Origin of the sequence: Paenibacillus sp. FSL R7-0340 (assembly GCF_038002205.1) — a bacterium.
GTDB classification, from domain to species: domain Bacteria; phylum Bacillota; class Bacilli; order Paenibacillales; family Paenibacillaceae; genus Paenibacillus; species Paenibacillus polymyxa_B.
The window spans coordinates 4,966,273-5,023,943 of sequence record NZ_JBBOBY010000001.1 but is presented as its reverse complement, the minus strand read 5'-3'; the positions used below and the strand labels follow the sequence as shown (position 1 = coordinate 5,023,943).

General features: G+C 43.7%; 53 protein-coding genes and 1 riboswitch (2 of these 54 only partly in view). Of the genes, 33 read left to right on the top strand and 20 right to left on the bottom strand.

Annotated features, from left to right (window positions below; translation table 11 throughout):
- Positions 1-644: the 5' portion of a glycoside hydrolase family 11 protein gene (locus MKX59_RS22340; protein ID WP_023987332.1), read on the bottom strand. Its footprint begins 445 nt before the window's first position; only the first 644 of its 1,089 coding nucleotides appear in the window; the start codon lies at positions 642-644; its stop codon lies off the left edge, out of view.
- Positions 645-1,020: 376 nt separating this feature from the next.
- On the opposite strand from MKX59_RS22340, the gene MKX59_RS22335 reads away from it, so the two are divergent.
- Positions 1,021-1,497 carry a hypothetical protein gene (locus MKX59_RS22335; RefSeq protein ID WP_023987333.1) on the top strand — a complete coding sequence of 159 codons (477 nt, stop codon included), beginning with the start codon at positions 1,021-1,023 and terminating at the stop codon, positions 1,495-1,497.
- 128 nt (positions 1,498-1,625) lie between these two features.
- Here the strand turns inward: MKX59_RS22335 and MKX59_RS22330 are convergent, their stop codons facing one another.
- The 3 genes from MKX59_RS22330 to MKX59_RS22320 form a co-directional block, all read right to left on the bottom strand.
- A complete protein-coding gene (locus MKX59_RS22330; protein WP_340858960.1) occupies positions 1,626-2,504 on the bottom strand; it encodes a (Fe-S)-binding protein in 879 nt (292 codons plus the stop codon).
- A 167-nt stretch (positions 2,505-2,671) separates the two neighbouring features.
- Positions 2,672-3,127: a MarR family winged helix-turn-helix transcriptional regulator gene (locus MKX59_RS22325; protein WP_220027180.1), complete on the bottom strand. Its 456-nt coding sequence runs from the start codon at positions 3,125-3,127 to the stop codon at positions 2,672-2,674.
- A 215-nt stretch (positions 3,128-3,342) separates the two neighbouring features.
- On the bottom strand, positions 3,343-3,789 hold the full coding sequence (locus MKX59_RS22320) for an AbrB/MazE/SpoVT family DNA-binding domain-containing protein (RefSeq protein WP_340858959.1): 447 nt from the start codon (positions 3,787-3,789) through the stop codon (positions 3,343-3,345).
- 198 nt (positions 3,790-3,987) lie between these two features.
- Here MKX59_RS22320 and MKX59_RS22315 point away from each other — a divergent pair, with 198 nt between their 5' ends.
- Positions 3,988-5,385, top strand: coding sequence for a helix-turn-helix domain-containing protein (locus tag MKX59_RS22315; RefSeq protein WP_340858958.1), 1,398 nt, complete (start codon positions 3,988-3,990; stop codon positions 5,383-5,385).
- Between the two features lie 226 nt (positions 5,386-5,611).
- On the top strand, positions 5,612-5,797 hold the full coding sequence (locus MKX59_RS22310) for an aspartyl-phosphate phosphatase Spo0E family protein (RefSeq protein WP_025723187.1): 186 nt from the start codon (positions 5,612-5,614) through the stop codon (positions 5,795-5,797).
- A 263-nt stretch (positions 5,798-6,060) separates the two neighbouring features.
- Here the strand turns inward: MKX59_RS22310 and MKX59_RS22305 are convergent, their stop codons facing one another.
- On the bottom strand, positions 6,061-7,287 hold the full coding sequence (locus MKX59_RS22305; protein WP_069079718.1) for an acyltransferase: 1,227 nt from the start codon (positions 7,285-7,287) through the stop codon (positions 6,061-6,063).
- A 218-nt stretch (positions 7,288-7,505) separates the two neighbouring features.
- Between MKX59_RS22305 and MKX59_RS22300 the strand changes: the two genes are divergently transcribed.
- From MKX59_RS22300 to hcp, 4 genes are all read left to right on the top strand, one after another.
- Positions 7,506-8,513, top strand: a complete 1,008-nt coding sequence (locus MKX59_RS22300) for a substrate-binding domain-containing protein (protein WP_023987342.1) — start codon at positions 7,506-7,508, stop codon at positions 8,511-8,513.
- A 37-nt stretch (positions 8,514-8,550) separates the two neighbouring features.
- The gene (locus MKX59_RS22295) at positions 8,551-10,548 is read left to right on the top strand and encodes a cache domain-containing sensor histidine kinase (RefSeq protein ID WP_340858957.1); all 1,998 of its coding nucleotides are present in this window, start codon (positions 8,551-8,553) and stop codon (positions 10,546-10,548) included.
- Entirely contained in the window at positions 10,499-11,800 is a 1,302-nt protein-coding gene (locus MKX59_RS22290) for a response regulator (protein WP_340858956.1), read from the top strand. Before MKX59_RS22295 ends, MKX59_RS22290 begins: the two co-directional genes overlap by 50 nt.
- A 142-nt stretch (positions 11,801-11,942) precedes the next feature.
- Positions 11,943-13,235, top strand: a complete 1,293-nt coding sequence (gene hcp, locus MKX59_RS22285) for a hydroxylamine reductase (protein ID WP_028543172.1) — start codon at positions 11,943-11,945, stop codon at positions 13,233-13,235.
- A 41-nt stretch (positions 13,236-13,276) separates the two neighbouring features.
- Here the strand turns inward: hcp and MKX59_RS22280 are convergent, their stop codons facing one another.
- Positions 13,277-13,624 carry a helix-turn-helix domain-containing protein gene (locus MKX59_RS22280; RefSeq protein WP_023987345.1) on the bottom strand — a complete coding sequence of 116 codons (348 nt, stop codon included), beginning with the start codon at positions 13,622-13,624 and terminating at the stop codon, positions 13,277-13,279.
- 451 nt (positions 13,625-14,075) lie between these two features.
- On the opposite strand from MKX59_RS22280, the gene MKX59_RS22275 reads away from it, so the two are divergent.
- Together MKX59_RS22275 and MKX59_RS22270 are read left to right on the top strand one after the other, a co-directional pair.
- Positions 14,076-14,615 (top strand): hypothetical protein, encoded by a 540-nt coding sequence (locus tag MKX59_RS22275; RefSeq protein WP_340858955.1) that lies wholly within the window; start codon positions 14,076-14,078, stop codon positions 14,613-14,615.
- Between the two features lie 75 nt (positions 14,616-14,690).
- Complete coding sequence (locus tag MKX59_RS22270) at positions 14,691-15,017, top strand: nucleoside triphosphate pyrophosphohydrolase (RefSeq protein ID WP_340858954.1); 327 nt, start codon at positions 14,691-14,693, stop codon at positions 15,015-15,017.
- Positions 15,018-15,486: 469 nt separating this feature from the next.
- On the opposite strand, the gene MKX59_RS22265 is transcribed toward MKX59_RS22270, so the two are convergent.
- The gene (locus tag MKX59_RS22265) at positions 15,487-15,774 is read right to left on the bottom strand and encodes a hypothetical protein (protein WP_340858953.1); all 288 of its coding nucleotides are present in this window, start codon (positions 15,772-15,774) and stop codon (positions 15,487-15,489) included.
- A 171-nt stretch (positions 15,775-15,945) separates the two neighbouring features.
- Between MKX59_RS22265 and MKX59_RS22260 the strand changes: the two genes are divergently transcribed.
- From MKX59_RS22260 to mmsB, 9 genes are all read left to right on the top strand, one after another.
- Positions 15,946-16,149 carry a helix-turn-helix domain-containing protein gene (locus tag MKX59_RS22260; protein WP_010345194.1) on the top strand — a complete coding sequence of 68 codons (204 nt, stop codon included), beginning with the start codon at positions 15,946-15,948 and terminating at the stop codon, positions 16,147-16,149.
- Positions 16,150-16,343: 194 nt separating this feature from the next.
- A complete protein-coding gene (locus MKX59_RS22255) occupies positions 16,344-17,222 on the top strand; it encodes a hypothetical protein (protein ID WP_340858952.1) in 879 nt (292 codons plus the stop codon).
- A gap of 123 nt (positions 17,223-17,345) precedes the next feature.
- The gene (locus tag MKX59_RS22250; protein WP_272640050.1) at positions 17,346-17,579 is read left to right on the top strand and encodes a hypothetical protein; all 234 of its coding nucleotides are present in this window, start codon (positions 17,346-17,348) and stop codon (positions 17,577-17,579) included.
- Complete coding sequence (locus MKX59_RS22245) at positions 17,554-17,862, top strand: hypothetical protein (protein WP_272640051.1); 309 nt, start codon at positions 17,554-17,556, stop codon at positions 17,860-17,862. Before MKX59_RS22250 ends, MKX59_RS22245 begins: the two co-directional genes overlap by 26 nt.
- A gap of 244 nt (positions 17,863-18,106) precedes the next feature.
- Entirely contained in the window at positions 18,107-22,669 is a 4,563-nt protein-coding gene (locus MKX59_RS22240) for a hypothetical protein (RefSeq protein WP_340858951.1), read from the top strand.
- 299 nt (positions 22,670-22,968) lie between these two features.
- Positions 22,969-24,774, top strand: coding sequence for a hypothetical protein (locus tag MKX59_RS22235; RefSeq protein WP_340858950.1), 1,806 nt, complete (start codon positions 22,969-22,971; stop codon positions 24,772-24,774).
- A 497-nt stretch (positions 24,775-25,271) separates the two neighbouring features.
- Positions 25,272-26,357, top strand: coding sequence for a multiple monosaccharide ABC transporter substrate-binding protein (gene chvE / locus MKX59_RS22230; RefSeq protein ID WP_023987349.1), 1,086 nt, complete (start codon positions 25,272-25,274; stop codon positions 26,355-26,357).
- 32 nt (positions 26,358-26,389) lie between these two features.
- Entirely contained in the window at positions 26,390-27,940 is a 1,551-nt protein-coding gene (gene mmsA, locus MKX59_RS22225; RefSeq protein WP_075153860.1) for a multiple monosaccharide ABC transporter ATP-binding protein, read from the top strand.
- Positions 27,924-29,087, top strand: coding sequence for a multiple monosaccharide ABC transporter permease (mmsB, locus tag MKX59_RS22220; RefSeq protein ID WP_023987351.1), 1,164 nt, complete (start codon positions 27,924-27,926; stop codon positions 29,085-29,087). Before mmsA ends, mmsB begins: the two co-directional genes overlap by 17 nt.
- A gap of 119 nt (positions 29,088-29,206) precedes the next feature.
- Here the strand turns inward: mmsB and MKX59_RS22215 are convergent, their stop codons facing one another.
- Positions 29,207-29,959 (bottom strand): MBL fold metallo-hydrolase, encoded by a 753-nt coding sequence (locus tag MKX59_RS22215; RefSeq protein ID WP_340858949.1) that lies wholly within the window; start codon positions 29,957-29,959, stop codon positions 29,207-29,209.
- Positions 29,960-30,117: 158 nt separating this feature from the next.
- On the opposite strand from MKX59_RS22215, the gene MKX59_RS22210 reads away from it, so the two are divergent.
- Positions 30,118-30,543 (top strand): Lrp/AsnC family transcriptional regulator, encoded by a 426-nt coding sequence (locus tag MKX59_RS22210; RefSeq protein ID WP_023987353.1) that lies wholly within the window; start codon positions 30,118-30,120, stop codon positions 30,541-30,543.
- Between the two features lie 65 nt (positions 30,544-30,608).
- Here MKX59_RS22210 and MKX59_RS22205 read toward each other — a convergent pair whose 3' ends face one another.
- Complete coding sequence (locus tag MKX59_RS22205) at positions 30,609-31,085, bottom strand: GNAT family N-acetyltransferase (protein ID WP_048481495.1); 477 nt, start codon at positions 31,083-31,085, stop codon at positions 30,609-30,611.
- 132 nt (positions 31,086-31,217) lie between these two features.
- On the opposite strand from MKX59_RS22205, the gene MKX59_RS22200 reads away from it, so the two are divergent.
- Positions 31,218-32,132: an EcsC family protein gene (locus tag MKX59_RS22200; protein ID WP_069081212.1), complete on the top strand. Its 915-nt coding sequence runs from the start codon at positions 31,218-31,220 to the stop codon at positions 32,130-32,132.
- A 103-nt stretch (positions 32,133-32,235) separates the two neighbouring features.
- Here MKX59_RS22200 and MKX59_RS22195 read toward each other — a convergent pair whose 3' ends face one another.
- Positions 32,236-33,504: an MFS transporter gene (locus MKX59_RS22195; protein ID WP_076264423.1), complete on the bottom strand. Its 1,269-nt coding sequence runs from the start codon at positions 33,502-33,504 to the stop codon at positions 32,236-32,238.
- A gap of 355 nt (positions 33,505-33,859) precedes the next feature.
- Between MKX59_RS22195 and MKX59_RS22190 the strand changes: the two genes are divergently transcribed.
- From MKX59_RS22190 to MKX59_RS22165, 6 genes are all read left to right on the top strand, one after another.
- The gene (locus tag MKX59_RS22190; RefSeq protein ID WP_340858948.1) at positions 33,860-35,851 is read left to right on the top strand and encodes a copper amine oxidase N-terminal domain-containing protein; all 1,992 of its coding nucleotides are present in this window, start codon (positions 33,860-33,862) and stop codon (positions 35,849-35,851) included.
- Positions 35,852-36,061: 210 nt separating this feature from the next.
- On the top strand, positions 36,062-37,831 hold the full coding sequence (locus tag MKX59_RS22185) for an acid phosphatase (RefSeq protein WP_340858947.1): 1,770 nt from the start codon (positions 36,062-36,064) through the stop codon (positions 37,829-37,831).
- A 269-nt stretch (positions 37,832-38,100) separates the two neighbouring features.
- Positions 38,101-39,507 (top strand): sucrose-specific PTS transporter subunit IIBC, encoded by a 1,407-nt coding sequence (locus MKX59_RS22180; RefSeq protein ID WP_023987359.1) that lies wholly within the window; start codon positions 38,101-38,103, stop codon positions 39,505-39,507.
- Positions 39,508-39,525: 18 nt separating this feature from the next.
- Positions 39,526-41,781: a beta-glucosidase BglX gene (bglX, locus tag MKX59_RS22175; protein WP_340858946.1), complete on the top strand. Its 2,256-nt coding sequence runs from the start codon at positions 39,526-39,528 to the stop codon at positions 41,779-41,781.
- Complete coding sequence (locus MKX59_RS22170; RefSeq protein ID WP_028543155.1) at positions 41,774-43,153, top strand: glycoside hydrolase family 32 protein; 1,380 nt, start codon at positions 41,774-41,776, stop codon at positions 43,151-43,153. The genes bglX and MKX59_RS22170 overlap by 8 nt, the downstream gene beginning before the upstream one ends.
- 215 nt (positions 43,154-43,368) lie before the next feature.
- Positions 43,369-44,202 (top strand): AraC family transcriptional regulator, encoded by an 834-nt coding sequence (locus MKX59_RS22165; RefSeq protein ID WP_340858945.1) that lies wholly within the window; start codon positions 43,369-43,371, stop codon positions 44,200-44,202.
- A gap of 112 nt (positions 44,203-44,314) precedes the next feature.
- Here the strand turns inward: MKX59_RS22165 and queF are convergent, their stop codons facing one another.
- The 6 genes from queF to MKX59_RS22135 form a co-directional block, all read right to left on the bottom strand.
- Positions 44,315-44,812, bottom strand: coding sequence for a preQ(1) synthase (gene queF, locus MKX59_RS22160; RefSeq protein ID WP_013309106.1), 498 nt, complete (start codon positions 44,810-44,812; stop codon positions 44,315-44,317).
- A gap of 423 nt (positions 44,813-45,235) precedes the next feature.
- Positions 45,236-46,099, bottom strand: coding sequence for a 7-carboxy-7-deazaguanine synthase QueE (gene queE, locus MKX59_RS22155; protein WP_340858944.1), 864 nt, complete (start codon positions 46,097-46,099; stop codon positions 45,236-45,238).
- Complete coding sequence (queD, locus tag MKX59_RS22150) at positions 46,092-46,583, bottom strand: 6-carboxytetrahydropterin synthase QueD (protein ID WP_053324813.1); 492 nt, start codon at positions 46,581-46,583, stop codon at positions 46,092-46,094. The genes queE and queD overlap by 8 nt, the downstream gene beginning before the upstream one ends.
- Complete coding sequence (queC, locus tag MKX59_RS22145; protein ID WP_068938506.1) at positions 46,576-47,259, bottom strand: 7-cyano-7-deazaguanine synthase QueC; 684 nt, start codon at positions 47,257-47,259, stop codon at positions 46,576-46,578. The genes queD and queC overlap by 8 nt, the downstream gene beginning before the upstream one ends.
- Before the next feature lie 134 nt (positions 47,260-47,393).
- Positions 47,394-47,437: riboswitch (PreQ1 riboswitch) on the bottom strand.
- 79 nt (positions 47,438-47,516) lie between these two features.
- On the bottom strand, positions 47,517-48,221 hold the full coding sequence (locus tag MKX59_RS22140) for an AIM24 family protein (RefSeq protein ID WP_013309110.1): 705 nt from the start codon (positions 48,219-48,221) through the stop codon (positions 47,517-47,519).
- 25 nt (positions 48,222-48,246) lie between these two features.
- Positions 48,247-48,687, bottom strand: coding sequence for a hypothetical protein (locus MKX59_RS22135; RefSeq protein ID WP_340858943.1), 441 nt, complete (start codon positions 48,685-48,687; stop codon positions 48,247-48,249).
- Positions 48,688-49,000: 313 nt separating this feature from the next.
- On the opposite strand from MKX59_RS22135, the gene MKX59_RS22130 reads away from it, so the two are divergent.
- From MKX59_RS22130 to MKX59_RS22120, 3 genes are all read left to right on the top strand, one after another.
- Positions 49,001-49,156, top strand: a complete 156-nt coding sequence (locus MKX59_RS22130) for a hypothetical protein (protein ID WP_023987366.1) — start codon at positions 49,001-49,003, stop codon at positions 49,154-49,156.
- A 223-nt stretch (positions 49,157-49,379) separates the two neighbouring features.
- A complete protein-coding gene (locus MKX59_RS22125) occupies positions 49,380-50,147 on the top strand; it encodes a hypothetical protein (RefSeq protein WP_069081218.1) in 768 nt (255 codons plus the stop codon).
- Between the two features lie 71 nt (positions 50,148-50,218).
- Positions 50,219-51,202 carry a helix-turn-helix transcriptional regulator gene (locus MKX59_RS22120; protein WP_023987368.1) on the top strand — a complete coding sequence of 328 codons (984 nt, stop codon included), beginning with the start codon at positions 50,219-50,221 and terminating at the stop codon, positions 51,200-51,202.
- A 40-nt stretch (positions 51,203-51,242) separates the two neighbouring features.
- On the opposite strand, the gene MKX59_RS22115 is transcribed toward MKX59_RS22120, so the two are convergent.
- The 4 genes from MKX59_RS22115 to MKX59_RS22100 all read right to left on the bottom strand — a co-directional run bounded on the left by MKX59_RS22115 (position 51,243) and on the right by MKX59_RS22100 (position 55,164).
- Positions 51,243-51,914 carry a 3'-5' exonuclease gene (locus MKX59_RS22115; RefSeq protein WP_023987369.1) on the bottom strand — a complete coding sequence of 224 codons (672 nt, stop codon included), beginning with the start codon at positions 51,912-51,914 and terminating at the stop codon, positions 51,243-51,245.
- Positions 51,915-52,157: 243 nt separating this feature from the next.
- Entirely contained in the window at positions 52,158-54,059 is a 1,902-nt protein-coding gene (locus tag MKX59_RS22110) for a 5'-nucleotidase C-terminal domain-containing protein (RefSeq protein ID WP_339201597.1), read from the bottom strand.
- Between the two features lie 194 nt (positions 54,060-54,253).
- Entirely contained in the window at positions 54,254-54,679 is a 426-nt protein-coding gene (locus MKX59_RS22105; RefSeq protein ID WP_076264415.1) for an ImmA/IrrE family metallo-endopeptidase, read from the bottom strand.
- A gap of 11 nt (positions 54,680-54,690) precedes the next feature.
- Entirely contained in the window at positions 54,691-55,164 is a 474-nt protein-coding gene (locus tag MKX59_RS22100; RefSeq protein WP_339201599.1) for a helix-turn-helix domain-containing protein, read from the bottom strand.
- Positions 55,165-55,496: 332 nt separating this feature from the next.
- Here MKX59_RS22100 and MKX59_RS22095 point away from each other — a divergent pair, with 332 nt between their 5' ends.
- The 4 genes from MKX59_RS22095 to MKX59_RS22080 form a co-directional block, all read left to right on the top strand.
- A complete protein-coding gene (locus MKX59_RS22095) occupies positions 55,497-55,973 on the top strand; it encodes an ArpU family phage packaging/lysis transcriptional regulator (protein ID WP_013309118.1) in 477 nt (158 codons plus the stop codon).
- Between the two features lie 470 nt (positions 55,974-56,443).
- The gene (locus MKX59_RS22090) at positions 56,444-57,304 is read left to right on the top strand and encodes a hypothetical protein (protein ID WP_339201601.1); all 861 of its coding nucleotides are present in this window, start codon (positions 56,444-56,446) and stop codon (positions 57,302-57,304) included.
- Between the two features lie 10 nt (positions 57,305-57,314).
- Positions 57,315-57,533: a hypothetical protein gene (locus MKX59_RS22085; RefSeq protein WP_013309120.1), complete on the top strand. Its 219-nt coding sequence runs from the start codon at positions 57,315-57,317 to the stop codon at positions 57,531-57,533.
- Between the two features lie 2 nt (positions 57,534-57,535).
- On the top strand, positions 57,536-57,671 hold the 5' end (the start) of the coding sequence (locus MKX59_RS22080) for a phage tail sheath family protein (RefSeq protein WP_023987375.1). It continues 1,331 nt past the right edge of the window; only the first 136 of its 1,467 coding nucleotides appear in the window; the start codon lies at positions 57,536-57,538; its stop codon lies beyond the right edge, outside the window.

Here is a 57,671-nt window from a genome sequence, read left to right as displayed (position 1 = left end):
TGGTATCCCTCTACAGTAAGTGAAGTTTCATACATCTTGCCCATTTTCATGCCCATGCTTTCCCACTTTTTGAAGTGCTCGCTAACCGATATGGTTCCGCTTGTGCGTTTGGATGTCCGGACACTCCAATACTGTTGAAAAGTTGTTTTGTCTCCTTTAATGGAAGGCTGGTCAACCCGAGTGGTTTCATAAATATCATATGTTCCCCCGTCAACGGTAAAAGTGCCCTTCGATGTTGCACCGGGTGGACGCCAGCTTCCCCAGCTATCGACGATGTAATATTCTACGAGCGGGTTAACTGCCCATCCATAGACGCATAAATACGAATTACCATTTGGTTGGTAGTTGGCACTGTAGTTTACGGAAATGTTTCCAATTTGCTGGTGTGTCTTGGTCTCGTCGAATTTCTTGCCTTTACGGAATAATGCATTTCCAATGTTACTCCACTGGGCACTGAACGCCCCCCCACTATTAAGAGTCATACTTGTGTTCCCGGAATCTTTCCACAACTCATAGTAGTAGTTGTCATGGGTACCGGTTTGGTTTGAGGTGATCGTTGTTGCCGCCTGTGCATTTACTGCGGGTAAGATAAGCGAAAAACAAATCAAAATTGATAAAAATAACCGTATTCTTTTTTGTTTCATTGGACTTTCCTCCTTGTGTGTAATTGCATGTAGTCTGACTATGATGCAATGCATTCTGTAGTAGCTTGATACAACATTTATTTCCAAAAATTTAATTGTAATCGATTACAAAAAAATTTTATCATATTTTCCTTAATATTTTACCTGAAAAATTTCGAATTATATTGTAGAAAGTTTAGTACTTCATTCTTACTTACCCTACAGGATAAGGTTTCCAAGGAGTGCGTTCAGATCGAAGATTGGGGTATAACCGTGATAAAAATGTTCATGAGCTCGTATTTTCCCGGTCTTGTGACTACTTAACAGGTGAAAATACGAATAAAAATAGCGGAAAGAGAAAATATTAAATTAAAATGGGTGAAAGAAGGGCCTGAATATGAAAAAACAATGGAAATTAATCACTGCTACCCTGTATGTAGGAGTGATGATGTATAGTAGTGCAGGGATGATCGAAGCTGCTGGTATAAAGACAAGCCCCCAGATGCAAGCTCTTACTCCTAGCAACTCTATTCAGGGTGAGGCTGATCCAGGGCGCATGCAGTCACAGGACTGCCATCGACAAGGACATGCTTATAAGCACGGGCATGGCAAACGGCCTGGAGGCTGGGACCATCATCTGAACGAAAAAGTAGCCAAACTATTGGGTATCACTCCTGTTCGCTTAGAAAATGAGTTGGGACAAGGCAAATCGTTGTCCGACATCGCTAAAAGCAAAGGAATTAATGAGGAACAGCTTATAAATAAGCTGAAAAATGAAATGACCGTCGATCTGAAACGGCTCGTCAACCGCAAAGGGCCAATTACATTCGATCGTAAGTCCGGCACTTCGAATGAAGCTCAATTGAAGCGTTAGCAGGGGATACCGTCAACCTCGGCTAACGAAAACTAAATGTAAAAGGGGTGACTGGCTGATGCAGAACTAGCATGATCTTTTTTGTACTAAAAAAACCTTGAGAATGGCGGCCCTCAAGGTTTCCATATTCACCGGGCGGTCCGCATCGGATTCCTGCTCTCGCAGGGCACCTTGGTCTGGCACAGTCCGCAGCCGGCACCTGATTTGGCCTCGCCGCCGTTTAGAACCGCAAAGTCCCGTGATGCCTGGCCGTACACAAATTTCATGCAGGCAATCTTGTCATGTCCGCCTTCCTTGCTGATGGCTTGCACAGGGCAGCGGGTAATGCACACACCGCAGATGCCCTTGCTACACAGCAGGCAGTTTCCGGTATGGCCTGTGACTGAAGATGCTCTGGCATCAGGCGGCACCTTGAGATCGGTCACCACGGACAGCAGGCGGATGGCAATTCCTTTTTCGGTGATGAAGCCGTCGTTGATACTGAAGGTGCCAAGACCCGCAGCATATGCAATGTGTCGCTCCGACCAGTTGGAGATCGGCCCCCCTGTGGCACCATAGATGCTGTACCAATCCGTATCCAGCGGTGCAACTGCACGGTAACCAAGGCCTGTTAAGTATCCCGCCAAATGCCGCCTTGCAGACTGTACAAAATATTCATCGCCAAAGGTCCGCAGCAGCGCCCATTCCCTTGAGGCTCTATCTTTTTGCGCCCGATTAGCCTTGCGGATCGTCTCGCTGATCGGCAGCACAACGCTGATAACGGTACCTCCATCAAAACTCCCCATTCCAAAGGAACGTTCAAATGCTTCCTGCGGCGTGGCGTGGTCGAGCCCGACCACTCTTTTGTACTCCTCAAACAAAGGATCATTGCCCGCGGCAAATTGAATAATCGGCTCCTCGTAATAAGGACTCTGTAGTTCTTCACAAACATTGCCTTTGTCTTCGCTCACATAGGTTTTCATCTCGGCTACGATGTTTTCTCTCATATCCGGTACGGATTCAACCATCCTATCCACATCCCTCTCCGTGGTTATTGTTCACAGCAAAGCTTCCTTTCAGAAGTCTTGTGGCGGGCTAACATATATTACTGACCAGCCTTGATACCGCGAAACATTTCTTTTTTTCGTGTATATACACGAATTGAGTAACACTTCATGTATGAGTAGGCGGCTAATCACAAACCCAAATGTTCAATTTTGGATAAGAGTGAGGTCAGTATCTGCAGATTCCCGTTTCCCAATGACTCCTGCAAAAAACGTTGCGCCTCCTCCCAAAGCTCGGCTGCGTCGTTGTATACCGTTCTTCCACTCTCCGTCAGAGTAAGGCAGCGGTTGCGACTGCCCTCAGCAGATGTATCCTCCACATATCCGCTATGCTCCAGCGCCTTCAAATTGCGCACAATCGTTGTCCGGTCGAGCCGCATCTCCAGCGCCAATTCGCTTACACTTGCCGGTCCCAGCGCAGTTAAGTGCTTGAGAAGCGAGAATTGGCTAATATTGAGTCCGCTCGGGGCCAGATACCGGTCATACAGTCCCGTAACAGCCATCGAGGAACGGCGCAGATTAATGCAGGTACAAACTGAGGCTGATTGCTCCTGCGAAGATTTCTTATTCTTCCTTGTCGTTGTCATAAGTTCCCCATTCTTTGTACTGTTTCGTGTATCTACACTATCTCAAAAAATAACAGGTTTTGTCAGAGATGTTTGTCACAGCAGTCAGCTCTGTCGGTCTATCATGATTTATCCCCTGTAGTCCTTCCTACTAATGAAAAGTTTAAATAACCAGTCGCACGAAATCAACCGGCGACTGGTTATTTAGCTTTGCTAGAATATGAGTCGTGCGATACCTATAATAGCTTTTTAAGCTGGGAAATACGGCCTTGGGACACGCCGAGCCATTCAGCATATTCGCCTTGCTTGGCTGTTGGATGCTCGCGCATGAGTTTTCTTAGCTTTTCAACCAAATGTTGTGAAGGCGACCGATGTGCTCGTTTTTCTTTGTATGGTTCCTTAACAACAGGAACAGGTATTTGACTCACACCTATATTTCCCTTCAGATCGTTTATGCATTTTTTACATAAAAATGAATCCCTGAAATAGCTTAAATCCTGAATCGAATAGCATAAGTGACAGCAGACTCCAATATACTTCCGCATACTCAATAAACCTGTTTCAACATCTAAATAAAATTCTAAGGACTCACCAGCTTGAATACCCATAGAGGTTCGCAACTCCTTAGGGATAACAATCCGGCCTAACGTATCCAAGGGACGTGTCATACCTGTATTTTTCAAATGATCCTCTCCTTCCATTGTCCAACATCCAATGATCTCCTAATAAAAATATAAAAATCAATAAAGTAAAAGCATTTATGTTTGTTCCAAAAGATGGTATTATCGTGAAGGAAAATCAATAATTATACTATTAGTTTTCAAACTATATTGTTTATTGAAATTGAAATTCTATGAAAATGCTGAAAGGGTGGTTTATCCATGGAAATCACACCTACGATACAGGCAGAAATTCAAACCTATTTGAAACGAAAAGGCTTAACGATGACCAAGTTTGGTCACACGATTGATTTGAATGTAGGTACAGTTAGTAGCATTGTGACCGGTAACCGATCTATTTCTGTTCACCAACTGGATAGTATTACTGCGGGAATGAATTTACCACCGGATTATTTTTACGAGCGTTATATTGAAGAATGTATTGAAGAATCTCCGCTCAACTGGAAAAAAATCAGCCCTTTCCTATACCGATGCATTGAGCTAGGACGACTGGACTGCTTGCAGCGAGTGGTAATTCTGTTATTGGATAACCCTAATTATCCGCCATCACTCTTTGAAGTTGCCGAAAATGTATACAAAGACGGTTACAATGAAGCAGCGGCATACCTTTACAAAAAGGTGGCTGAAAGTGAGAAACAGCAGCATTCAGAGCGATTGGCGATCTGCCAGTATCGTTTGTTCCAAATCAATATTGGACAAGATAGAGCTGTAAATCTTCAGGCTGCCATTGAATTTGCCCCTTTTGTTGATCGTTTAGACGAGATAGAGCAATTAGATGCTCTAAAAGATTTAGCAAACGTGTATAGATCATTAAGTATGTGGGACAAGGTGTATGAATTTGCACATCAAATGGGTCAATTAGGACAGATCCAATATAATTTGGTTCATAACTCTAAGCGAAAAGGAACAGAGCCACGAAAAAAGCTAAGCAGGCCACTGTTTGTATACATAGTTTACTCCGAATTGCTGTGTGCTAATGCTTGCGATGCGAAAGGAGATCATGAACAGGCATTAGAACATATTCGAGGTTATGCCGATCTAAGTTGGGTAAAAGAGAAGGACCCTGATTCACTTTATTGGAAGAAACAATATCAGCAATGGGCGAAAATTAATACGTACGTCAACAGGCTTATGTCCGGGGATATTAGTGTTCTCCCCGATTACGTAGAACACATGGCTGCCGAAAATGAGATTTTTGCCGAGCTACTAAACGTTCTTGAAGTTGCTAATCGGTACAATGTAGATGTAGACCATATCCTTCAGCGTTTTGAATCTCAAATTGCAGCTTATCAGGAACCGTTGTCTTCTGACATGTATACACAACAAGTTTTAACGGAAGAGTACGTACGCTTCTGGTACAAAATGGCTAAGTACAGCCTAAATAAAGGTAGATATCCATATGGTTTCAAATGTTTAATAAACGCGTTTGAAAAAGCTGTTACAATTAATCATGTACTACTTATTGCCAATTGTTTTGGATTATTTTCTCATTTCAAAACACATGCGGCTCCTGAAACACAGACACAGTTCCAATCTATTTATGAGGAGGTGTGGGAAAAAAATGATCAAAAGGATGGCTTTCTACTTGGCGGTAACTAGCTTATTGCTGGTATTCACAGTACCAGTGCAAGCCGGAAATCCAAGCTCCGGCACGATCCAAACACAAGGACACGTTGGTGGATCTTGACCAAGCACTAATTCATTACTATGGACCAGCTTATTGCTGGTCTCTTTTTGTATTATTTTGTAATTTTTTGGTTCAAAAAAGATTATGACGTATTTGTACATCCCTCCTTAAAATGAGATTCATTAGGAGGTATGCAGGATGAACAGGTATGAAACAGTAACGTTAATTCAACAGATGGAACACGCCAGACAACATTTGCATGATCTTTACGAAGAGTATGGCTTCGGACATGCTTGTGTACTTGAGCAGTCTATGCTTTTGGATGAACTGATTAATCAGTACAACCGTATGTTTCAGACCAAGAAGCTGCCTCACTATGTTTAGAGCTAGATCATTAACAACGACGATGTTATGTTCGGTTCATTCCCCCTTCTTTTTATGCAAAACTATGACTTCTCCCGCGTAATGTTTATGATTATTCTATATAATGACTTATTTTAAAATAAAATACATATTCATGTCATAAAATGTTAATCACTTTTTTGAGGGGACGGCATACTAAGGCAACAAAAAAAAGCAGAGCTCAATAAGTGAGCCCTGCCAAAGTCCATTGGAATTATAACCCCATACTGAAACACAGACACAGATTAGCCAAGCTCCTGCGTGCTTTTGGAAGCACGTTTGGAGGAAAGGAACTGGAAGCGAAACGAGTGCCACTTCAACCGCTGTCTGCCTTTGGAACCAACAATCCAGTTGCCTCCAGGCAGATGGGCAAACAGCCAGCTTATGCCTAGAGAAACACTTGCTACGACGATAAACGTAATGAGCGTAGCTGTAAAATGATGATCGCCCAGTGCAAGCGGGCGGGTGTAGTAGGATATGAAGGCTAGTACGAGTGCATGGGCCAGATATCCTCCAAAAGAATAACGTCCGATCCAGTTCAGCATACGGCGAAACGGCTCGGATCGCGTATCTTTTTGCAAATGGAGCAGCAGTCCGTACAATAAAAGCAACTGCGACACAATGAGAACAAAGGTACTTGGCTTCAAATAGGTCGAAATATTAAGATTGATCGTATCGCCCGACTGGATCAGCATCGTGTGACCCATGAGCATGAACAAACCAATAAAGACAAATACATTCCACGGCAACGTCTGTTTGGCCAGTCCACGCCAGGTGTCTGTCATGTAAGCACATACTGCGCCCAGCATAAAATAGAAAAAGTACATGACAAAGTTATAGGTGCGATAATCCAGCAGAGTCTGCCAAAATGATGGTAACCCAGTGCTCCATGCAGACATGTCATAGTAAGACCATTGTAACAGCAAAGCATAAACCGCAGCGGCAATCAGCATAATAGCCAAAACAAGCTGTTTGCGTCTTTTCGTGCTGTAACGACGTAGAAACGCTTGAACCTGCCCGGCTGCTTTTGAAAATAGAGGAAACAAAATATAAAACTGAAAGATCATCACTACAAACCATAGATGATATCCGCTGACGGGGATGATCATTTCCTCGAACATACCTTTGTAAAAATAAATATTTCCCCACTGCGCCGTTGACCAGTTTTGAGTGCATACCCAATAAATAACAGTCCAGCAAAGGAAAGGAACATAAATATCTCGAAACCGCCTGCCAATATAGCGAGGATAGCCAATCGGTTTGTTGCCGTTATAAAAAAGTAGCGCCGCAGACAGGAAAACGAACGTCGGTGTGCCAAAACGTGTCAAATGATACAGCATCGCGAGCATAACAGAATCTGGCTGTTGGATGTCGCTGCGATAAATATATTCGCCAATGCAATGCTGAAGCACGACAGCGAGGTAGGCAAGGCCCCGTAGTTCTGTCCACTCCGCGATACGCGGCTTGCTCATCCATATCACTCCTTTTCCTCAAGATACGCACATGTTTTCCCTAGCACAATTGTAGGTATTGTAACGTAGAAACATTAGTGCAGGATTAACGCCACCTGAAAGTAAGAAGAGTGAAGTAGTTCCAATTTGATATGATTGCGTTTACAATCTAAGTAAAACCAGAATAAATTAAAGTGAATTTATAACTTAAGGATACACACAGGAAGAGGAGAGGAAGGATGAAAAAAACGCTGCTGGTATATATGCTGTTGATTGCGGCCTTTGCTCTCTATGTGTTCAGGTATGAACAAACGGGCCCGTTGAATGGCACTTGGGAGGATAAGGGGCTACGAGGCAGCATCGGAGAAACCTATATGATGATTACCTTCCAGTCTGGTTTGGAGTATTGGAAAAGCGGGCTCAAGGGCTTCGAGGATGCCGGGGATGCGCTGGGGGTGACTGTGGAGTATCGGGGAGCAACCCGTTATGATGCGCAGGAGCAGACGACCGTTATTGAGCAGGCGATTGCTCGTAAGCCCGCAGGGATTGCCATATCAGCGATTGATCCTCACTCCCTGATTCCGGTGATTAATAAGGCGCTGGATGCGGGCATTCCTGTAGTACTGTTTGATGCCGGAGCGCCGGGGAGTCGTGCGTATTCCTTTTTGGGCACGGATAATTATAAGGCGGGCGTGACCGCTGCGGATAAGATGGCAGAGCTGTTGGGACGAGAAGGTCAGGTCGCTGTTCTGACGCTGCCTGGACAGCAAAATCATGAAGAACGCTCGCGTGGCTTTCGCGATACCATTCAGCGGCAGTATCCTGCGATGAAGGTGGTGGAAGTCGCAGATGGCCGTGCAGACGCGATGGTCTCCCGGGATGAGTCGCAAAGGCTGATGAAAGCTTATCCGAAACTGGCGGGCATTTTTGTGACCGATGCAACGGGAGGAACAGGTGTGGGTGAAGCGGTACTGAGTCAAAAAAACAGCCATCCGCTGAAAATCATTTCTTTTGATACGAATAAAGCGACACTGGATATGATTCGTGGTGGGACGATCTCGGCAACGATTGCCCAGGGAACATGGAATATGGGCTATTGGTCGCTTCAATATTTGTTCCATCTGCATCATCATTTAACGATTCCTGCACCTTCTTCCTCTGGAGACAACACTCCGCTGCCCGTGCGGGTAGATACTGGGATTTCCGTGGTCACCCGGGCGAATGTAGATGATTATTATGCGAAATAAATTTTGGAAGCGTATCCACTTAAGGGTGCACCAAACGATGCCTCGCTTACGCTTGCGCAATATGCCTTTACGCTTTCAGCTCATGCTGCTGTTCCTGTTGTTTGGCATTGTGCCTTCGCTGGGATTAGGTCTGCTGGTCAATTGGACGGTGGAACGGATTATTGAGCGGCAGGTGGAAGACCATACGATGCAATTGATTGGCAAGGTGAACGAAGCACTGGACACCAAAATGGAAAATTTGCAAAACATGACGTATCTGATTGCTTTTAACCCCGATATCGGGGAGTTCTGGAAAGGGAAGACGCTGGCTGACGGCCACGCGGGTCATGCGAGTATAGTAACGCCGGAAAACCAGGGGGAGCGGACACAGAACTCGGTGCAAAATCAGGCTCACACTTCCAAGCAGGCATTAAGTTCTGTACAGGAGCAGGATACGCTATATGAAATGAAGCAATTTTTGCAGGGATATACTACGTTATATCCTGAGATTGCAGGGATTCTGATCGTAAACGAAAAAGGCGACTATATCAGCAATGAAATGTATGCTCGAAGCACGCGTAGCCTGACGGAAGAAGGCTGGTACCGACAGGCGGCGCAGCATGCAGGCATATTCACTGTGCTAGGACAGCCGAGCCACCGTAATGTAACGACTCATGTCCGGTACAAGGACAGTGAAATTGTCTCCGTCGTCCGTTCGGTTACGGATTCGGAAACCGGACATGTGTTAGGCGTGATTATGATTGACCTCAAGCTGCGGGCTGTGTCGCAGGCTGCCAGAGATGTAACCTTGGGCAAAAGCGGGTATTTAATGGTGACAGATGCTGAGGGGCGCAGCGTGTACAGGCCGGATATGCCTTTGATTGAGCGCATTCCGTCGCAATGGTTCGGGGCAGGTGACAGCGGGATGTTTACCCGTGAAGCTGGGGGCAGAGAATTGCTGTTCATGTTCAGGGCTTCCGAATTCACGGGCTGGAGAACAGTGGGGGTATTCCCGGCACGCGAATCTACACTGGAAGTTCGGCAAATTAAGTTCTATGTCGTCTGTTTTGTTTTTATTGTATGTCTATTTGGCTTAACGGCATCCTTGCGATTGTCGAGTTCCATTGCGCAGCCGATTTTCCGGCTGATGTCCTATATGCGGGCAGCAGAGACAGGAGATCTTACAGTTCGCCAATGGAGTGACCGTGGGGATGAAGTTGGGATGCTGGGGCGGAGTTTTAACCGGATGCTGGAGCAAATTCGCCGTCTCATGTCACTTAGCGAACTGAGGGAACGGCAAAAGCGGGATGCCGAGCTGCGCAGCCTTCAGGAGCATATTAAGCCGCATTTTTTATACAATACGCTAGATACCATTCACTGGATGGCTCGAAAAAATGGAGCAGACGACGTGTCCGACATGGTGGGGGCGCTATCGAGATTGTTCCGTCTAGGGCTGAGCAAGGGGGATGACTTTATTCCGCTGCGCTCCGAGATTGAGCACATATCGAGCTATATGCAAATCCAGCAAACCCGCTATCGTGACCGACTTCGCTGGGAATTGAATGTACCCGACGAGCTAAAGGATCTGTTCGTGTTGAAGTTAATGCTTCAGCCTGTAGTGGAAAATGCGATTTATCACGGCATCAAGGCCAGACGAGGCCCAGGCACGATTTGGATAGAAGCTAAAGCCGAGGGCGACAAGCTGCTGCTGACGGTACGTGACGATGGCGCAGGGATGACGGCGGACCGGCTGCGTGAACTGCGTGAATGGCTGGAAATACCCCTGGAGGCGATGGAAGGAAAGCAGAAGCAAAAGGGAGTTAGTACCCATGGCAGAAGCTATGGCATGCTGAATGTACAAGCGCGTATCCGGCTGTCTTTTGGTGAGGAATATGGAATTGTACTGGAGAGCACAGAAGGGACAGGTACCTGCGTGACGATCACTCATCCGTTGCTGCTGGATATGGCACAACTGAAGAAGCCTTATGAAAAAGGAGAGGGTCAGGATGACGAAATCAAAGGCCACAGACAACTCGACAACGGCGAGTCTGATTGACCAGGCCATAACAGAAGTGACCATAGGCACAGCAAAACGTTACCAAGTATTGATCGCAGATGATGAGCCGATCATCCGAGAGGGGATACGAGATTGCATAGACTGGGCGGCTCTGGGCATGGAGGTGGCAGCAGAGGCGGAGGACGGAGAAGAAGCGCTGGAGCTGGTGGGTCAGCTTCATATCGACATCGTGCTGGTCGATATGAATATGCCGTTCATGGACGGCATTGAACTGATTCGGCGGCTGCGGGAAGAACGTCCGGAGTGCCGCTGTCTGATCATTTCTGGGCATGATGAGTTTGCTTATGCGCAGGAGGCTGTCCGACTTGGCGTAGAGGATTATATTTTGAAGCCGGTAGATGCGGATCAGCTTCATGCTGCGTTGTTGCGGCTTCGTCAGCGAATGGACGAAGAGTACAAGCGTGCTGCCTATGTAGAACAAGCCGCCGGACAGATTGAACGGAATATTCCGCTGCTACGCCAGCGGTTTTGCCTGGAATGGCTGGAAGGGCAACACACGGGAAAAGACGTCATGGAGCAGTTGGCGTTTTTACGGCTTCCATCGCGGCCGCCTGCTCAGATCGGTGTCGTACGGTGGCCTGCGGCAGAGGCCCGGCAGACGATTATGCGCGAGAATGACCGCCAGCTATTTCTTTTTGCCGCTGAAAATATTATTGGCGAACTGCTGGAGGACTGCCCGCATGTGTTGTTCCGCGATGCGAACGGACTGATCGGCATATGCCTATGGCAGGAGGCACCCGAGACGATAGGCGCTTCCATGGAGCAGGCGATTGGACGCTACCTGAATATAGCGGTTCATACGCATGTGGAGTCCAACGCGGGTGGACTGGAAGGCGCAATTGACGCGTACCGGGTGAGTCGGGATCGAGTGTATGGCGAATCGCAGCTGTCTCCCATTGTACGCCGGGCCCGGCAGCTTATTCAGGAAGGTTACGCCGATCGGGAGCTGACGTTGGAAGCCCTTGCTTCGCGTCTACAAGTATCCGCCGTATATCTCAGCCGTGTGCTCAAAAAAGAGCTCAACGACAGCTTCGTGACCCTCGTCACGCGTGCCCGTATCCGTAAAGCGGTGCAACTGCTGGATTCCACCACGTTGTCTATCTATGATATAGCAGAACGTACGGGTTACGACAGTCAGCACTATTTTAGCACCGCTTTTAAAAAGACTATGGGCGTGTCCCCTGTGCAGTACCGTAAAGGCGGTGGAATTCAAGAAAACACGGTGGAGTAGGAATTGGCACGGGGGATGAGTCCCACACTGTCTCATAATAAACTGTAAGAAAAAATGTGTGTGTAATCACACCTACGCATTCAGGGGTTTGTTACGCTGGGGATAACGAACAAATATCTATCAATATTTGGAGGAAAACGATATGTTTTGTTATCAGTGTGAACAGACGCCGAGTGGCGGGTGTAAAGTAGTTGGGGTGTGCGGGAAGGATGAGACGATAGCAAGCTTGCAGGATACGATGATTTTTGCATTAAAAGGGATTGCTGCCTATGCGACACATGCTCGCCAATTGGGCTATACCGATCCTGAGGTAGATCGGATCACGCATGAAGCGTTATATATGACCTTAACCAATTCTAACTTTAATGTACAAGAGCATTTGGAAATGGCGATGAAGGTCGGAAATGCGGCTGTACGGATCATGGATGTGCTGGATCGTGCGCATACGGATCGTTTTGGCATTCCGCAGCCGATTACCGTCAGCCAAAATAAAATCGAAGGCCAATGCATCGTCGTGACCGGACATAATTTATATGCGCTGGAGGAATTGCTGCGGCAGACAGAGGGTAAAGGCATCAACATCTATACCCACTCAGAAATGCTGCCTGCCCACGGTTATCCGGCATTGAAGAAATATGCACATCTCAAAGGGAATATCGGTAAAGCCTGGTACGATCAGCGTAGACTGTTCGAGGAGTTCCCAGGTGCGATTCTCGCCACGACGAATTGTGTTATGCCGATTAAAGGCACGTATGCAGACCGCTTCTTCTCTTATGAAGTAGCCGGGCTGGAGGGAGTAGCCAAGATCATGGACGACGACTTTTCACCATTGATCGAGCGTGCGTTAGCCCTGCCAGCCGCAGATGTAGATTCGGAGCAGGTGCTTACGACGGGATATCATCATGAGACGGTTATTGGGCTGGCTCCTGAGATTATTCAGGCCGTTAAAGACGGACATATCCGTCGTTTCTTCGTCATTGCAGGCTGCGACGCACCGGGCAAAGGCGGCAACTATTATCGCGAGCTGGCTACATCCTTGCCGAACGATACAGTCATTCTGACCACGTCCTGTGGTAAATTCCGTTTTAATGACGTGGATTATGGCACCGTTGGAGATACCGGCATTCCGCGTTATATTGATTTGGGACAATGCAACAATTCGGGTTCTACTGTTAAAATCGCTCTGGCATTAGCGGATGCTTTCGGCTGTACGGTGAACGAGCTGCCTGTCAGCATTGTTCTGTCCTGGTTTGAGCAAAAAGCGGTCGCCATCCTGCTAGGCTTGTTCAGCCTTGGCATCCAAGATATTCGCATTGGGCCGAAGCCGCCTGAGTTCATTTCTTCTGGCGTACTGGATGTACTGGTGGAGATGTTTGGCTTGAAACTAATTACTACCGCAGAGGAAGATATGAAAGCGATGTTGGCGTTGTCGTAAGGGGTTGGTGGGGAACTGCAAAGCGCAGTTCCTTTTTTGTTTCATCGTTCATCGATTCTTATAAAGATGTCCGTAAGAATCTTTAATGCCAGCTCAGTATCTTTGGATTCACGAGTTCTTAGGAGAGTCAAAATGGTTTTTATACTCGAATCTTCTTCGGTAAGCTCATCATTGTCCTTCACATATGTAAGCAACTGATAGACGCCCACGTTCAATGCCTTCGCTATTTTCTCCAGATTTTTCAAAGATATATTTCTCTCCGCTCGCTCAATGAAACCAATATAACTCGAATTGAATCCTGCTTTTTCGGCTAAAGCTTCTTGGGAAAGCCCTTTAGACTTTCGGATATCTCGAATACGTGTACCGACTAATTCTAAAAGTTCTGACATGATTACACCTCTCTATAGTAAGAATTTCACAAAATTCGATTCCAATCGCTCCAAAATGTAATATATAGACGAACGAGATCATCTCAATCTATATATTATTAATTGGAAGTCGCTTATTGGATTTTGCAAAATCCTCTAGTTAGAAGTGTAGAGAAAGAGTTACATCTAATTAATAAGTGTTAGTAAGTAAATTGAATTAAAAACTACTATATAGTAATATTTATTATGAAGCTTGTCCGGTAGCTAGAAAATTATACATCTTGATGGTTACATAATTGTGCTACGTTGCTCACATTGTTTCAGGATTTTGCAAAATTTGATACAGTCGCTCCGAAGTGCAAGATATAGACGAACTAAACTATTTCCATCTATATTTTGTTCATTGGAAGTCGCTTATGGGATTTTTGCAAAATCCTCGTTTATGAAATTTTAATTCAGGAGTTGATTCCCCTTGAAACATTACTCCTTAAGTCCCCTACATAGTGATTCCGATTTCAAATTGCCTAAGTACAGCGACACCTACATATTCAATTGCATGATGGATTTTCAAAAGCTTGCCGAATACCAGATCAAGCTTGCACAGATGATGCGCGACCATCATCAGTTTCAAAACTGCCTCATTCTTTGTGATCGAGCGATGTTTTCTATGGCTAAGGCCATTTATGTTCATCGAAACAAAATCATTCCATTGTATATTCGTTTATCCGTGACTGACCTGTTCCCTTTAATTCACACAGAGGCTGAGCCCAATTTAGATATGGTGCTGTTTATCGGTACGGTACATTATCTGGTTTCGGGAGAAGATGATGTATCTAAAGAGCCGATGAAGCTGGGGGAAGTAGACAAGTTGCTTTATAAAACGGACTCTATTCTAGAGTCTCTGTCACAGCGGATCGTAGCTGATCCGTCTAAGCGGTATCCATCTATTTATAAAGAAAGTCCGTTCAATGAATCGGTAGATCTTTTATCAATAATACCCGGTTCTTTTTGAGCTAATGATATAATGAGGAAAAGGAAGATGTTGGATTACGACTTAAAGTTCTATAACAGAAAGGGTGTATTTCATATGCCTACATACAACAAGCTGGTACGAGATCGGATTCCGCATATCATTATGTCTCAAGGCAAGGAGTGTCGGACACGCATTTTGGACCCAGAGGAATATAAGCAGGAGCTGAGAACCAAGCTTCGTGAAGAGGCTGAGGAATATTTTGAAGCGGACAAAGATCAGGATGCGCTGGAAGAGCTGGCGGATATGCTGGAAGTCATCCGAGCGTTGGCAGAAGAATATGGGGCGAATGCAGAAGAGCTGGACAAGCTGCGGGCAGACAAAGCCGAGGCACGGGGCGGATTCCAGGAGCGAGTGTTTTTAATAGATGTCGATGAAGTTTAATGTCAGGTTCATTACGGATAATTTAGCAGATGGACTTATCGCGAAGATACGATATGCTTCTGGAATTTCCATTAACTTCTTTTATTATGCAGTTCGGGGTGAATTGCTGAGAAATTGACTTATTTGCTCCAGTACGCTTAAAGTCTAGCCAAATAGTACACATGGAATAAACCTATTTTCTTATATATTATGCATAGTTAACGTTCGGTGATTCTTACGTACATGTCATTGATGGGATGTTCGTGTGAATCAATAATTATAGGAGCTTCTGCCATTGGAATTGGCAGGAGTTTTTTTGTTTGGAAGTAAAAAGAATACCGTTCGTCATATTTTTCCATTTCATAGTATAATAAGAGCATAGTCTATAGTCCGGCTTGTTCGTTTATTTAATTGTATTCTGTAGATTGACGAATTTCGTAAATATTACGTTATACAACAGAATCAAAAATGAAAAAGAGCCAGAAGGCTCTCAATCTAAAGATATATGTAATTCGTTTTGCAGGTGAAGAGCGTCCTTAAAACCTTGCAAATAAATTTCACGTTCTAAAATAGCTTGAACAGAAAGCTCAGCATCGTCGTAAAGGAATAGGGTCTTCTGTATATTCTCCGGTACTCCCTCATGTAACTGCTTGAAGTAGAGATTCCGTTCGGATGAGAACTGGTTGTAGCTGGAGTTGTTTTTGGTAAGCTCGCCATATAAAGATTCAATTCGAGTATGAATGAGTGAATCAAGTAAGACTTCTAAAGAATTATGCATACTAAACACCATCCAATGCATTTGATTTTATGAACAAAAGTTCAACTTATTAAATATAATTTTACCATGTCAAATAATTAAGTCAATACATGTTGAAGATGTTTTTGATAAAGAAAATATACTTTCATATAATTAAAGAAAAATTCACTTGATGTGTGAAAGGAATATCAGATGATTAGTTATAAACCTTTTCAAAAATTATTGATCGACAGGGAGATCAAGAAGCAAGATTTATTGAAAATGACAGGTATTTCGTCTGCTACAATGGCGAAACTCAATACGAACGAATATGTGTCATTAGAAGTGATTGATAAATTATGTGCGGCTTTAGGTTGTCAGCCAGGAGATTTATTGGAACATATAGCAGAACAATGAAAGATTAGAATCAAGAATGAATGTTGGTTAATCGAAGAAGTGATTCCGTCATATAACATAGTATTCAAGCAGCGGCTCCTTTCGGAGCCTTGATCTGCTAGAAGGATTTCAGGGAAGCATTCCAGCAGACAACCCCTTTGGGGTTCATGAATACAGGAACGTTAAGTGAAATTGTCGCAAAGGAGTTAAAACATATGTACAAGCATATCGATACAGCACAAGAGAATCTTGAAAATTATTTAGAAACAATACCCAATAAACAATCGAAGTTATTTTATCAAACAAGAATTAAGAAATTCTTTAATGAGTATATGTCTCAGAAACATAACATACTACGCCCTCTTAATACAATTAACTTCCACGATTTGAATACATATATAGATCAATTAGAAAGTTCGGATGCGGAAAAGTTGAATTATTTTAGAGCTTTCAATGGTTTTTTCAGATACATGTATTTATCAGACAATTTACAGAGCGATGTTATGAAAGGAGTAAATAAGCCTGTTCTTCAATCTAAATTGCTAGACTATATTAGTCGGGTTGAATTAATACAAATCCAGAGCTTTATTAAAGATTCAAATGAAAAAATAGAAGATAGGCTTTTGCTCGGTTTACTGTTATATACAGGTTTAAGTAGAAAGTATGTAGCTAATTTAACGCATTACCAATTTAGTTTTGGAAACGAGTATGTATCATTGTTTTTTGAATTTGGTGAAAGTACAATAAATATCCCGTTAAAAAGTACAGTTGTAAACCTTGTCAGAGTTTATTTTAATTCGCAACAAACCATTAATCCTTTCGAGAAAATATTTAAAATTGATGAAAACTATGTGAGTGAAAAAGTGAAAATATTAAATAAGAAAATAACAGGAAAGCCACTTACACCTACTGTCTACTCGAATAGCTTTATTAAAGAAGCACTGAGACAAGGAAACGATGTCCTTACGGTTAGCCAACTTACTTTAGAATCAGTTCATACAATCATGAAGCATGTTGATGTAGAAGAATATAGAATTAGGAAACAACAACATATACTTGAAAATATATTCGAGGATGACGACAAAATCACTTAACATAATATTCACGCATCGGGCATACGCCCTCGGTCCAGAAACAGCCGGACACCTCGGCATTCGCCGAGGTCGTGAATACAGGAACGTTAGGCGAAAGTATTCAAAAGGTCAAGGTGATATGAAATGGAACTAGTAATAAATTCGATTAACAACGAAAAATTATCTATTTTAAAATTTGAGAGTCTCTCAACTACAGAAAAGGAAATTGTAAAAAGAAATTTAGTGTGCTTAGAGTGTAGGGTTCAAGCCTTTTATAGAAGAAAAACTAAGGATGGTAAACAAGCTTGCTTTTTTGCTAAACATGTAAGTGGTTGTAAGCAGGGAGCGAGCGTTGGACAAGCTGCAGGAATCGTATGAAGAGGACATGATAACGAAGCAAGTATTTTTAGAGCATAAAGCTGTTCGGTCACGGCAGATACAGAAGCAGGGGGAAGAGTTGGAGGATTTGCGGAAGGTTGTAGTAGATGAAGGGAATTACCCGACTGTGGAGCAGATAAATAAACGGGTATGTGAGTTTAGAGGGTTGTGGAGCGCCGCGGTGACAAGTGAAGAGAAAAATCGTGCTTTGAAGAAGTTGGTGGAGCGAATTGTGTATGATCGGGAAGGGAATCGGGTGGAGTTGGCGGTTTGTTACAGGTGAAATCGTTTTACTAGGTTTATTTAATAAATAGAAAAGAGTGCCTCTGGAAATAGTTCCAGAGACTTAATCATTGGGAGTACAAAGTTATAATTAAGAATTGATTTGATTTAGATACAAACAAACGTTCTTTAAAATGTATATCCCAAATGGTAGAATAGGTTCATGGGAATTTTTTGTATTAATTAGATAGTTATATAGAATTTATTTTAAAATATAAATAAATTTAATTTGGAGGTATTAATATATGCCATATCCATCCGGGGGTAGAGCAGACAAACTCGGCAATAGATTTGAATTTAGATGGGCAGTATACCAAATACTTCAGGTAATGGATGAAAAAATTGATTATTTTATTCTAGAAGCTCTCGGTGATGATGAGCAAGGTATTGATATATGGATTGGTAGAAAAGATGGTATTAGAGAAGGACAACAATGTAAAGGAAGAAGCGGGAGTAAGGAATATTGGGAATTTGGGACTGCTAATGCTAAAGGCATTTTTAAAAATTGGAAATTTCATTTAGACAGAGATATTACAAATACGGTATCTCTGGTATCTCCTTTAGTGTTCACGTTGTTAGAGGACACAATAGATGGAGCAATGAAAACTAGTGATATTCCTAAAGATTTTTATGATAATCAAATACTTACTGCTAGCAAAGAGGTTAGAGATTTCTTCAAAAACTTTTGCAAGGTGATGGATCTAAACCCTGAACAAGATAATGATCTTATTAGATGTATTTCCTATTTAAAAAGGATAACTTATCGTCAATTCCCGGACAAAGAACTTAAAGAAATAATTATGTTAAAAATTGGTTTATTATTCATTGGGAATGAAGAAGAAATTTATGATACTTTGGTTTCTTGGATAGTAGAAGGTAGTATTTGGGGAAGTAAGATTAGCCAATTTGTATTATATAAACTATTCAGCGAAAAAGGCATTAAACTCAAACAACTTGCTAATGATTCCCGCCTTGTACCTAGAATAGAAGAATTAAATAGAGAATTCAGTTCTTCATTTATTCCGTTTAACGATGAGTTGATTGATAGGACTGAATTCTTGCTATGTAGAAATGAAATTAAATTAGGAAATTCATTATTGATACACGGAAAAGCTGGAAGAGGAAAAAGCGGTTGTACAGAGGATGTTATTAGTTATTGTCGAGAAAATGCTATACCATATTTAGCAATAAAATTAGATAAACGTACTCCAAGTGGAAATGCAGAAAAATGGGGGAACGATTTAGGGTTGCCCGCATCGATAGTTCATTGTATTCATAGTGTATCTAGAACTGAAAAAGCAGTAATTATTTTGGATCAATTAGATGCACTACGTTGGACTCAAGCACACTCTAAAGATGCTTTATTAGTGTGCGCTCAAGTTATAAATCAAGTTGAGAGATTAAATATTGAAAGAAAAGATAAAATTTCAGTGGTTTTTGTATGTAGAACATATGATCTGGAAAATGATAATAATATTAAATCTTTGTTTAAAACTTCTGGAAAAATTAGCGAAATTATTCAATGGAATAAAATTCAAGTGAATGAATTAGATGATGAAACAGTAAAAATTGTTGTAGGATCGGGATATTCAAACTTAACAGGTAAATTAAAGGAAATACTTCGTATTCCAAGCAATATATATATTTGGGATAAATTAGACAAGGGGAACGCGTATAATGAATGTTCGACTGCAAATCATTTAGTCACTGAATGGTGGAGACAGTTAACAAGGAAATGTTTTGAGTTAGGACTAAGTGAAACAGATATGAATAGGTCAAAGGAAGATTTAATAAACAATTTTGATAAATCCGGACGGATATGTGTTCCCATAAAGATTTTAAACGTCAATAATTCATGCCTTGAATTCTTGTCTTCCAATGGTTTCCTGGTAATACAAGATGATAAGGTTTCATTCGCTCATCAATCTATACTAGATTGTTTTTTAGTTGAAAAGATGTTAATTAAATATTACGAAATTGGAGATATATTAGAGGTTATTGGAAATAAAGAGAAGCAAACTCCTGGAAGAAGATATCAGGTGCAAATGCTCCTTCAAAATTTAATTGAGCTTGATAGCGATGATTTTCTAGATGCAGGTCAGAAAATGTTGGCTTCTAATCAAATTAGATATAGTGTGAAATTTGTCTTTTTCGAAATATTAAATCAGTTGGATATTTTAGATGGAAATATCCAGAGTTACATAGTAGAAAATTGTGAAAACGAATTATATGGTGAGCATATAATAAACAATGTTGTATACTCAAGACCACAATACATCAGAGTACTTAGAGATTACGGCTTTTTAGAAAAATGGTTTAGTGCTCCTCAGAAGAAGAATATTGCAATAAATCTTTTTATAAGTTTAGCACCAAATTATGAAACAAAAGATGTTGAATTTATTTTGAAGCATGCATTTCAATCTCAAGAAGATGATGATAAATTTTCTCGATGTTTTTTACATGATATCAACCAAGATAGTGATGAGATGTTTGAATTACGGATGGAATTTTATAAAAAATATCCACAAATGGCTGATACGTATCTTGATATTAAGGCAATGCTTGAAAAATGTGAAATAAGAACAATAAGAGTGTTTGCATTTTTATTGGAGAACAAGCTTGGAAAAAATGGCCAAAGTATCTATAGGTATGCAGAGGAATTTTTGCAAGAAGATTCTGAAGTGTTCATAAAAAATGGACAAGAGGTAATCGATATATTGTTACCATATATTCCAGTTTCAAATGATGAGATCTTATATTATGGTGATTGGTCTGGAAGAAGCGCTCATAGAAGAAATTTAGAAAGGACAAGTATTGAGATTCTTAAGAAAGCTAATGCAGCAATTATTAATGCGAGTCCGAAGGTGTTCCTAGAACGATACAAAGAATATATTGGAACAGGTAAAGTAATCTTTAATGAAATCATATTAGATGCACTATATAAATTTCCGTATTTATACAGTGATTTTATAATTGAATATTTATATAGTAACTTTGATAATAATATTTTTGAAAAAACAAGTGGTAATGGTGATGAATTGCTCTTAGCTAAACAAGTTTTGAAAAAACACTCCGAACATTGCAAACAAGATGTATTTGATATGTTAGAAAAAAAGGTGATTGGTTACGTATCACCACGAGCGACAGATATATATCAACGTAGAATTCAATACAATCAAGAATATAAAGGTTATAAACTTTATTGGAGTTTTTGGGGAGACCTTCAAAAAGAAATACTAGAGGTTCTTCCATACAATCGACTGAGTAACAAAGCGAAAGATTTGATTCGCGTTTTAAACCGTAAATTTAATAATGAAACAACCTTATATAGGTATTCGAATGGACATAGTGGATGGGTAACATCTTCCATAGCAGGTAAAACACTAAGTAATAAAAAATGGCTAGGTATATTAACTAACCAGAAGCTAAATGATAAACGTGGACATCATAATTGGAAAGAAGTTTCAGGAGGTTTTTTGGAAAACTCGATTGAATCATTTTCAAGCAGTTTTAGTGATGCTGTTTCTAAAGAACCTGTAAGAATGATAAAGTTGATGCTTTCACATGACAAAATTATTATGGACATTTATATTGATTCATTATTTAGTGGAGTAGCACATAGCAGTAACTTGGCGAATGTACCTCTAAAATTGCTAGAAGCAATGATACTAAAATATTTATATGATCATACATCATATAGGGCAAGTTACATTTGTACTATTATTGAAAATCGAGAAGAAGTGGACTGGTCACAGGAGATATTAGATATTCTTAAAGATATTGCGATCAAACATAAGAATCCAGAAATTGGCAAACCGAATGTGACCAGTAATGAAGACAATGATATGCGTACTTTCGATATGTTACAAAGTAATGCATTAAATTGTGTAAGAGGAAAAGCAGCTCGCTCAATTGCACATTTGTTATGGAAAGATAATAGTTTTTTTGGAGTGTTTAAAGATGTGCTTGAGAAATTGGTGATGGATCAAAATCCAGCAGTCAGATTGGCAAGTTTATTTGCGTTATGGCCATCATATAATATTGATAGAGAATGGGCATCTAAAAAGATTATAAACTTATTAAAACAAGATTATCGCCTAGCAGGATTTCGTGGAACAAAAGATATGCTCTTTTTATTGTACCCTCAATATCGTCAAAGTGTATTAGAAATTATTAAGCAATGTTATGCTTCTGAGGATAAGGAATTAATTCAGATAGGAGCTTATTGTTTATCAGAAATGTTTATTCTTAAAGAAAATTTCGAGGTTGAAATGGCAGATGTGGATAATATGAGTAAATTACAAGCTGAAAAGGTTCTATACATGGTCATGTTATATTTTAATAATGATCAATATAATCCGTTAGCTAAAAATATTATACGTAGATTTAAAACAAGTACTTTAGATTTAGAAATGTCTATTTCAAGATTGTTTTATGATAATTTGATAAATTTAGATAGAGATAAGGATTTTTTAATAGAGATAATGAACTCTAACTTAAGTCGTAGAATATTGCATGCTTTTGTTCACTATTTGGAGAAGCAATCGAAGTCAATAATAAAATACAAAGATATTATTTTGTCAATGAGTAGGCATCTAATTGACAATCAAGTTGAGAGATATGAAGGTTTATGGGGAGTTCAAGATGAAATCTCCAAGTTAGTCATCGGATTGTATGATGAAACTTCTGGAAGCAAGCTTTCTGAGCTGAAGTATATTGCACAGGAATGTCTAGATATCTGGGATTTGATGTTTGAAAAGCAAATTGGACCAGTTAGAAGGTTGAGCAGAGAGATGATGGAGAGATAGCGAGAAGATTTACATGGGAGTATCACCACCGTTTTTGGGTAAATTAACACTAAGTATATCTCTACCCAAATCCAACACTAAAACGAGGTGATGTCTCCATGATAAATCAAAACGTACCCAATAGATTAGCCAAGGGAAAGTCACCGTATTTGCTGCAACACGCACATCACAAATGCTTCTCTTGGTCAGAAGACACTTTTGACGAAATTAAGAGCTTGACAATAGAATCTTATTAAACTAATAGAATTAAAAACATCTCTGGTTTACAGGTCAACTAAGTTTATAAGGTGGTAAATTATATGCACGAAGCTAATCCAGATGATCCAGCAGTAAGATATGCGATTTATAAAGCATACGGAGAAAAATGTTTTTATCTGGATCGACCTTTAGATAAAAATTTTTATACACTGGATCATATCATTCCAGAAAAATACAAAAAACAACCGGAAGCGTTGGCCCAATACCTAGGAGAATTAGGATACACAGAAACTTTTCATGTTAATAGTTTAGAAAACTTGGTACCAGCTGAGCGTTTATTCAACACTAGAGTTAAAAGAGATGATTTATTACCACCTGTTGTTGCTTGGCCATATCTAAAGAGAGCAGAAAGTAAAATCCCCTATATTCTAAAAGAAATAGATAAATTCAACAAGAAAAAAGATGAAGAAAAGGCTTTATTGGAATTGCTTGCACATGCAAACGAGAATAGTAACCGTGAACAATATGCAAAACAGGTGTTTGATTTAATAACTGAAGAAGATTCGTATTTTGAAGGAGGAAAACAGGTAGTAAGGTATGGGGAAGATGCATTTATATACAAGAACGCTACTCCAAATGTCCATATTTATTCTTTGATGCCAACACTAAAACAAATTGATGGCACTTGTTTAATCACATTCAAAAGTTTAAAAATTCGAGATTGCATGATCACATTTAGTCACAATCAGATTATCAATATACTATTTCAAGGATTGCATACGAATATTTCTTTAGGAATGAGAAGGTTTATAGTTGGAATTCAAAATGAGATGGTATGTCTTCAATTTCCCAATAATCGTTTCTTTATTTCAATTGATGAGGTTCAACAATTATGCAACCTGATTGATGATTTTGTTTTGGATTATATTAATGCCTTACAAAGACTTGAGATTATGCTTGGAATAACAACTTTTGAGAAAGCAAAATATTGGTCAAAAGGGTACCGTTTGATGAAAGTCGATCATGCTTTATGGAATAATCTATTGCGATTTAGTAACGAATTTGATTATCTGAATGGTGACACGGGATGGCATATTTTTAATAGGAATAATATGTTTATACAAGTTCAAATCCAAAAGCAACATCTGAAAAAAAACATAGATCTGCATTTGCGTCTCGTTGCGGAACGGTGTGATGATAAGCTGGTCCCTTTTAATCAAGGCAACAGTAAAGTATGGATTGTATGGGATATTGGACATTTTGAAAATGATCCGGATCTTATACAGCGGAATGGATATTGGGATGCGGTAACTGCTTTTGAATGGCTTGCAGATAAATTTATTCCTTATGTCATTGCACATTATAATTATAAATTTGTAAAGAGGAACAAATGGAGTTTAAAGAAGCCTTCATTCGAAGACTACAAGACTTCGCTAAACAAGGAGTATTTGTTTTATCCAAGTAGCTTGGAGTTGAATAATGATCACATATCTGGGGTTAGTGATCTTATACAAGTGTTAAAAAGTATGCAATCTTATCTTTCAAATTCGAATTCATTTTTTTTAAATAACTCAGAGATAGGGCAAATATATGATTCGATAAGTATTTGTTTAAAAAGGATTCCTTTGAAAGATTATAGTTATGAATACATTTCAAGAGAACTTGGATGCCGTCATTTAAAAGAACGTGAAGACATAATTATGTTCATCGATCAATGTGAACATACAGATAAAAAAATGACTAATCGTTCGCTCCAATTATTGTTTGGATGCATTGTAGAGGGTCTAGAACAGGATTTTGGAAAGTATCTTACTCAACTTGATCTCCAAAAAATAGTAAAAGATATAAAACCCGTAAAAGAAAAAATAGAAATTCAAATGCTATTCGATAGATGGGTGTCAGAATAACTACACGCACATAATCCGGTGAACTGTTTCCTTGATCGAAAAAAGATTTTTGCCAATGTGAAACAGGAGAAATAAACATGTCTTCTTATCTGTTGGATATAGCTATTTATTGACCCACACGTACATGTCATTGATGAATTGTCAATAAAAGTGTGAACTCTTTAGATAGCCAATTTAATGATTCAACAAATTGAGACTTTGCCAATCGTAAGAAAGGCTAAGTCTTTTTTTCTTTTTCAAAATAAATGAGTGATCTTCTGATAATCTTCATCTCCCTCAAATCCAATCTCTCCTCCCCCATCACAAAGGTTAAAATTTTATAAAAAAAGTTCAAAACCAGCAAAGACCTTTCCCGGCCTGGAATGATACCATGTGTTTGCACATAAAAAAAGGAGAGGTACTCGTTGCCTCACTTATGTAAGCGCTATCTCGTTTCAACTCTAATCAGCACTTACCTTCAAATTGACCCGCATCACATGAGGAAAGGGGAACTTCATATGAAAAAAGGAGCTGTTGTCGTATGGCTTCTGGTTTTGGCCCTGATGCTTTCGGCTTGCAATCTGGCGGAGAGTGGAACGGGCAGCAAGGAAAAAGGCTATGTGGGCATTTCCATGCCGACCAAATCGTCCGAGCGTTGGGTAGGGGACGGAGAGAATATGGTCCGGTTGTTTCAGGAGCAAGGCTATAAAACGGATTTACAGTACGCCGAGGACGTGGTGGAAAACCAAATCTCCCAAATCGAAAATATGATCACTAAGGGTGTCAATGTTATGGTGATCGCTTCGGTCGACGGAAACACGCTGACGGATGTGATTCAGAAGGCGCACGACCGAGGCATTCAGGTCATTTCTTACGACCGTCTGATTCGCAACACACCGTATCTGACGTATTATGCGACCTTCGATAACTTTAAGGTGGGCGTGCTACAGGCGGCATATATTGAGAAAAAGTTGGGACTCAAGGAAGGCAAAGGCCCTTTCAATATCGAGCTGTTCGGTGGTTCACCGGATGACAATAACGCTTATTTCTTCTTTAATGGCGCGATGTCCGTACTGAAACCGTACGTGGATTCCGGCAAACTGGTCGTGCGCAGCAAGCAGATGACGATGGCGCAGATCGCTACACTACGGTGGGACGGAGCATTGGCCCAGTCGAGAATGGATAACCTGCTGAGTGCGTACTATTCGGGGGCTAATCTGGACGCGGTACTATCCCCTTATGATGGAATTAGTATCGGTATCATTTCATCCCTAAAAGGGGTCGGATATGGATCAGCGAACAAGCCGCTGCCGATCATTACAGGGCAGGATGCGGAGCTGGCTTCCATCAAGTCGATTGTGGCTGGGGAGCAGACGCAAACTGTATTTAAGGATACTCGCAAGCTGGCTGAGCAAACGGTCGTGATGGCCAACAGTATCTTACAGGGCAAACAAGCGAAAGTGAATGACACCGAATCCTATAACAACGGTAAAAAGATCATCCCTGCCTACTTGCTTGATCCAATCTCGGTGGATCGGACGAATGTGGAAAAGGATATTGTCGGCAGTCACTATTACACCAAGGAGCAAATCGGACTGAAATAAGAGCAGGAATCCAACCGAAAGGAGCGTATCCCATGACTGGAATCATTTTGGAAATGAAGGGAATTACCAAAACCTTTCCCGGCGTGAAGGCATTGGAAAATGTAAATCTCAAGGTCAAGGAAGGCGAAATCCATTCCTTGTGCGGTGAGAACGGTGCAGGCAAATCGACGCTGATGAAGGTACTGAGCGGTGTATATCCGCATGGAACCTATGAAGGGGATATTGTTTTCCAGGGCAAAACGTGTGAGTTCAAGGATATCAAGCAGAGCGAGGAATTGGGCATTGTCATTATCCATCAGGAGCTGGCGCTGATCCCGTATCTCTCGATTGCGGAAAATATTTATTTGGGCAACGAACGCGCCAGTGGCGGCGTGATTGATTGGAAAGAGACTTTTGTAGGGACACGCGAGCTGCTGTCCAAGGTCGGTTTGAGTGAAAATCCCAATACATTAGTTACGAACATCGGGGTCGGAAAGCAACAACTAGTTGAAATTGCGAAAGCGCTCTCAAAAAAGGTGAAGCTGCTTATTCTCGATGAACCGACAGCGGCGTTGAATGAGGATGATAGTGAAAATCTGCTTAATTTGATGCTGGAATTTAAAAAACAGGGCATTTCCTGCATTCTTATCTCCCACAAGCTGAATGAAGTCGCAAAGGTGTCGGATTCAATTACGATTTTGCGGGACGGAAAGACGATTGAGACACTGGATATGAAAAAGGATGAGGTCACGGAGGATCGGATCATTAGCGGCATGGTTGGACGTGATCTGACCAGCCGTTATCCAGAGCGTCATGCCAAGATTGGCAAAGTCGTTTTGGAAGTGAAGGATTGGACGGTGTATCACGAGCACCATGCAGACCGCAAGGTGCTGGATCAGGTGAATTTGAACATTCGGCGTGGTGAAATTGTCGGTATTGCCGGGCTGATGGGAGCGGGACGGACCGAGCTGGCGATGAGCATTTTTGGCAAGTCGTATGGACGCAACATTTCCGGTCAGCTGATTAAAGACGGCAAGACGATCCAGAACAACACGGTTACGGACGCCATCAACAACGGCTTTGCCTATGTGACAGAGGATCGCAAGGAGTATGGCCTCATTCTGATGGATGATATCAAGCGTAATATTTCGCTGACTGGTCTGAACAAGCTGACGAAGGGTGCTGTCGTCAATGAGCAGGAGGAAGTCGTTATTGCAGAGGAAATGAAAAAAAGCATGAACATTAAAGCGCCGAGCATTTTACAGAAAACGGGTAATTTGAGTGGCGGCAATCAGCAGAAGGTGGTGCTGAGCAAATGGATTTTTGCCGGGCCGGATATTCTGATTCTGGATGAGCCGACACGCGGCATTGATGTGGGCGCCAAATATGAAATTTATACGATTATTCATCGACTTGCCGCTGAAGGCAAGGGAGTGCTGGTCATTTCGTCCGAGCTACCAGAGGTACTAGGCTTATGTGACCGGATTTATGTCATGAATGCTGGGCGGATCACTGGAGAGGTTAGCCGTGAGGACGCGTCGCAGGAAACGTTGATGAGATATATGACCAAGTCAGGAGGCGTGAAGCATGGAAACCATAACTAAACTATTTAAAAATAACATTCGCCAATATGGCATGATGATTGCGCTGGTCGTCATTATGATTTTGTTCGAGGTGCTGACGGGCGGCCTGCTGTTGAAGCCGATTAATATTACAAATCTGATTCTGCAAAACAGCTATATTCTCGTGCTGGCCATCGGGATGGTGCTGGTCATAATCACTGGACATATTGATTTGTCCGTCGGCTCCATAGCTGCTTTTGTTGGTGCGGTTGCCGCCATAATGATGGTCGATTGGCAGCTTCCAGCATGGATCGCTGTGATTGCATCTTTGCTGGTCGGGGCGTTAATCGGCGCATGGCAAGGGTTCTGGGTCGCTTATGTGAGGATTCCGGCATTTATCGTTACATTGGCGGGAATGCTGCTCTTTCGCGGATTGACCATGATCGTGCTGGAAGGCCAATCTATCTCTCCATTTCCGGGGGGATTCCAGAAAATCAGTTCAGGCTTCCTGCCGGATTTTTCATCTACCGGGTATAACCTGGTATCCATCATTGTCGGCATTGCACTCACGGTATGGTTTATCGTGAACGAACTTCGCGAACGTCGTTCGCAGCTTAAATATGGATTCGAGGTTCCGTCACAGACATTATTTGTACTCAAGTTGATTGTGGTGGCTGCGGTTATCAATCTGTTCACCTTCATGCTCGCGAGCTACGCGGGGATACCTAACATTCTTGTACTGCTGTTCATACTGATCGTTGTATACTCCTTCGTCATGAACCGCACGATTATGGGCCGTCATGTGTATGCGTTGGGTGGAAATGAAAAGGCAGCGGGTCTGTCCGGTGTCAAAACGAAAAAAGTAACGTTCTGGGTATTCGTCAACATGGGCGTGCTGGCCGCCATTTCCGGTCTGATCTTTGCTGCACGTCTGAACGCGGCTACGCCGAGAGCAGGTACGAACTTTGAGCTGGATGCCATCGCAGCTTGCTTTATCGGCGGTGCTTCGGCATCCGGCGGGATCGGAACCGTTTTTGGAGCCATTATCGGTGGTTTGGTCATGGGCGTACTGAATAACGGCATGTCTCTGATTGGTCTGGGTATTGACTGGCAGCAAGGTATCAAGGGCTTGGTGCTGCTGCTGGCAGTTGCCTTCGATATTTACAACAAAAACAAAAGATCAGCTTAAGCTCAGATTCGATATCGTAAAACAAGACACTTCCAGCCCCACTTGAAATGTGGATGCTGGAGGTGTCTTGTTTGTTTGGCCTGGAATGTAGGAACCGTCATCAGATGCCAGAACACATATTATCCCGAAACCGTTGCTCCATCTGCCGGAATATGGACGCGTCCCTCCAAACCTTCACGGTTGATGTGTTCCGTAAGCTCGGAGCGAGTTAGTAGACAATGGTTGATTGCCTCCATGTGGACAGCCACGATTTGTGTATAAGTGGCATACTGCGCAACAGCTGTTACATCTTGGGCAGTCATAATAATAGGATCACCTACCGTAAACCGTGCTCCTCCAGCGTTCACAATTGTCCACTCAGGACGGTATTTATCCAGTGTTTCCGCGACTTCACTGCACCAGATCGTATCCCCAGCCAAATAGACGACAGGTTCACCTGGAGCCTGAAACACAAAGCCGGATACGGGTCCCATCTGTTCCCCGATTTCTCCAGTGCCGTGATGCCCGGCTGTACGGATAATCTCAATTTCTCCCACAGAACCAGCTACCCAAATCGGAGTAACCTGTGTAAAACCGTCAGCAGCGATCTGTTCTTCATTTCCGGGCTGGCAGAAGACGGGAATTTGTTTGTCCAACCAGCGTACTGCTGCCGGGTCCCAATGATCCGGATGTAAATGTGTGACGATCACAACGTCAGGCTGTCCGAGTGCCTGCCATTGCGGCGGCAAGGGAACCAGCGGATTACGGCGGGCATTTTCCGTATTGGGAACTGGCGGATTTGCGCCAGCATCGCTTAACATCGGATCAATCAGAAATTTTACTCCAGCGTATTCCAACCATAAGGTTGCGTTGCGGATTAGTGTGATTTTCATATATGGAAGCTCCTTTGGTAGTGAATGTTTTTGGACCGAGTATATTTTCGGTGGTTCTTTGTTTCTGTTACAATCATATCTGACGCAAGGAGCTACAGGCTACAGCCTGCTGAAAGGAAAACCAGCATACTCGTTTCATCATGAAAGGAAAAATAACTATGGAACTATTCGTACCTGATGACACCGATCTGCGCATTCTTCATCATTTAATTGAAGACAGCTCTTTATCGAACAAGGAGATCGGCCAGCTTGTTCATTTGACAGGCCAAGCCGTAGGGGCACGTGTTCGAAAAATGCAGGATGCGGGCATTATCGAGGGCTATACGCTGCGCTGGAACCCTGAAAAAATTGGCCAGACGATTCATGCCTTTATTACGGTTTTTTTGAATTCAGGAACGACTCACAGTGCTTTCCAGGCTTTTGCACGGGAGCATCCCTATATTGTCGAAATCCATCGGGTGAGTGGGGAAGGCTGTTATTGGATGCGCTTGCGCATGTCATCACAGGCAGAGTTAAATACCATGCTGGATGAGCTTACGAAGTTTGGTAATTACAAATTGAGTTTTTCCATTGGTGAGATTTAACGATAAAAGCTTTCGGCGTTTGTGCCGAAAGCTTTTTTATTTGGGCGAAGGCTATGAGCTCAACGTTATAGGCTCATTTTAAAAATATGCTGCAAGCCGTGTTGTCCCATTTTAGTGTTGCCTTCATCGATAAAGCCGCATTTGCGATACAGATTTTGGGCAGGCAGATTACGGGCATTGACGCCCAGTACAATCTCGCGAATATGTGGGAAGTGTCTGGCGATGAACTGTGGTAGTAAAAGCAGCCCTTTTTTAGCGAATCCTTGTCCCTGATCTGCGTAATGAATAGAGAACGCGCGCAGCAGCAGTGCCTCAGCAGTATTCGTATAGTCCGCTAATTCTTCCCCATCGTATAAAATGAAAAATCCAACGGGTCTTCTAGTAGCCGTAATCACGACAGGATGGCGGTGCGGATCTTCCTTGGCCAGTGTCAGCATTTCATCCGGCATTCCAGTAAACTGCTTCTGCTCCTCAGGTAAGTAGAAGGTATGTAAAATGGCATCATGCCCACAATGGTAAGGGACAAGCTCTACATTATTCATCATTACACTCCGATCTGTACGGATTTTAACTTTCTATATCATCTAGTTTGCTAAAAAAAGAAACCTGAACTCGCCTTGCTTACGTATTACCCATACATAAACTAGCATAGTCAAAAGGAGACGTCTACGGTTATGAAGCAACTTGCAGAATATCGGGAAAGCCAGGACGTATTGCGTCATGAGCTGAAGAATATTGAAAAATGGGAAAAGGAACAGAAGGACATTTTTTTCTGGGAAAAAATCGGCAGATGGCCTTTTATGCTGCTGGATCGGCTGACGCCCAAAATCATTAAAGACAAGCTAGAGCAACTGCTTAATGAGATGGGCAGCTTCATTCAGAACGGCGGCAAATATTTGGTGAAGGAAGAAACGGTTCTGAACAGGCTGAAAAAGACGGCCCATGAACATGTAATTCAGCAAAATGGCACAGATTCCGTGTCGGATACGCAGGACCTGCCTCGTGCCGGGGAAAACGCTGATTCGGAACATAGTGCCGAACCTAGGTGGGAGTTGAAGCAGGCGGCTGAGCTCCCGCTAACAATCATGGATCGGACTGCCGACGAGATGACGGCGGGTCGCATTACCTTTGCCACCGCTCAGGGAGCAACAACGGGGATTGGGGGTGTGTTTACGATTGCGGCGGATATTCCTCTTTTGCTCGGCTTGTCACTCAAAGTGCTTCAGGAAATAGCCTTGTGTTATGGCTTTAATCCCCATGATAAGCAGGAACGCATTTTTATTATTAAATGTATGCAATTTGCTTCATCTGATATTGTGGGTAAAAAGGCTGTTTTAGAGGAGCTGGCTTTGTTTGATGATCCTTCACGTCAGGCACAGGTTTTTTCCCAGATGCAGGGATGGAGAGAGGTCATTAACACCTATCGTGATCAGTTTGGATGGAAAAAGCTGCTTCAAATGGTCCCGATTGCGGGCATTTTGTTCGGCTCCATCGCGAATCGAAGCGCTATTAGTGACGTAGCAGAAGCAGGGAAAATGTTGTATCGGAAGCGTCGTATTTTGATGCGTTTGGCAGAAGTAGAGAACTGATTGCAACACTTAGGCGTAAAAGGGGATATTTTTTTCGTGAGGAAACACGTGAGTTGGCTATAAAGTTGTGCAGCGGCCAAGATGGCCGCCACACGTTTGCCTGTTACACTTCGGCTCCATTTTCTTCCGCCCAGCGGTTCAGGGTTTTATCTGTAGGAAGCAGGAAGGTTAAGATGCCGAGCAGTGGCAAAAAGCCGCACAGGAACATGATGTGAGTGATGCCTACCTTGTCGATCCAGTTGCCGAGCACGAGTGCGCCCACACCCCCAAGGCCAAAAGCGAGGCCCGTAATGAGACCGGACACGGTTCCGATTTTGCCGGGCACAAGCATCTGTGCATATACGACTGTGACCGAAAAGCTAGACAGCATAATAAACCCGATAATTGCCAGCAGGATCGCCGTCCAGAATTGGTTGGCATAAGGTAGTGCCAGCGCGAGTGGTGCAGCTAATACCATGGACAGAAAAATCATGTTGCGTTTACCAAAACGGTCCGCGAGAGGACCGCCAAAGAAGGTGCCCAGCGCTCCAGCCCCGAGGAACAGGAAAATGTAGAGCTGTGCATCAGCCAATGGCATTTTAAATACTTCCATCAGGTAAAACGAATAGTAGCTTCCGACCGAGGTTGAGTACCACGAACGGACGAATACCAGTAGAATGAGGACAATCATGGCAAACATAACGCGGTTACGCACTTCGGGCTTCATGCGGCGTGCCACCGCTTTTTTGCGTGCAATGCCTTCTGTACGCAGGACGTTACCGTACCAGCGGGCGATGAACGATTGCACCACAATTCCCGCTGCTGCAATACCTGTGAACCAGATCGCACCGAATTGTCCTAACGGGATAAAAATCCAGCTCGTGAGCATCGGCGCCAGCGATTGGCCCGCATTGCCGCCAACTTGAAAAATGGATTGTGCCAATCCCCGGCGTGATCCTGCCGCCATATGGGATACGCGCGAGCCTTCAGGGTGAAAGGCAGCCGAGCCCAGACCCACAAAGATGACTGCGATCAGCACCGCTTTATAATCGGCAGCATAGGCGAGCAGCAGCATGCCAGTCAGCGTAAAGCCCATACCGATGGGAAGAATAGCTGGCGTAGGTCGTTTGTCCGAAAACAAGCCAATCACGGGCTGCATGATTGAAGCTGTAAAATTGATCGCGAATGAAATCCAGCCGATCTGCGTGTAGCTCAGGCTCATAGATTCCTTTAAGATCGGAAAGATCGCTGGAATGACCGATTGAATCGAGTCATTGAACAGATGGACGAAACTGATCGCAATCAGAATCGCAAAAACGGTGCTTTTCGCTTGCGGCCCCGGGAGGGGAAGCGATTGGCCCGTTTCATTTTTTGTAGCAGATTTACTAGTCATGGCAACCTCCGAATATGTATGTATATTTTAAGATATAGGAAGCGATCCGTTTGCAGCAAATGGCTGAAAGTGGGATAAAGTCCCCCTTTACTCATCGCTGCTTGCCCATTCTGCTGGATACTCTTTATTACTCGATTTAGTTGGTTTCTAAAATGGTACATCGAAATTCAAACGTTTATCATCCTCAAAACCGATATATATGTGAGTATTTTGCATAAGTCCCAAGAGCGCTTTTCAAATCAGCAAAATAGAGATCGAAGTGATCCAGTTCGTCTATATATTATATTTTTGAGCTTTGGGAATGGAATTATGCAAAATACTGATATGGAAATATAGATAGAAAAGGGGAACCACGATGAGAAAAGCAGCGAAGATTTTGCTGGCAGTATCCATGGTATGTGGAGCGGTGGTGGGAACTACGTTAAACACTGGAGAAACAGCAGTAGCGGCAAATGTAACGACGAACAACACTTGGAAAAACGCTAAAATTATAGACGTGATCGACCGGAATAACTACATACTGGATGACGGTTCTTTATGGAGAAAGAGTATAGATGGCCCGGTTATTGAGAAATTGAATTTGAAAGGCATTACAGGCAGCAAAAACGAGAGCCAAGGTTATTATGGCTGGACTGAGGACGGGAAGGTAGCCATCTGGGATGATAACTCCGACCCAAAAGTGACGGCTCAATCCTCAGGAGTTAAAGAAATTACAGGTGAGGGTTTGGCTATTAAAACCGATGGGACGATCTCCTGGGGAAGAGAACAGGTTGAGGGAATATTGGATGCTATAGATGGTGATAAGGTAAGTACCTATTTTACGGTTCTTACTCGATCCGGTGATGTATGGTATTCCACAGGGTACGCAGAATCTAAGCCCCGCAAGATAGGTCATGTAGATGGTGCGCTTGATATCAAAATGAGTACGGCGTATGCTGCAGTACTTAAGGAAGATGGCCATGTCACGATGCTGGATATGCTGACCAATGAACCACCGCGCGAAGTGGGAAGTGATATTGCTTCAATTTTATGGAAAAAAGGTACACATGTCTTGATTACTGTACATCATGACGGGACTGTATGGAGCTATGACCGAATGAAGAAATATCCAGCTGTGCAGCTTAGCGGGTTATCTAATGTTGCACGGTTGGTTGATTCGCCTGACGAGCTTTTTGCACAATTAAAGGATGGCTCTTGGGTCGGCTATAAGGATGGGATCACGACTGCGCTGAGCTTGCCTACATTAACGGGTATGTCCTTGTTGACGACCTCCAAAGAGGCTGCCATCGGCGATACGATTCAATTAAATGTACAAGAGACGTATTCGAACGGTTATCGACTAACACGTCATCCCGAAGCTAGTGAGATTGAAGTAGAGAAACCGCAGGTTGCCGAGCTACAGCAGAATGGTTCGGGTATACTCAAAGTAAGGGGCATTGGAAGCACATCCGTAGCTCTGCAGACCGAAGGAATACCATCTTCTTTTACACTAAAGGTATCGTCCGATCAAACCTTGACCGGGGCGGCTATACTGAACGGCAATGTGTATTTACCTGTGCAGTCTGTGTTCAAGACGCTGGGTGGATCTGTTACCGTGGCGAACCAGACCTTTACGATCAAGCTGGGTAAAAACAATATCGTACTCCAAAAAGGGAGTTCCACCGCGATGGTGAATGGTAAACCTGTTGCACTGAAGGGCAAGGTTCAAACGGTTAACGGACAGGTTGTATTCCCGGGAACATTACTGACCGATCTGAAGTTGGGCGGATTCAAATGGAATCGTGACCGCCAGCAAGGAGAATTATCTGTGGGCGCTACCAAGCTGGTCATTGAGACGCCGGAAACGGCAAAAATTATCAGAGCCATTGATCTGGGCAGTCTGTCCAAATTAATTGGCAAAACCTATTGGGTCAATAACTTCTATAGCGCTGGAGATCGATTTGGCAAGGTAACAGTTAAAGATATCGAAGTCAGCACGGACCCGAACGGTGTTAAATCTTACGAAGTTATTTTCCAGGGGGCCAATGGCGAAACTTATGACACGTTTTCCATCATCGGAGCTTCACGCATTCCACAAATGCTGTCTGATTCCGATCAATTTCTGACTTACGATCCGTACAAGAAATACCAATGGTCGCAAGCCATCTGGAACAAGATTAAAAATAATGAGGTAAGCTTAGGCATGAATACGACGCAGGTGCAGTTCGCATGGGGAAACCCAACAGTCAGAGAAAAGGGGGCTGCTTCAAACGGAACTCAAGTCGAAGCCTGGGTATACGGCAACCGTAGTCTTTATTTCAAGGCGGTAGCTTTCGTGAATGGCAAAGTCATAGAAGTATGGCTGTAGGGTAGCTGGTTTTTCTATAACGCTTTGAACGAGGTGTCTCCAGAGTCGTATATACGGCTCTTGGGATGCCTTTTTTTCATTTAACAAAACTAAGCTCTTTATTTAACAAACTTAAGATATGATTCTTTATATCATACATCTTGTTATTTAGATAATAGCTCCGTAGAGAAAGTACGAAGAGCACAAGAGAAGAGAGGATCTGATTTGAGAATGAAATCGCTAAGGAAACCATTATCAGTTGCATTACTATCTTTACCATTACTTCTAGGTTCCCTGGGTGGAAGTTATGCGAGTGCGGCAACCCTACCAACAACGGTAACTCCAACAGAACCATCGTGGGGATATTTCGTAGATCATTATAAAAATAATAGTTCTGCCAATAAGACGGAAAGCTCTAATCCGACCCTCGGGTTGCTCTCCGAATTTAATAAGCTTTGGACTCCCGGCGCTACCTGGGATACAGGTACCAAGCTAAACAGCAGCGTGCTGGACGCCAATATTCAAAAAGTGATTGATATAGCTGCCCGTCGCACTTCCAGTGAGGCCGATGCGGCTTATTTGGATGATCTCAGAAACCAGAGCTACAGTGTGATCGACGGTCTGGGTTCGCTCACTGATGTATATCGAAAGAATGCAGGTGCCACGACAACGATCAACGACATTCCGGCAGATGCCCTGACTAAGAAATACGAAGATGAGGGAACGAATGCAGGGAGTACAAGCTCCAATCTCGGCAACATTGTAAATCTGGTAAATACCTTGCGCGGGGAATACTCTACGACGAACCCGGCTAAGTCTTACTTTAGCTATCCTCGTCCGTTTCGCTGGAGCGATAACTCAGTGGTTGTTCCGAGCCTTATTCCTGCTCTCAAAGCTGATGCTACTAGCGATGGCGGCTTTCCTAGCGGTCATACCAATGCTGCGTATCTCAGTTCTATTGCTATGGCCTATGCCGTGCCGGAGCGTTATCAGGAACTGCTGACACGAGCTTCGGAGCTGGGCAATAACCGTGTTGTTGCCGGTATGCACTCCCCGCTTGATGTTATGGGAGGACGTGTCATGGCAACGGCGATGGCTGCTGCTATCCTGTCTGATCCGGCCAATAGCAGTTTGAAGAAAGCGGCTTATCAGGATGCTCGTAAACAACTGCTGTCTCAGAAAGGCACAGCTCCAGATCGATTCAGCAATTATGCCACAAACAAAAAAAATTATAATCAACGATTAACATACGGATTCAGTCAGGTTAATCCAACTACGACGCCAATGACAGTGCCTAAGGGAGCTGAGGTACTGTTGGAGACACGCTTGCCTTACCTGGATAGCACACAACGTCGTTGGGTTTTGGCTACTACAGGGATTCCTTCCGGCTATCCTGTACTTGATGATGCTGAGGGATGGGGACGATTGAACCTGTTTTCCGCCGCGGATGGCTACGGTGCTTTCACCAATAATGTTGCGGTAAATATGGACGCTTCCAAAGGCGGTTTCAATGCACTGGATCGCTGGCGCAACAATATCTCCGGCGTTGGAAAGCTGACTAAAAAGGGAACAGGTACGTTGAAGCTAATGGGCAACAATACGTATTCCGGCGGTACACAGATCGAACAAGGTACTCTGGAGGGAACTTCGGAAACGGCTTTCGGAAGTGGTGGAATTACGAATAACGGGGGAACTCTGCTTAAAAATGCTTCTGGAAAGCTGATTATTGGCGGAAATTACAGACAATCTGCCAAGGGAACACTTGAGCTTAACCTGCGCAGTAAAAATGATGTGCTCAAAATGAAGGGAACAGCCATACTCAACGGAAAATTACGTCTGAATTTTTCTAACAAATATGTACCGGCTAATGGTGCTACGATCTTAACTTATGGTAAACGGAATGGAGCATTTTCTTCGATTGAAACAGTAGGTTTACCAAGCAATTATAAAGTGAAGGTTATCTATACAGCTGACAGTGCTCAGTTGAAAGTCACTAAGTAAAACGTAATTAACTCTCTATACAACAATTGAAGTGCACCTTTAAAATACATGGGGATAAACCAGAAGGTTATTCCAGTATGTATTCTAGGGTGCACTTTATTGTTTCATCATAATTAATCAAAAGTATAAAAAGGTCAAAATTTGACCTTAATGTAGTAAAATAATCCCGCTGTTTGAAAGCGCAGTCATGATATTCTTAAGAAGCATATTTGATCAAATTTTCAAATGATTCAGACTAACTAAGAGGAACAGAGGAAAGGAAGAGACTGATGAGTCTTGAAAAGGAATACGTTAAAATAGCCCAAGATGTCATTAAAGGGCTTGGCGGAGAAGACAATATTATTTCCATGGCACATTGTGCCACACGGCTGAGGCTGATTGTAAAAGATAGAGAAATTATTGATGATGAATTTATTGAGAATATTGATAAGGCCAAAGGCGTTTTCTTTACCTCTGGGCAATATCAAATTATTTTTGGAACCGGTACTGTAAATAAAGTATACGATGCCATGGTTGGTCAAAGCATATCTGCTACATCAAAGGCTGATTTGAAAGAAATGGCCTCCACCCAAGATGATAATCGGTTCAAAAGAATGATCCGAGTTTTCGGGGATGTATTTGTTCCGATTATGCCCGCATTGGTAGCTACAGGATTATTCATGGGAGTTAGAGGCTTAGTAACTCAGCCTGCACTGCTCCAGTTATTTGGACTTACGCCTGATCATATTTCTGCGAATTTCATATTGTTTACACAAATATTGACCGATACGGCTTTTGCATTTTTACCCGTGTTGGTATGTTGGTCGGCCTTCCGGGTGTTTGGCGGATCGCCGCTATTGGGGATTTTGATTGGATTAATGTTAGTGAGTCCTTCGTTGCCTACATCCTGGGATGTCGCCCAAAAAGTTCAGGAACCACTAGTGTTTTTCGGATTCATTAAAATTGCAGGCTATCAGGGCTCGGTTCTGCCTGCTTTCATAATAGGTGTCGTGGGGGCGATGCTGGAGAAGAAGATCAGGAAGTCAGTCCCCGATGCATTGGACTTAATTCTAACACCGTTTCTAACATTATTAATAACACTGGTACTGGGATTGTTCGTAATTGGTCCCATTTTTCACGAGGTGGAAGCTTTAATATTAATGGCTGTTACCGCCATTTTGAAATTACCATACGGCATCGGCGGATTTATTTACGGTGGCATCAATCAGATTATTGTAGTTACCGGACTACACCATGCCTTAAACCTGATTGAAATACAGATGTTAGTGGGCAATGGTTGGAATATGGTGAACCCGATCAGTTCGGCGTCGATTTGCGCACAAGCGGGTGCTGCGCTAGCTGTTGGTCTAAAATCCAAAAATGTAAAAACCAAATCCATTGCTTATCCTTCTACCTTGTCAGCGTTGTTGGGCATTACAGAACCCGCTATCTTTGGGGTGAACATTCGATATGGCAAACCGTTCATGATGGGCTTGATTGGAGGAGCGGTTGGTGGTTTCTTCGCACGTATATTTAATATTCAAGCAACGGGGATGTCGATTACAGCCCTACCTGGAATGTTATTGTACCTGAACAATCAGATATTTCTTTACATTTTAGTTTGTGTAATCGGCTTTGCTGTAGCATTTTCGCTAACGTGGATCTTTGGGTTTAAAGAAAAAACAGATAACAAATAAAATGATGTGGGGAGAATCATGGACAACAACACACTACTTAAGAAATTGGACAGCCTTTCAATAGAAGAGAAAATAGGCCAGCTCATCCAACTGACCGGTGATTTTTTTGAAGGGGATATAGACACTGTTGTGACGGGGCCTTTAAAAAAATTAGGGTTAAACGCCGGCTACAATATATATAACACAGGATCGATATTGAACATCACTAACCCAGAAAAAATTATCCAGTTGCAAACGGATTATTTAGAAAAATCGATTCATAAAATTCCGCTGCTGTTCATGGCAGATATTATCTATGGGTATCGAACTATCTTCCCGATTCCGATTGCACAAGCATGTAGTTGGAATTATGAGGGAATAGAACATGCGGGTTCGATTGCTGCCCAGGAATGTTACGACGAAGGTGTTCACGTGACCTTTTCCCCCATGGTAGATATCGTTAGAGATCCCCGTTGGGGGCGGGTGATGGAATCGCCTGGAGAGGATACTTTGCTAGCGAAGAAATACGCTGAAAGCATGGTTCAGGGGATTCAGGGAAGAAGCTTGGAAGGGATCATACCAGCCAATAAAATTGCCGCTTGCGTCAAGCATTTTGCCGCTTATGGGGCACCTGTCGCTGGACGTGAGTATAACGCCGTGGATATGTCGGAGCATACGCTGCGAGAATATTATTTGCCAGGGTATCAAGCTGCAATCGAAGCGGGGGCAAAGCTTGTTATGACGGCCTTTAATACCTTGAACGGCGTCCCTGCGACAGGAAACGAGTGGCTTAACCGCGACGTGCTAAGACAAGAAATGAATTTTAATGGTGTGTTGATCTCGGATTACGCCGCTATAGAAGAACTGATCATGCACGGTTATGCTGAAGACGAGGCTTCAGCCGCAAGGATTGCGTTATTGGCTGGTGTTGATGTGGATATGAAGACAGCGATATATGCCAATCAATTGGAGAAAGTAGTATCGGATAACGAGCATATGCTGGAGCTTTTGAATGAAGCTGTATACCGTGTTTTAAAGCTAAAAAATGATTTGGGGCTTTTTGAGGACCCGTTCCGCGGATTACAGGAAACCGTTCAGCGGTCGAGAAACAGTATTCTGTCAGATGAACATAAAAAAGCCGCGCTGTCCTTGGCCGAAGAATCCGTAGTCTTGCTGAAAAATGAAGATGAACTGCTGCCATTGTCTAAACATACCAAAGTAGCTTTAATCGGTCCTTACGCAGATGAAAACTCTACCCTGGGCATGTGGGCCATTAAGGGGGATGAGGCGGATACCGTCAATTTGAAAATGGGATTATTAAAGCATGTTGATCCCGGCAATCTCTCGGTTTGCAAAGGGGCGTATATGCTCCCCGCTAATGCGAGAGAAGCCCTAGGCAAATATGCGGACAAGCTGGCTGCTGAAACAGTCGATGAGGAGGCCCTACTGCGCGAAGCGATCCGGAATGCTAACGAAGCGGATGTCATTGTCCTCGCCTTGGGAGAAAGTATTTATCAGAGCGGAGAAGGGGGATCGCGAACGAACCCGACGCTTCCTAAGCCGCAAATGAAACTGCTCCATGAATTAAGTTTACTGGGCAAAAAGATGGTTCTGATCGTTTATAGCGGAAGACCTTTGATTCTTACCGAAGTAGCCGGAAAAGTTGATGCTATTGTCCAAGCCTGGTATCCAGGAACGATGGGCGGAGAAGCACTGGCCAATATACTGTATGGGGAAGTCAATCCATCGGGGAAATTAGCCATGACCTTTCCACGAAGCGTTGGACAAATTCCGATATCCTACAATGAGTTGAATACAGGAAGACCAAATTTAAAGGAAAATGGTTCTTATCGGTTTGCATCCCGATATATTGATGAAGTGAATGAACCCTTGTATCCGTTTGGCTATGGTAAATCCTATACCTCATTTGAATACAGCCTATTAACAGTTAGCCAAAAAGAAATGAAAAAAAATGAGTCAGTTGATATCTGTATTTCTGTCACCAACACTGGAATTTATGATGGAAAGGAAACGATCCAATTATATATTCGCGATAAATTTGCAAGTGTTGCAAGACCAGTGAAAGAATTAAAAGACTTTAAAAAAGTTTTTTTGCAAAGTGGCGAGACCCAAAATGTCGAATTTTCAATTCATGAAGAGATGCTTAAATTTTATGATCGTGAAATGCAATACAAAAGTGAACCCGGCGAATTTGATATTTATATCGGGTCAAGCTCGCAGGAAATTTTGCTGAGTTTTAGTTTTGTTTTTTTACCGGAGGATGAGCATGAATAAAAGCGACGCGTATAACCTGAAATATCATATTACTCCTCCTTACGGTTTGCTCAATGACCCTAATGGACTTGCCTATTTCAATCATCAATATCATGTGTTCTATCAGTGGAATCCAAAAGGAACGGAGCATAAAAATAAATGCTGGGGCCATGTTGTTTCTAGCGATCTGGTGCACTGGCAAAGGAAAAGTGTCGCGCTGGAGCCTTCAGAATGGTATGACAAGGATGGCATTTATTCGGGCGGAGGCATTGTTCATAATGAAAAGCTGTATCTGTTTTATACAGGAAATGTAATCCGAGATGATGGAGTAAAAGAAAGCTATCAATGCGCCGCGATTTCGGAGGATGGCGAGTATTTCCAAAAAATAGGTCCCTTGTTTGAGCACCCCAAAGGTTATACCCGGCATGTTCGAGATCCGAAAGTATGGAGAGACCAACACGGGAACTGGTGGTTGATTGTTGGTGCTCAGAGAGAAGATTTGACTGGAGATACGCTTATCTACAAATCTAAAAATTTGTCCGAATGGGAATGCCAAGGATCATTTGTTGATCACGATCATCAATTTGGATATATGTGGGAATGTCCGGATGTACTTCATTTTGCCGAAAATGATGTTTTTATTTTCTCTCCTCAGGGTTTACTGGAGAAAGGCGAATATTATAAAAATCCTAATCAATCGGGTTATATTGTTGGCAAATTATCGGATACAGGCAAATTTAACGGCAACCTTTCCGATTTTAAAGAGCTTGATCGAGGATTTGATTTTTACGCGCCACAATCATTTAAGGTTAATGACAGAACCATTATGTTCGGATGGATGAGCGCCATGAATGAGGAAGCGGAGAGGGCTGTCCCGACCATTCAGGAGGGCTGGATTCATGCATTGACTCTTCCTAGAGAAGTGGTATTGATGAACGGTGTGTTGTACCAGAAACCATTGCCGGAATTACAATTGTTAAGACTGGATGACATGCATTACAAAGGGGAAATTCAAAATAACAGTGAGTGGTTACTGCCTTCTACACAAACGGAGCTCATTGTTCATTTTTCCTTACTCACAGAAAACTTTAAAATGATCATTAGGGATGCTGTGCAATTTGACTATGATTGGGAACAAAATAGTCTGACAGTTTGGAGAACAAACTGGTTGACTGGCGAGAGGGAGTACAGAAAAGCAACATTAAATAATAAGCTTGCAGAAATGCAAATATTCATTGAAAGCTCAAGCTTGGAAATATTTGTTAACGAGGGTGAAGAAGTGTTTTCCCTGCGTTATTTCATAGAAGATGCAGACCAACGCAATGTATTGCTTGAGGCAGGAGACAATGTAGGTGAAGTTAGAATGTATCAGTTGCAGGAATGTGTAGGTTAACATTTTTTTGCTTGCCGAGTTGCAAGTAGGCTAAGGAAGGCTGTTCATTATCCCGTTTACGGGAAGAACTGCCTTCTTTTTTATTTTGGTCCGTTGAATAGATTCTGCTTGTCCGGGCATTTTACTATCGGTATAGTATGAGTATTAGTATAAGAGTTTATTGCTTAATATAGAATACAGATGGATCACTCATGGCTGGCTGATGAGGTGTAGTGATGAAAAAAATATATGAACATATCGAAATAGACAGAAAAAAAATAATTAACCTTTTTATGTTCCAATCCAGAGATACAGAAAGAGTCATTCCTATGCATTTTCACAGCAATATGGAGTTGATCTACTGTACAAGTGGAAGTCTAAAGGTGTGGCATGAAGGAAAAATAACTATTTTGATGGAAAAGGATGCGCTATTCATTAACAGCAATGTCCCGCATTCCACGCAGAGTATTACGGAGAACCAAGTCATTGTGCTGCAATTTCCAGACACTTTCTTTGCCAATGAACAAGTAATCATCCAATTAAACACGCAAGAGAAACAAGTTGAAGATACTATAATCTCTAAATTAAGAGGATTGTTTATGGATATATATGATCTACATATTTCCAAAAGCAAATACGACTACATTTTAGAGCAAAGCCGAATTATTGAACTGAAATATTTGCTTGTCAATCATTTTAGTCAAGCAACAGACATTCCACCGGAAGTATTTAGTGAAAAGCAACGAAAGATAAAGACAATCATGGACTTTATTAAAGAGCATTATACTGAAAATATTAGCCTGGCCAAAACGGCCCGTATCTGCGGTTATTCGGAGGCTTATTTGTCGCGAATGTTTCATGAATATACAGGCCAGACGTTTACCGAATACAAGCAAATTCTTTGTTTGGAGAAGGCGATCGATTTACTGGATTCAACCAATAAGTCACTTACAGAAATTTCTTACGAGGTGGGGTTTCCAAACGAGAAATCTTTCAGAAAGGCTTTTAGAGAAGTTATGGGTAAAACACCGTATGAATATAAAAAATCAAGATTTGATCTGGATGTGTAACGCCACGAGCATGCACAGCATCCTTTCAGTACAACCAAGGGGCTGTCCCTTGTCATTTGATGACTTTAGGACAACCCCTTGATATTTACGCTATGTCAGAAGAGTTATTAGCTTAACGGTTATCGATCTTTTCCGGGTACATATCATGGTTCATCATGCGGTGCTCCGCTATCTGTTCGTACTTCGTTCCTGGCTTGCCGTAGTTGGTGTACGGGTCGATAGAGATGCCGCCGCGTGGTGTGAATTTGCCCCATACTTCAATGTAGCGAGGGTCCATCAGCTTAATCAAGTCATTCATGATGATATTGACGCAGTCTTCATGGAAATCGCCGTGGTTACGGAAGCTGAACAGGTACAGCTTAAGGGACTTGCTTTCTACCATTTTAATATCGGGAATGTAGCTGATGTAGATGGTTGCAAAATCAGGCTGTCCTGTAATCGGGCACAGGCTGGTGAACTCCGGGCAATTGAACTTTACAAAATAATCCCGATACGGATGTTTGTTATCAAAGCTTTCGAGAATGGCGGGATCATAGGCAAACGTGTATTGTGTGCCTTGATTGCCAAGCAGGGTAACGTCGGTCATTTCTTCGGGTGTTCTTCCGGTCATTGGATGGGGCTCCTTAAGTTTAGTTTGGTAAAAGAGAGAGGGAGTTATGATGATGGGGAGGTCGCTCCGCGAAGGATTTGAGCTTCCGATCGCTGTTGAAATGGGATTCTTTCTGATAAGATGAAAGATATAGGTTAGAATCCCATTTCAAAGGCGAACGCTAACGCTTCTACAGCTTCAAATCCTCCGCTTCGCTGCCGACCGCCGTCACCACCATAAAGTCCCTGCTCGTTTATCTGTAGGCTGGGATAGAAGAGAATAGTGCTCGCTCCTATATGAAAGGAGCGAGCTTGTTGAGAACCCCGTCCTCACGGACGAGGGTTTCTCTTGTTTTGTAACTTGGGTGTCGAGGGTGTACTTCGACTAATTTGGCGTATCTTGTGTATCACATACAGCCTATACGGAATATATTACATATAAGTGTTATACGCCGCGTTTGTTGCCCCATACGAGGGTGTGGAGCTGTGGGAGTACTCTTACGTCGTTTAGTCGGGAATCGTCCATGACACGGTCGATAAGCCATTCATAACGATGGAGTAGGGACTCCGCAATCTGTCCGGTGTTCTCCGTGTTCACATCTGGATTACCCGTCTGGAGGAACAGCGGTACGTGTGGATAGCGCTCGTGAACGATGCGGGCATAGGCAAGATCGGTGTCATCGAAGATGACGACCTTCAAGCTGCAAGCTCCGGTATAGAGCCGCGCAGATTCATTAGCGGGTTCCTTCAAGCCTGGTGCGGTTGGGACGTTGGACGTAGCTCGGGACTCACTAGCCATCTTCCGGTTCGATAGACGGGCGACGATATCATCCAGCACGTCCCAGTTGGTCGTCATACCAGAGCTGGGCGGCTTCGGGGATAGGGTTACCTCATCGATATCGTATAGCCATTCCTGCCAACGGGAGCCTTGTGTTTCGACAGCGGTGGCAATGCCTTGGCTGCGCAGCAGGGTAATTAGCTCCCAAAGCTGCGGTAGCAGGGCAGGATTGCCTCCAGAAAGGGTCACATGCGAAAACCGTTCGCCACCGATGGCCTTCAGCTCCTGCCAAATGTCAGTGGCACTCAGACGACGGATCTGGTCCTTGGCGCTTCCGTCCCAGGTAAAGGCGGAGTCGCACCACGAGCAATGGTAATCGCAGCCTGCGGTGCGAACAAACATCGTTTTACGACCAATGACCATACCTTCGCCCTGAACAGTGGGACCAAACACCTCTAGTACGGGAATAGGGGCTAGTTTGGTGCCGTGGGAGGCTGTCATGGGTTGGTGAGTCGTCACGGCATTACTCATCGAGCATCCACTCCCGTCGGAACTCGGCGTAGCTGGTAGGTGTCTCGAACAACCGTACAAACTCGGTACGTCCACCTTCGACACGGTTGCAGTATGCATCCGAGGTCAAGGCTGACTCCATTTGTTCAAAGATCCAGACGACCATATTCTCCGCCGTTGTATTCATTGGAGGAAGCGTCTCATTCAAGTAACGGTGGTCCAGAAAAGGCTCAAGCCGCTCTTTCCAGATCGTTTTGATGTCACCAAAATCCAGCGTTAGACCCGTTTCGCCCGGTATACCGCTTATGCCAAACACGACGATATAGGTATGTCCGTGCAGATTTTTGCATTTGCCTTCGTAGCAGTGCAAATGATGTGCTGCATCGAATGTAAATTGTTTGCTGACTAGTACACGTTTGCGGTGATAACGCAGCTGAGAGTGCTCAATGTCTGTCCCGAACTGCTGGAGCTTGTCGACAATGCGAAAAGTACCTGGCTCACGCATGACCTTCAACTCCTTGGGATGAAGCTCCGCGCACCGCGAGATACTGCTCGAGTCCAGCACGGCGAAGTTTGCAAGCAGGGCATTCGCCACAGCCATCGCCAATGACGCCGTTATAGCACGTTAGTGTACGTGTTCTTACAAATTCAAAAGCTTTCAGCTCATCGGCCATGTGCCAGGTTTCGGCCTTGTTCAACCACATGAGCGGAGTATGAATCACAAAGGGATAGTCCATCGAAAGGTTCAGTGTGACGTTCAGCGATTTGATAAAGGAATCCCGGCAATCGGGATAGCCGCTGAAATCCGTCTCACAAACGCCTGTAATCAAGTGGCGCGCTCCTTTTTGCTTGGCGAGAACTCCCGCGAAGCTCAGGAACAGTAGGTTACGACCGTCTACAAAGGTGCTAGGCAGTTCGCCTTCCTGTTGAGTAATGTCAATGTCGGTGCGTGTGAGGGCATTAGGGGCTAGTTGATTAAGCAGGCTCATATCCAGTACCGTTTGCGGAACACCCAGTTCGCGGGCGATTCCAGCGGCTACTTCGATTTCCTGCTTGTGGCGTTGACCGTAATCGAACGTCACGGTTTCTACTTCAGCAAAATGTTTTTTTGCCCAGAATAAACAGGTTGTGCTGTCTTGGCCGCCGCTGAATACGACGACTGCTTTTTCGTTTGTAAACATAAAAAAACCTCTCGATCTTCTTGGAATGGTGCAAGACATGGAGTCTTGTCACTTGGAAGAAGGAGAGTTCTTGAACCGACTTCAACAAAAAACAGGCCTTGCCCCGCGAATTCATTTTTTTTGCGGAGGACAAAGCATCGTTAGTTTTTTATAGAGGGAGTTCGCGAACCTCTCCCATGCATGACGCATGGATTTTCTCCATTAGTATCTGCCATGAGGACAGACGGCTATAGCATTGTCATTATAGCATGGCAGGGCTATTTGATAAACACTCCACCAAATGGAATGACTTCCCGTAAAAATCGCTTGATCACGCCATCGTCGTTCATATCCTGTTGAAGCCGCCGATGATGTTCCCCAGCATGAAATAGTACGGTACCCTGTCCGGTCATTTTAAAATGATAGTTCATATGCTGGCTGGCCAGATGATTGCCGTACACGGTCAACTCCAGTTTAGCGTTTTCGGGATAGGCAATGACGCTGCTTGCATCCACATATATCGGCTCTGTCGGATGAAGCTGTTCTTGACATACCAATCCCTGCGTCAAAAGACCGATTTGACCAACACCATCGAATTTCATTTTTATAACATCGCGGCTAAACAACATGTTTTTCATGCTTAGCAGCTTGGTACGCATTTGAATACCGGAGCTGTACCAGAACAGGTTGCGAAAATCGTATAACAGATCATCGCTCCCTTCAAGCTTAATCATTTTTAGACTAAAGCCAGGCGGAAGTGCGGCAATTAGGCGACAAGCTCCTGTGAAATCGGCTTGAATCAGTTTGTGTTTGCGATACATGCCCTTAATATTCATCAGTTTATCACTACGGCCTGAGCTGGGTCCGCGGTATGCGATGATTTGCTGCGGATGCAGAACATGCAGCTTTTCTCCTTCCGCCAGATCGAGCGTTACGACCGAACCGACGCTTTCATCATGGTGTTGTCCTGCTTGTATGTCCATTCAGACCTTTCATCCTTTCAGACAGTTAGTACCTTCCCGAACGTCGACGCATCCCGTAACGCAACAGTCGGATACCGATAAAATAACCGGCCAGCAGAATTATAGCTGTGATGATGAGCATTTTATTTCGGTGTGAAGCCTGATCGCGCTGGGTTTGAAGATTTTTTAATTCTGTGACAGTGTCAGTCAGCTTGCGGTTTTGCTCCAGTAATTGGGCGTTTTGCTCCTGATAGGCCTCTAAGTTGTTACGAGCCTTTTCCAGATCTTCCTGTGTTTGTCGGTAGCTTTCCTTGAGCTGGTACACATCACCGGGCAACCGCGAAAATTGCTCGAAGCCTTGATACACATCATCCCAATAAGCAGCATGTACTTCGGGTACACGAGTTATCCCAAAAATAAACAAAAGTGCTATAGCAGTGCAGACAATGCGGCGGTACAAAGCAAAACGACAAGTTGGTCGTGCCAAGAGATGTTCCCCCTTTTGATAAACCAAGATGTTAGGTGATACAGATCATTACCCATATGACATGGTTACGTATAATATAACGATTCGGATGCAGATTTTAGAATAAATGGACGACAAATACGGAGAAAATGTTCTCAAAAAAAGTCGATATATTAGTTTAAGTGTACCTTAAAACGGGTATATCAAGGAAGCGGCAACATTCCGGCATTTTTTCCAGCATACGAGTAAAGAACGATCCGCACCTGATCAGGGCTTAAGTTGAATATATGAACTGAAATATATTAAAAATTGATATAGAAGGAGATTTTGCAAGATGAATGAGAGAGAACAAAACTATAAAACTTTAAAAATCACTGTAAATGGAAAGCCGTTATCAAAGGATCTCGTTGTAGATAGCACTACTTTTGCTCCTATATCTGATATTTGCACAAAAACGAAAGTTTCTTTAACAGAAACTACAATCTCATAAGTATAAATATAGAAGTAGACTATAAAATAGCCCGGCATATGCCGGGCTATTTTTGCGCATTTATGTAATTGAAATGGTTTAAAATGTTATTTACCAAACTAGGTCCCCCTTCATAAAGATTCCCATGTATAATTTTCACAATCAAACATACGTTCCCTGACAATATAGTGTCAGATAACACTGTTAATTTAGAGTTACATGTTCTTTTAGGGGGAATTTACCAGTGGTGAAGTCAATGCTCAATGTAACGTGCACATGGGACAAAGAGTCTATATCTGCGAATGGGTCCAAACAAGTAAATCTACTGATAGAATGGGGCTATGGAGCTATACGTAAAAGAAAAGGAAATCTAATACCGAAAGCAGCGGGATGTGACCTTCAACTCCAGTTCATTCCAGAAAACGGGGTAAGTCTATTAAAAGCTGAAGGGGTGAGGCTCGGTTTTAAACGCTCAGAAAACGGAGATAGCATGTTTGTTCACTGTGGTGATGTGCGGCGGGGAAAATATAGACAGGCTATTTTAACGTTTTCTATACCGGCTCACTCGTCCGGAAGACATACGATTGGAATGATGGAGTGGAGCTGGCGCAAGCCATCGCAGGAAAAGCGAACGCTGATCCGGACAGACCAGCTCTATATCCATTTCACGCATCATCTTGGTCTGCTGAGCATTCCATCCAACCCGAAGGTGGAAAAATACATAAAGCTGAATGAGACGTCCCCTATTGTAAAAAAAGCATTGCGTATGTACGAGAAAGGGGAATATGAGCGAGGGGCGTTCATCCTTACCAGACAAGCAGATGAATTACTTATACTTGCAGCAAGAAGCGATGACATGGACTACCTGCAGGAAGCCGAGTTAATTCTGGCCATACGCAATAAATGGAGTGGTACTTTTGTCTCATTCACAGCGTATAGTTCTAAGGTCATTTTTAATAAAGCAATATCGGTAGGAGATGTTCATTTTACTGAAAATGATATTTTAAGATAGGCAATTATGCTAGTTTATTTGTGTAATATAGTGAGTCTAATTTACTATCTTTTTGTAAAGGAGAGACTTCCTTGACTGATCGGTTGATACGTTTAATGCGGATTATTACTATTGTTCAGGCAAATCCGGGGATATTGGCAAGAGAGCTTGCCGAACGTTGTGAAACATCAGAACGTACTATATACCGGGATATGGAGGCGTTAAGCGCTATGCATATTCCGATTACGAATATGGGGCATGGAAAAGGGTACATTTTTATTAGTAATTTTGCTTTGTATCCTCTGAATTGGACGGAAGAAGAGGTAGAGGCTTTTACCAAGCTGGGAGAGATTATGGAAACGGTAAAGCCTCTTTTACCGCCAGCTTTTGAAAGTGCTTATGAGAAAGTGATGGCCTCTAGTCAGAAAAAAAAGATGGACCAGACGAGCTTCGCGCAGGAAATGAAAAATATCATCCGGCTCGGCTCGACACTTGATCGGGAAAACCAGCCCTATCTGCTCAGGCTGATTGTTTTGGCGAGTCTTACGCAGCAGACGATTGAAGCGGAATACAGCTCGCCTCAAAATGAAAATGTATCCCTAGTTCAGGTAGATCCTTATTGTTTGGTTCCGCAGGATCGGCGATTCTATATGCTTGGTTTTTGTCACAAGCACTCCGCTATGAGAACCTTTCGGATCAGCCGCTTTCGGAACATGAGAATTTTGCCGTATACGTTTCAAAAAAATACAACTGAAATGGAAATGTTTTTTAAAGGGACCTGGTCGGTGACCAAAGGAAATCAGAATATCCGGTTTGTGGTACGTTTTTCTGCCGAGTCTGTATATCGGGTCAAAGAAGAGGAGCTGTTCATCAAGCCTTTTCTTAAGGATTTGCCGGATGGAAGTTTGTTGTTTGAGGTGACGGTCAATCATGACCGTGAATTTTTGGATTGGCTCACTTCCTATGGAGCTGAGGCCGAGATCCTGGAGCCTTTACGGTACCGCAAACGAATGCAAGAAATGCTGCGGACCTGGGGAGCATTCTATTTCGATAAAAAGGCAGGAAATCAAGAATAACAGGGGGAGATCCCCCGGAACGGGCCGGGGAGCTATCCGTTTAACGGTCTTTAAACAGGTTGGCGAGATTGCCAAAAGGACTGTACTGCTCCTGTTCTTCTTCTGGTGAGGAGTAGACGAGCTTCGAGCCGCGGCTTTCCTCATCGTCAGCAGCATTATGAACTAATGTAATACGATCAAAATGGTACATGAAAACCTGTGCGGTGTTCACGGCATCATCCAGTGCCCGGTGTTGTTGACCGTCAAAGTCAATGTTGCACAATTCCAGCGCCTGAGACAGGCTCAACTGACGGTACTTTCCATTGGAACTAAACAGACGGGAAATCTGCTTCTGTATATCATTTGTATTATGAATCCATCCGAGATCTACATGATGGGTACGACAATGGGATACCAGCTTCTGACGGTCATCCGGGCCCCATGCGCATAAATAATAAGGGGAATCCGTACCGAGCCAGGCTATGAATTGCTTCACAGCTTCAGGGAATAGTGGGGCGGCATCAATGTCTCGTTGAGTAATACCCGTGAACTGAACGGTATCTGTAGAGAGTACAGGCCGATTCGAGGGCCTTACAAAACTGTGAAACGTATCCGCAACGTATAGGCCATCGTCTCCCTGAACAACTTTGACGGCACCGATATCAATGATTTCGGAGGAATATCTGGCGTTACGGCTAACGGTAAATTCAAGATCGTAAATAATGTATTGCATTTCTGGACTCCTTCCACACATATAACTGATCCCGATGGGTATCGGGACGAATGTTCTCTGCCCGAATGACTCTTCTCCATCATACCTCTCGGTTCACAACTTGTCAGCGGTTAAAAGGTTTGCTTTTAAAAAAAATATGCGATGTCCAAATGAGCTTGGACTATCGCATATCTAAAAACGCCTGACATACAGCAGCATCCGAAACCACTAGGATTCCGGACGCTGTTTTTGCTAGCTATTGAATTAGGCCGGGAGGTCTAACTTTTGTCCCGGATAAATGCGGTGAGGATTCTTCAACTTATTCAACTGCTGAAGCTGTTGCCAGGTGGTACCATGTTTGCGGGAAATGTCATACAGCGTATCCCCGGATTTCACAACATATACATGGCTATTTGTAACTTGTGCAGAGGCGGATGTCTGCTGTGGCTTGGCTGTTTGAGACTTTGCCGGTGCCGGTTTTGCGGGTGCTGGTTTCGCAGCCGGTGTAGGGACGGATTGCGGCTTTTCCTGCACAGGTGCGGGTGTTGCCGTTGAAGCAGATGGCGCAGCTTGTGTGGCAGGGACAGAAGTTTTACCATCAGCCTTGGCTTCTTGAATGCGACCGTCCGCTTGTACTTGCAGGCTAGCGGAGCCCACCTTTTGCATGTAGCGAATTAACGCTTCGTCAAGCGAGCCGAACATCCCTGCCTGTGGATATTTAGCGAACATCGTATATTGGTCACCACCTACGGCAGTAAAATCATTGGTGGCCAGTGTGTATGTTGCCTCAGGATCAAGTGTCTTTCCGCCGATCAGGATAGAATGAACACGGCTCCCTTTGGCTGCTGATGTGTCTATTTTGAACGAGATACCTGATACCTGTGGGAAACCTCCGCTTGGCTCTGGATAGGAGGCTGTACCATTTTCCAGTGCGGCCTGAATGTCAGAGCCCTTCACTTTCAGGGTAACGATCTGGTTGCCGAAGGGCAGCACAGTGATGATGTCTCCCTTGGTTACTGTCCCCGTCTTGATGGAAGCCCGGATGCCGCCACCATTCGTTAAAGCCACGTCTGCTCCTGAAACATCACGCATAGCATCGGTGAGCAGGTCACCGAGATTGGTTTCACTTGCACGTACCTTTTCGCGTGCTCCTTCCAGATCCACACTCGTTTGCGTTACAACCTCTTTAAGAATAGGTTCCTGGTCCTTTTGAATGGAGGCGATCAATGCAGCAATCTCAGCGTCGGGCTGAACGTCGACTGCTTGAGTCGAATCAATCAGCTTGGCTTGCTTTTGCGTAACCTTACCGCCGTCGACCCATAAGTCCACAACACCCAGATACTTGGTGTATTCACCTGCGCTAGCGATCAATGTACCATTGTCACTAATCAAGCCTTTTTCCAGAACGGTATGGCTGTGTCCATCGATGAAAATATCAATGCCAGGTACTTCCTTAACTACCTTAAGGCTGGTGTCCTTACTAGACGCATCCTGCCCCAGGTGACCAAGAACAACAACGACATCTACTTTGCTGCGGATTTCATCAACAGCCGCTTTGGCCTCAGCCGCAGGGTCGGTGAATTGAATACCCTCAACATTTTTGGGATTAGTCTTATATGCTGTTTCTGGCGTAGTCAAACCGATAATACCGATTTTAACGCCGTCCACTTCTTTAATAACATAGGGTTTGAACAAACTTGTTCCGTCTGTTTGTTTAATATTGGCGCTGAGCACAGGGAACTGAATCTCCTTACTTAGCTCAACAAGATGCTTCCAACCATAATTAAACTCGTGGTTACCCGGAACCATAGCATCATAACGCAGCTTGTTAATCACTTTCACAATGCTCTCGCCGTTAACCAAAGTAGCGAAGGTCGTTCCATGAACGGTATCCCCGTCATCTAGCAGCAGCGTATTGGGATTGGAAGCCCGATACTGATCAATGATACCCGCCAGCTTGGCGAATCCCATTTCCTTGTCGTTCGCGACCACGTGGGCATGGGTATCGTTCGTATGTAGGATGGTGATGTGTTTACCGCTGACTGGAGCCGTTGCCGTTCCCGCTGTTCCCACATTGGTTGCTGGGTCTGCTGCTGCTGTACCGAGACAACCAAGTAGAAGCGCGGCAGTCGTCAGGATCGACGAGAGTTTTTTCCATGAGTTCATGTTGTTCCTTCAACCTCCCATAAAATGAATGAATTAGAGAAACCGCTTACGACCACATTTTATCAGATGATTGTAAAAATAACTTCTATTTTATATCAAAGCACTAAAATTTTTTGAGATATCGGTTGTTAAATCCACCGTCTAGTTACCTATATTGTAGAGGAAGTAATAAACAGCAACTTATAGAATAGGAACTAATGTTCTGATTTATGGTCAAAAAAAAGGGCAGTCTCTTTGGGCAGCCCGATCCGGGGTAAATAGTGATCCAACGTTTCGTCAGCTAGTGGCGGTTTTCCCTCACTCAGCAAAAGCACGGCAAACCGATTGGCCTGCTGTTCAAATTTTCCTGGGGAAAAGTAGGAGTGCTCCTCCATAAAAAAGCGGCTAATGCCTTTATGCAGTCGGTCATGTCCCAATTCATGCGCACAGACGAACCGTTCCCATTCGGGTGTGAGGCCATTGTGGATAACGATAAATCTTCTACGCAGCTTGTGGTAATACAGCCCTTTGGTTGTGGGGCCTAGATCGCAGTATCGGATATGGATACCCAAAGCTTTCGCAATATCGAAGGGGCAGTTGGTACGGTATTTTCGGACAAGTTTGTGAATGAGTTCGTTCATACGCTCACCTACTATCCCTGATCTTTGCCCGCTTGGGGCTCTTTGGGCTTTTTATGTTTGTTCATCTGCTTGGCTTCCCAGAACAGACCTGTCAGCACGTCCTTGATCCGTTGACGGTCTTTTTCATCCAGCGGAATGCCATCGAACATTAATTCGTCGTCTTCCTCCAGCATTTTTTTAAAATCCCGGCGGTCTTTGGAGGTTGCCCATTCCGGCACAGTAGAACGATAAAGTTCATGTGGACTTTGCTCCATTGAATCATCGTCTCCCCAATATCCGGCGGCCTTCATCATTTCGGTATAGGATACGCTAAGCGCGTCCGCTATTTTGCGGAGAGTGGAGGGTTTGGGGATTCCGCGCAGTCCATTTTCAATGCGGGAAATTTGTGAATTGCTAATACCTGCAGCATCTGCCAACTGGTTGATGCTCCATTGTTTGTGCTCACGCTGCTGCTTTAAGTAAGTTCCGAATGCTGGCTGTTCCACAATGGGGGCTCCTTTCTGCAAGAGAATCATAGATATTAGTTTTATTATACCATTAGGTAAATAGTAAAAGCACGTAATATGCCAAAAGGCATAGGAAAATGAAGTGAATATCCTGTTTTTGGAGCTATACTGCTTTTTTTGACGATGGATACCTATCCTAAATAATGTTATGTTATACTCAAGATACGAACAAAAGGGGAACAAAATGTAAACATGAGCGTTTTTCTATTTCGGGATTTTGCAAAATTCGATTCCAGTCGCTTCGAAGTGCAAAATCCTCATTTAAAAATACATCATTGTCAAAAGGCATAAGATAAGGAGTGTTGCTTTACATGAGAAATAACTTACCCGAATTGGACCGTCGCAAAACGCAGAATGCATTGGAGGGTGTGTTTGAGAAATACCGAATTTATAAAACGATTACTTTTATGGATCGGGAGAGCTTTATTACGGCTGGCTATACGGATCGCCCGAACGGCCCAACGAATGTGACAAGCGATCCAACGGCCCGGACAGCCGTATATAATGTAGATGCTCCTGCCGCCCGCTTGGCCTACTGCGAAATGGTGGATGCCGTAGTGAGTCGCTTGAATGAACGCGAACAGCTGCTCATCCGTGAACGTTATTTAAAGGATGACGATGTGTTTGATTACAAGGTTTACAATTACGTACTGGACCCTCCGGTCAGCAAGGATACGTACACGAAGCTTCGTACGCGTGCTTTTTACAAAATGGCACTTGCACTGGCGGACCAAGGCGTTTTAAATTTGGCAGGCTTGCAGAAGGGCGCGGATCGAAAACTGGGTTAATGTAATAATTATCCACTTGTTCTCATTTCTATTTTAAAATGGTTTCCTAAAAGGCCTTGATTTCCTGTAATAACAGGGATCAAGGTCTTTTTTTATAATAGGAACATATGTTCTCTAAAAACCTCCCAACATCATCCCTAGTCTCTGCTTTTATCGTCCATTTCCCCGGCAACGCATTCGTTATTAGGGTGTAAGATTATATCATCGGGAATCAAGACAAGAGGACATACCGAAGACACACACAGTCAAACGTTAGCCGGCCATTAGGGCCGGTTTTTTCATGCGGTGATCGTCTCTGTCGGTTCCCGGGAATTCGTTGTACAGAAAGGAGGAGTCGTGTTGCCTAAGCAAGGGATGCTGCAATGCATGAGTACGAGGCTGCGCCGGATGAGAACGCGAAAGTGGAAAAAAGCCTGGCTGAATAGCCACAACATGCGAACGCAGGGGACGCAAAGGTGGCATGCCGCAGGATGAGACAAGCCTTTAAGCAAAAGCTCATTGAAATTATTCCAGCGCTGCAAGGGCGTGTATACGATGTTCAGCCACCGTCGCAGACGGCAGAGGAGCTGTATGCTGTTATGGCGCTGGGCGAGGAAATTTGGAAGTCTTCCTGGGCCGGCTATCGGCAGGTTGTTCGCATCAAGCTGTACGCAGGACAAGCCGGGCTGGCGCAGGCTGATGTATGGGCGAATGCCCTGATTGCCGGGCTGCACCGGGAACCAGTGACAGGTGCAGGTGAGGATACATCGGCTTTTACCGCGCACTATTTGGGTGTGCGGGATGCAGAAAAGCTGGACACTGTTACGGGCAAGGCCTATAGAACGCTGCGTTTTGGCGTGTATGTGCCTGAGACGGAAGGTGGTTCGGCCGTTCCAGCAAACGGTGCTACACAGCCGGAAGAGTGGCTGGCCGCGCTGGTCCGCTGGACGCGGAAGCAACTGGGCGAAACGTGGTCGGTATACGCCGACGCATGGCCAGCACAGCCGGGCCGGCACGCGGTACTATGGCGGATGAGCGGCTGCGAAACTAGGATGGCGGGAGCCTCCATGTATGAGCTGCGCAAACGGTTCATCGGGCATATTACCGCCCCAGACACCACTGAAGAAAACCGCGCAGCTTCCGCACTGATCGAGGGCTTTGCCGCTCAAATCCAGCTTCCTCTTGATCAGGACAAGGGCCGTTATATGTCTACAGCTGAAGCTTCAGCTGATTTGCAGGCAGATGCCATTTTAGACGGTCAGCTTCGACTGATGCTAGTACAGCGGCGAATGCGCCCAGCCGAGGAAGCGGCGTTGATTCGCAGAGTGGAAATTCATCCTATTTTGAAATGAGGTGGTCCGAGTGACCTTGGAAAACCATGAGAAGGCCCCGGTATATGCCGGGCAGGAAGCAAGCGGCCCCCGCTATACGCTGGAGGAGCTAAAGGAGCACGCAGAACAATTGTTTTCCGTGAAAGAAGAAGTGCTGGCAGGCGCCTTTTTTGGCACACAGGACAAGCTGTTTACAGTAGCAGAAGCACACACTAAAATCGAACAATTTATGAAAGCGAAGGTGGACTAATTATGGCAGGCGGAACATGGGAAAACACGAATAAACCGGTATTGCCGGGTTTGTATATGAATTTTCAGGCAGCAGCAGCTTCAGCAATTCAAGGTGGGTCGCGTGGTACGGTCGTTGTACCCGTTAAGGCGAATTGGG

Bases quoted from the DNA above. Each gene is read 5' to 3' on its own strand.
- MKX59_RS22335 (WP_023987333.1), top strand. From the start codon at position 1,021: ATGAAAAAACAATGGAAATTAATCACTGCTACCCTGTATGTAGGAGTG.
- MKX59_RS22330 (WP_340858960.1), bottom strand. From the start codon at position 2,504: ATGGTTGAATCCGTACCGGATATGAGAGAAAACATCGTAGCCGAGATG.
- MKX59_RS22325 (WP_220027180.1), bottom strand. From the start codon at position 3,127: ATGACAACGACAAGGAAGAATAAGAAATCTTCGCAGGAGCAATCAGCC.
- MKX59_RS22315 (WP_340858958.1), top strand. From the start codon at position 3,988: ATGGAAATCACACCTACGATACAGGCAGAAATTCAAACCTATTTGAAA.
- MKX59_RS22310 (WP_025723187.1), top strand. From the start codon at position 5,612: ATGAACAGGTATGAAACAGTAACGTTAATTCAACAGATGGAACACGCC.
- MKX59_RS22305 (WP_069079718.1), bottom strand. From the start codon at position 7,287: ATGAGCAAGCCGCGTATCGCGGAGTGGACAGAACTACGGGGCCTTGCC.
- MKX59_RS22300 (WP_023987342.1), top strand. From the start codon at position 7,506: ATGAAAAAAACGCTGCTGGTATATATGCTGTTGATTGCGGCCTTTGCT.
- MKX59_RS22295 (WP_340858957.1), top strand. From the start codon at position 8,551: ATGCCTCGCTTACGCTTGCGCAATATGCCTTTACGCTTTCAGCTCATG.
- MKX59_RS22290 (WP_340858956.1), top strand. From the start codon at position 10,499: ATGACGAAATCAAAGGCCACAGACAACTCGACAACGGCGAGTCTGATT.
- hcp (WP_028543172.1), top strand. From the start codon at position 11,943: ATGTTTTGTTATCAGTGTGAACAGACGCCGAGTGGCGGGTGTAAAGTA.
- MKX59_RS22280 (WP_023987345.1), bottom strand. From the start codon at position 13,624: ATGTCAGAACTTTTAGAATTAGTCGGTACACGTATTCGAGATATCCGA.
- MKX59_RS22270 (WP_340858954.1), top strand. From the start codon at position 14,691: ATGCCTACATACAACAAGCTGGTACGAGATCGGATTCCGCATATCATT.
- MKX59_RS22265 (WP_340858953.1), bottom strand. From the start codon at position 15,774: ATGCATAATTCTTTAGAAGTCTTACTTGATTCACTCATTCATACTCGA.
- MKX59_RS22260 (WP_010345194.1), top strand. From the start codon at position 15,946: ATGATTAGTTATAAACCTTTTCAAAAATTATTGATCGACAGGGAGATC.
- MKX59_RS22255 (WP_340858952.1), top strand. From the start codon at position 16,344: ATGTACAAGCATATCGATACAGCACAAGAGAATCTTGAAAATTATTTA.
- MKX59_RS22250 (WP_272640050.1), top strand. From the start codon at position 17,346: ATGGAACTAGTAATAAATTCGATTAACAACGAAAAATTATCTATTTTA.
- MKX59_RS22240 (WP_340858951.1), top strand. From the start codon at position 18,107: ATGCCATATCCATCCGGGGGTAGAGCAGACAAACTCGGCAATAGATTT.
- MKX59_RS22235 (WP_340858950.1), top strand. From the start codon at position 22,969: ATGCACGAAGCTAATCCAGATGATCCAGCAGTAAGATATGCGATTTAT.
- chvE (WP_023987349.1), top strand. From the start codon at position 25,272: ATGAAAAAAGGAGCTGTTGTCGTATGGCTTCTGGTTTTGGCCCTGATG.
- mmsA (WP_075153860.1), top strand. From the start codon at position 26,390: ATGACTGGAATCATTTTGGAAATGAAGGGAATTACCAAAACCTTTCCC.
- mmsB (WP_023987351.1), top strand. From the start codon at position 27,924: ATGGAAACCATAACTAAACTATTTAAAAATAACATTCGCCAATATGGC.
- MKX59_RS22215 (WP_340858949.1), bottom strand. From the start codon at position 29,959: ATGAAAATCACACTAATCCGCAACGCAACCTTATGGTTGGAATACGCT.
- MKX59_RS22210 (WP_023987353.1), top strand. From the start codon at position 30,118: ATGGAACTATTCGTACCTGATGACACCGATCTGCGCATTCTTCATCAT.
- MKX59_RS22205 (WP_048481495.1), bottom strand. From the start codon at position 31,085: ATGAATAATGTAGAGCTTGTCCCTTACCATTGTGGGCATGATGCCATT.
- MKX59_RS22200 (WP_069081212.1), top strand. From the start codon at position 31,218: ATGAAGCAACTTGCAGAATATCGGGAAAGCCAGGACGTATTGCGTCAT.
- MKX59_RS22195 (WP_076264423.1), bottom strand. From the start codon at position 33,504: ATGACTAGTAAATCTGCTACAAAAAATGAAACGGGCCAATCGCTTCCC.
- MKX59_RS22190 (WP_340858948.1), top strand. From the start codon at position 33,860: ATGAGAAAAGCAGCGAAGATTTTGCTGGCAGTATCCATGGTATGTGGA.
- MKX59_RS22185 (WP_340858947.1), top strand. From the start codon at position 36,062: ATGAAATCGCTAAGGAAACCATTATCAGTTGCATTACTATCTTTACCA.
- MKX59_RS22180 (WP_023987359.1), top strand. From the start codon at position 38,101: ATGAGTCTTGAAAAGGAATACGTTAAAATAGCCCAAGATGTCATTAAA.
- bglX (WP_340858946.1), top strand. From the start codon at position 39,526: ATGGACAACAACACACTACTTAAGAAATTGGACAGCCTTTCAATAGAA.
- MKX59_RS22170 (WP_028543155.1), top strand. From the start codon at position 41,774: ATGAATAAAAGCGACGCGTATAACCTGAAATATCATATTACTCCTCCT.
- MKX59_RS22165 (WP_340858945.1), top strand. From the start codon at position 43,369: ATGAAAAAAATATATGAACATATCGAAATAGACAGAAAAAAAATAATT.
- queF (WP_013309106.1), bottom strand. From the start codon at position 44,812: ATGACCGGAAGAACACCCGAAGAAATGACCGACGTTACCCTGCTTGGC.
- queE (WP_340858944.1), bottom strand. From the start codon at position 46,099: ATGAGTAATGCCGTGACGACTCACCAACCCATGACAGCCTCCCACGGC.
- queD (WP_053324813.1), bottom strand. From the start codon at position 46,583: ATGCGTGAGCCAGGTACTTTTCGCATTGTCGACAAGCTCCAGCAGTTC.
- queC (WP_068938506.1), bottom strand. From the start codon at position 47,259: ATGTTTACAAACGAAAAAGCAGTCGTCGTATTCAGCGGCGGCCAAGAC.
- MKX59_RS22140 (WP_013309110.1), bottom strand. From the start codon at position 48,221: ATGGACATACAAGCAGGACAACACCATGATGAAAGCGTCGGTTCGGTC.
- MKX59_RS22130 (WP_023987366.1), top strand. From the start codon at position 49,001: ATGAATGAGAGAGAACAAAACTATAAAACTTTAAAAATCACTGTAAAT.
- MKX59_RS22115 (WP_023987369.1), bottom strand. From the start codon at position 51,914: ATGCAATACATTATTTACGATCTTGAATTTACCGTTAGCCGTAACGCC.
- MKX59_RS22110 (WP_339201597.1), bottom strand. From the start codon at position 54,059: ATGAACTCATGGAAAAAACTCTCGTCGATCCTGACGACTGCCGCGCTT.
- MKX59_RS22105 (WP_076264415.1), bottom strand. From the start codon at position 54,679: ATGAACGAACTCATTCACAAACTTGTCCGAAAATACCGTACCAACTGC.
- MKX59_RS22095 (WP_013309118.1), top strand. From the start codon at position 55,497: ATGAGAAATAACTTACCCGAATTGGACCGTCGCAAAACGCAGAATGCA.
- MKX59_RS22090 (WP_339201601.1), top strand. From the start codon at position 56,444: ATGAGACAAGCCTTTAAGCAAAAGCTCATTGAAATTATTCCAGCGCTG.